At 50.0% G+C, this 57,671-nt stretch carries 48 protein-coding genes and 2 pseudogenes (3 of these 50 running past the window's edge); 43 read left to right on the plus strand and 7 right to left on the minus strand.

The genetic code is table 11. From position 1 onward, the window contains the following. Positions 1-37: pseudogene (locus D5E69_RS02625) on the plus strand (fumarylacetoacetate hydrolase family protein); it begins 940 nt to the left of the window's first position. Continuing rightward, positions 1-1,121: the 3' portion of a homogentisate 1,2-dioxygenase gene (locus tag D5E69_RS02630; RefSeq protein WP_048012198.1), read on the plus strand. It extends 25 nt beyond the left edge of the window; the window shows 1,121 of its 1,146 coding nt (coding positions 26-1,146); its start codon lies beyond the left edge, outside the window; it ends in the stop codon at positions 1,119-1,121. Before D5E69_RS02625 ends, D5E69_RS02630 begins: the two are co-directional and overlap by 62 nt. A gap of 622 nt (positions 1,122-1,743) precedes the next feature. Next, positions 1,744-2,643, plus strand: a complete 900-nt coding sequence (gene ilvE / locus D5E69_RS02635; RefSeq protein ID WP_048005711.1) for a branched-chain-amino-acid transaminase — start codon at positions 1,744-1,746, stop codon at positions 2,641-2,643. 15 nt (positions 2,644-2,658) lie between these two features. Continuing rightward, the gene (gene ilvD / locus D5E69_RS02640; protein ID WP_048012199.1) at positions 2,659-4,326 is read left to right on the plus strand and encodes a dihydroxy-acid dehydratase; all 1,668 of its coding nucleotides are present in this window, start codon (positions 2,659-2,661) and stop codon (positions 4,324-4,326) included. A 343-nt stretch (positions 4,327-4,669) separates the two neighbouring features. Beyond that, positions 4,670-6,391, plus strand: coding sequence for an acetolactate synthase large subunit (gene ilvB, locus D5E69_RS02645; protein WP_159129152.1), 1,722 nt, complete (start codon positions 4,670-4,672; stop codon positions 6,389-6,391). Further along, positions 6,388-6,909, plus strand: a complete 522-nt coding sequence (ilvN, locus tag D5E69_RS02650; protein WP_048005708.1) for an acetolactate synthase small subunit — start codon at positions 6,388-6,390, stop codon at positions 6,907-6,909. Before ilvB ends, ilvN begins: the two co-directional genes overlap by 4 nt. A 28-nt stretch (positions 6,910-6,937) precedes the next feature. Beyond that, positions 6,938-7,972, plus strand: coding sequence for a ketol-acid reductoisomerase (gene ilvC, locus D5E69_RS02655; protein WP_048014912.1), 1,035 nt, complete (start codon positions 6,938-6,940; stop codon positions 7,970-7,972). Further along, the gene (locus D5E69_RS02660) at positions 7,959-9,512 is read left to right on the plus strand and encodes a 2-isopropylmalate synthase (protein WP_159129153.1); all 1,554 of its coding nucleotides are present in this window, start codon (positions 7,959-7,961) and stop codon (positions 9,510-9,512) included. The genes ilvC and D5E69_RS02660 overlap by 14 nt, the downstream gene beginning before the upstream one ends. A gap of 45 nt (positions 9,513-9,557) precedes the next feature. Continuing rightward, positions 9,558-10,670 carry a 3-isopropylmalate dehydrogenase gene (leuB, locus tag D5E69_RS02665; RefSeq protein WP_159129154.1) on the plus strand — a complete coding sequence of 371 codons (1,113 nt, stop codon included), beginning with the start codon at positions 9,558-9,560 and terminating at the stop codon, positions 10,668-10,670. A gap of 39 nt (positions 10,671-10,709) precedes the next feature. Beyond that, complete coding sequence (gene leuC, locus D5E69_RS02670) at positions 10,710-12,125, plus strand: 3-isopropylmalate dehydratase large subunit (RefSeq protein WP_048005704.1); 1,416 nt, start codon at positions 10,710-10,712, stop codon at positions 12,123-12,125. Positions 12,126-12,136: 11 nt separating this feature from the next. Next, complete coding sequence (gene leuD / locus D5E69_RS02675; protein ID WP_048012203.1) at positions 12,137-12,742, plus strand: 3-isopropylmalate dehydratase small subunit; 606 nt, start codon at positions 12,137-12,139, stop codon at positions 12,740-12,742. 26 nt (positions 12,743-12,768) lie between these two features. Beyond that, positions 12,769-13,724, plus strand: a pseudogene (gene ilvA, locus D5E69_RS02680) (threonine ammonia-lyase). 184 nt (positions 13,725-13,908) lie between these two features. Next, positions 13,909-15,207: a homoserine dehydrogenase gene (locus D5E69_RS02685; protein ID WP_148797167.1), complete on the plus strand. Its 1,299-nt coding sequence runs from the start codon at positions 13,909-13,911 to the stop codon at positions 15,205-15,207. Next, positions 15,204-16,268, plus strand: a complete 1,065-nt coding sequence (thrC, locus tag D5E69_RS02690) for a threonine synthase (RefSeq protein ID WP_048014913.1) — start codon at positions 15,204-15,206, stop codon at positions 16,266-16,268. Before D5E69_RS02685 ends, thrC begins: the two co-directional genes overlap by 4 nt. Beyond that, a complete protein-coding gene (gene thrB / locus D5E69_RS02695) occupies positions 16,262-17,191 on the plus strand; it encodes a homoserine kinase (RefSeq protein WP_048014914.1) in 930 nt (309 codons plus the stop codon). The genes thrC and thrB overlap by 7 nt, the downstream gene beginning before the upstream one ends. A gap of 24 nt (positions 17,192-17,215) precedes the next feature. Here thrB and D5E69_RS02700 read toward each other — a convergent pair whose 3' ends face one another. Continuing rightward, positions 17,216-17,512, minus strand: coding sequence for an AbrB/MazE/SpoVT family DNA-binding domain-containing protein (locus D5E69_RS02700; RefSeq protein ID WP_048005698.1), 297 nt, complete (start codon positions 17,510-17,512; stop codon positions 17,216-17,218). Positions 17,513-17,749: 237 nt separating this feature from the next. Between D5E69_RS02700 and D5E69_RS02705 the strand changes: the two genes are divergently transcribed. From D5E69_RS02705 to D5E69_RS02720, 4 genes are all read left to right on the plus strand, one after another. Further along, positions 17,750-19,081 carry an ATP-binding protein gene (locus D5E69_RS02705; RefSeq protein ID WP_048005697.1) on the plus strand — a complete coding sequence of 444 codons (1,332 nt, stop codon included), beginning with the start codon at positions 17,750-17,752 and terminating at the stop codon, positions 19,079-19,081. Next, entirely contained in the window at positions 19,078-20,202 is a 1,125-nt protein-coding gene (locus D5E69_RS02710) for a DEAD/DEAH box helicase (RefSeq protein ID WP_159129155.1), read from the plus strand. Before D5E69_RS02705 ends, D5E69_RS02710 begins: the two co-directional genes overlap by 4 nt. 935 nt (positions 20,203-21,137) lie before the next feature. Then, positions 21,138-22,418, plus strand: a complete 1,281-nt coding sequence (locus D5E69_RS02715; RefSeq protein WP_159129156.1) for an IS110 family RNA-guided transposase — start codon at positions 21,138-21,140, stop codon at positions 22,416-22,418. Positions 22,419-23,568: 1,150 nt separating this feature from the next. Next, positions 23,569-24,345: a methyltransferase domain-containing protein gene (locus tag D5E69_RS02720; RefSeq protein WP_048007787.1), complete on the plus strand. Its 777-nt coding sequence runs from the start codon at positions 23,569-23,571 to the stop codon at positions 24,343-24,345. Positions 24,346-24,401: 56 nt separating this feature from the next. Here D5E69_RS02720 and D5E69_RS02725 read toward each other — a convergent pair whose 3' ends face one another. Then, positions 24,402-24,638 carry a hypothetical protein gene (locus D5E69_RS02725; protein WP_048007788.1) on the minus strand — a complete coding sequence of 79 codons (237 nt, stop codon included), beginning with the start codon at positions 24,636-24,638 and terminating at the stop codon, positions 24,402-24,404. A gap of 255 nt (positions 24,639-24,893) precedes the next feature. Here D5E69_RS02725 and D5E69_RS02730 point away from each other — a divergent pair, with 255 nt between their 5' ends. Next, positions 24,894-27,134, plus strand: coding sequence for an ATP-dependent helicase (locus D5E69_RS02730; protein ID WP_063191434.1), 2,241 nt, complete (start codon positions 24,894-24,896; stop codon positions 27,132-27,134). Positions 27,135-27,153: 19 nt separating this feature from the next. Here the strand turns inward: D5E69_RS02730 and D5E69_RS02735 are convergent, their stop codons facing one another. Continuing rightward, positions 27,154-27,312 carry a hypothetical protein gene (locus tag D5E69_RS02735; RefSeq protein ID WP_156183299.1) on the minus strand — a complete coding sequence of 53 codons (159 nt, stop codon included), beginning with the start codon at positions 27,310-27,312 and terminating at the stop codon, positions 27,154-27,156. A gap of 198 nt (positions 27,313-27,510) precedes the next feature. Between D5E69_RS02735 and D5E69_RS02740 the strand changes: the two genes are divergently transcribed. The 7 genes from D5E69_RS02740 (at position 27,511) to D5E69_RS02770 (ending at position 34,444) form a co-directional block, all read left to right on the plus strand. Further along, on the plus strand, positions 27,511-27,846 hold the full coding sequence (locus tag D5E69_RS02740) for a hypothetical protein (RefSeq protein ID WP_048007789.1): 336 nt from the start codon (positions 27,511-27,513) through the stop codon (positions 27,844-27,846). A gap of 176 nt (positions 27,847-28,022) precedes the next feature. Next, positions 28,023-29,066: an ABC transporter substrate-binding protein gene (locus D5E69_RS02745; RefSeq protein WP_048014750.1), complete on the plus strand. Its 1,044-nt coding sequence runs from the start codon at positions 28,023-28,025 to the stop codon at positions 29,064-29,066. A 17-nt stretch (positions 29,067-29,083) separates the two neighbouring features. Beyond that, on the plus strand, positions 29,084-30,013 hold the full coding sequence (locus tag D5E69_RS02750) for a nucleoside hydrolase (protein WP_048007791.1): 930 nt from the start codon (positions 29,084-29,086) through the stop codon (positions 30,011-30,013). A gap of 26 nt (positions 30,014-30,039) precedes the next feature. Continuing rightward, positions 30,040-30,861: an ABC transporter permease gene (locus D5E69_RS02755; protein WP_048007792.1), complete on the plus strand. Its 822-nt coding sequence runs from the start codon at positions 30,040-30,042 to the stop codon at positions 30,859-30,861. Positions 30,862-30,867: 6 nt separating this feature from the next. Next, a complete protein-coding gene (locus tag D5E69_RS02760) occupies positions 30,868-31,653 on the plus strand; it encodes an ABC transporter permease (protein ID WP_048007793.1) in 786 nt (261 codons plus the stop codon). 15 nt (positions 31,654-31,668) lie between these two features. Beyond that, positions 31,669-32,721, plus strand: a complete 1,053-nt coding sequence (locus tag D5E69_RS02765) for an ABC transporter ATP-binding protein (RefSeq protein ID WP_048007794.1) — start codon at positions 31,669-31,671, stop codon at positions 32,719-32,721. 16 nt (positions 32,722-32,737) lie between these two features. Further along, positions 32,738-34,444, plus strand: coding sequence for an adenine deaminase C-terminal domain-containing protein (locus tag D5E69_RS02770; RefSeq protein WP_048007795.1), 1,707 nt, complete (start codon positions 32,738-32,740; stop codon positions 34,442-34,444). 1,291 nt (positions 34,445-35,735) lie between these two features. Here the strand turns inward: D5E69_RS02770 and D5E69_RS02775 are convergent. Further along, a complete protein-coding gene (locus D5E69_RS02775) occupies positions 35,736-36,584 on the minus strand; it encodes a MurR/RpiR family transcriptional regulator (protein WP_048006759.1) in 849 nt (282 codons plus the stop codon). A 297-nt stretch (positions 36,585-36,881) separates the two neighbouring features. Here D5E69_RS02775 and gntK point away from each other — a divergent pair, with 297 nt between their 5' ends. The 3 genes from gntK to D5E69_RS02790 all read left to right on the plus strand — a co-directional run bounded on the left by gntK (position 36,882) and on the right by D5E69_RS02790 (position 39,926). Further along, positions 36,882-38,402 (plus strand): gluconokinase, encoded by a 1,521-nt coding sequence (gene gntK / locus D5E69_RS02780; protein WP_048006929.1) that lies wholly within the window; start codon positions 36,882-36,884, stop codon positions 38,400-38,402. A gap of 90 nt (positions 38,403-38,492) precedes the next feature. After that, positions 38,493-39,212 carry a YebC/PmpR family DNA-binding transcriptional regulator gene (locus tag D5E69_RS02785; RefSeq protein WP_048006760.1) on the plus strand — a complete coding sequence of 240 codons (720 nt, stop codon included), beginning with the start codon at positions 38,493-38,495 and terminating at the stop codon, positions 39,210-39,212. Positions 39,213-39,269: 57 nt separating this feature from the next. Beyond that, entirely contained in the window at positions 39,270-39,926 is a 657-nt protein-coding gene (locus D5E69_RS02790) for an oxidoreductase (RefSeq protein ID WP_048006761.1), read from the plus strand. Positions 39,927-39,981: 55 nt separating this feature from the next. Here D5E69_RS02790 and D5E69_RS02795 read toward each other — a convergent pair whose 3' ends face one another. Next, positions 39,982-40,812, minus strand: coding sequence for a TetR/AcrR family transcriptional regulator (locus tag D5E69_RS02795; protein WP_048006762.1), 831 nt, complete (start codon positions 40,810-40,812; stop codon positions 39,982-39,984). Between the two features lie 163 nt (positions 40,813-40,975). On the opposite strand from D5E69_RS02795, the gene D5E69_RS02800 reads away from it, so the two are divergent. The 3 genes from D5E69_RS02800 (at position 40,976) to D5E69_RS02810 (ending at position 47,495) form a co-directional block, all read left to right on the plus strand. After that, complete coding sequence (locus D5E69_RS02800) at positions 40,976-44,143, plus strand: efflux RND transporter permease subunit (protein ID WP_048006763.1); 3,168 nt, start codon at positions 40,976-40,978, stop codon at positions 44,141-44,143. Between the two features lie 116 nt (positions 44,144-44,259). Further along, positions 44,260-45,576 carry an oligosaccharide flippase family protein gene (locus tag D5E69_RS02805; protein ID WP_048006764.1) on the plus strand — a complete coding sequence of 439 codons (1,317 nt, stop codon included), beginning with the start codon at positions 44,260-44,262 and terminating at the stop codon, positions 45,574-45,576. Positions 45,577-45,641: 65 nt separating this feature from the next. Beyond that, a complete protein-coding gene (locus tag D5E69_RS02810; RefSeq protein ID WP_200843176.1) occupies positions 45,642-47,495 on the plus strand; it encodes a cation:proton antiporter in 1,854 nt (617 codons plus the stop codon). 56 nt (positions 47,496-47,551) lie between these two features. Here D5E69_RS02810 and D5E69_RS23330 read toward each other — a convergent pair whose 3' ends face one another. Next, positions 47,552-47,689: a hypothetical protein gene (locus tag D5E69_RS23330; RefSeq protein ID WP_187427196.1), complete on the minus strand. Its 138-nt coding sequence runs from the start codon at positions 47,687-47,689 to the stop codon at positions 47,552-47,554. Positions 47,690-47,733: 44 nt separating this feature from the next. After that, complete coding sequence (locus tag D5E69_RS02815; protein ID WP_316247160.1) at positions 47,734-48,459, minus strand: TspO/MBR family protein; 726 nt, start codon at positions 48,457-48,459, stop codon at positions 47,734-47,736. A 199-nt stretch (positions 48,460-48,658) separates the two neighbouring features. On the opposite strand from D5E69_RS02815, the gene D5E69_RS02820 reads away from it, so the two are divergent. The 10 genes from D5E69_RS02820 to D5E69_RS02865 all read left to right on the plus strand — a co-directional run. Then, positions 48,659-50,446 (plus strand): M3 family oligoendopeptidase, encoded by a 1,788-nt coding sequence (locus D5E69_RS02820; RefSeq protein ID WP_048006765.1) that lies wholly within the window; start codon positions 48,659-48,661, stop codon positions 50,444-50,446. Between the two features lie 277 nt (positions 50,447-50,723). Then, entirely contained in the window at positions 50,724-50,951 is a 228-nt protein-coding gene (locus D5E69_RS02825) for a hypothetical protein (RefSeq protein WP_159129157.1), read from the plus strand. Between the two features lie 654 nt (positions 50,952-51,605). Continuing rightward, on the plus strand, positions 51,606-51,953 hold the full coding sequence (locus D5E69_RS02830) for a lmo0954 family membrane protein (RefSeq protein WP_311284953.1): 348 nt from the start codon (positions 51,606-51,608) through the stop codon (positions 51,951-51,953). Positions 51,954-51,973: 20 nt separating this feature from the next. After that, complete coding sequence (locus D5E69_RS02835; RefSeq protein ID WP_048006767.1) at positions 51,974-52,618, plus strand: PspA/IM30 family protein; 645 nt, start codon at positions 51,974-51,976, stop codon at positions 52,616-52,618. A gap of 89 nt (positions 52,619-52,707) precedes the next feature. Further along, positions 52,708-53,439, plus strand: a complete 732-nt coding sequence (gene liaF, locus D5E69_RS02840) for a cell wall-active antibiotics response protein LiaF (RefSeq protein ID WP_048006768.1) — start codon at positions 52,708-52,710, stop codon at positions 53,437-53,439. Beyond that, entirely contained in the window at positions 53,436-54,482 is a 1,047-nt protein-coding gene (locus D5E69_RS02845) for a sensor histidine kinase (protein WP_048006769.1), read from the plus strand. Before liaF ends, D5E69_RS02845 begins: the two co-directional genes overlap by 4 nt. Continuing rightward, on the plus strand, positions 54,475-55,107 hold the full coding sequence (locus D5E69_RS02850) for a response regulator transcription factor (protein ID WP_048006770.1): 633 nt from the start codon (positions 54,475-54,477) through the stop codon (positions 55,105-55,107). Before D5E69_RS02845 ends, D5E69_RS02850 begins: the two co-directional genes overlap by 8 nt. 230 nt (positions 55,108-55,337) lie before the next feature. Beyond that, positions 55,338-56,267: a DUF8558 domain-containing protein gene (locus tag D5E69_RS02855; RefSeq protein ID WP_048006771.1), complete on the plus strand. Its 930-nt coding sequence runs from the start codon at positions 55,338-55,340 to the stop codon at positions 56,265-56,267. 37 nt (positions 56,268-56,304) lie between these two features. Beyond that, positions 56,305-56,934, plus strand: coding sequence for a DUF4129 domain-containing protein (locus D5E69_RS02860; protein ID WP_187427188.1), 630 nt, complete (start codon positions 56,305-56,307; stop codon positions 56,932-56,934). A 20-nt stretch (positions 56,935-56,954) separates the two neighbouring features. Next, positions 56,955-57,671, plus strand: partial view of a DUF4350 domain-containing protein gene (locus tag D5E69_RS02865; RefSeq protein WP_053071989.1) — the 5' portion only. The gene runs 408 nt beyond the window's last position; 717 of the gene's 1,125 nt are visible here — the first part of the coding sequence; the start codon lies at positions 56,955-56,957; its stop codon lies off the right edge, out of view.

Below are 57,671 nucleotides of genomic sequence, written 5' to 3' on the forward strand. Positions count from 1 at the left end.
TCCCCCACAAGCGTCATACGATGTTCAAAAAAGATGATGGAAGTCTTTACCGGGAACAGGTGATGGGGACGAAGGGGTTCTCCGGGACCCAATCGATCCTTTATCACCACCATCTCCCGACTGCAGTCTCGGAAGCATCTTACGGAGGCAGCTACCTGCCTGAGTTCGAAGAGGAGGGGGCCCTTCGCCACCGCCACTTTTTCACGGAGTCAATCGAGAAGAAGGGAGATGCCCTGAACGCAAGGGAATACCTTCTTGGGAATAGCGACCTTCTCATCGGGACCGCAGCGGTTACTGATGCCATGAGTGACTTCTACCGTAACGGTGATGGAGATGAGATGCTGTTCATCCATTATGGAGCAGGGAAAGTGGAGACGATGTTCGGTACACTTTCTTACGGGAAAGGCGATTACATCATCATCCCGATCGGCACCATCCACCGGATCATACCCGAGGAAGAGACGAAGATCCTCGTGGTCGAATCGTTCAGTCAGATCACCACTCCGCGCAGGTATCGGAATGAATATGGCCAACTCCTCGAACACAGTCCATTCTGTGAACGGGATCTATCTGGACCGGAAGTACTTGAATCCCGGGATGAAAAAGGAGAATACCGCGTCCTGACGAAATCCCGCGGATCGATCCATGTTCATGTCCTGGATCATCATCCCCTTGATGTCGTAGGATGGGACGGCTATCTCTATCCTTGGAAGTTCAACATTGAAGACTTCGAGCCGATCACGGGCAGGGTCCATCAGCCCCCGCCTGTGCATCAGACCTTCGAGGGGCATAACTTCGTCGTCTGCTCCTTCGTTCCGAGGCTTTATGATTACCACCCGGAAGCCATACCGGCTCCTTATAACCACAGCAATGTCAACAGCGACGAACTCCTTTACTATGTAGAGGGGAATTTCATGAGCCGCAAGGGCATCAAGAGGGGATCGATCACCCTCCATCCAAGCGGGATTCCCCACGGGCCGCATCCGGGAACGACTGAAGCGAGCATCGGGAAAAAAGAAACACTGGAACTCGCCGTCATGATCGATACGTTCCGCCCCCTCAAAATCGTGAAGAAGGCAAAGGATGTCGAAGATCCAGCATATATGTATACATGGGTATAAAAGAAAACCGGTTCCGAACAGGAACCGGTTTTTTATTTTATAGAGATTTTAAACTGATTCAAGAGGATCGATCACCCCTTGATTCAGGTAAACGTAAATAAATGGGTGGTTCTTGTGCAACAAGTCACAAATAGGAGTGTTCCCATTCAGTTTCTCCCGGAAAATAAAAAGAGTAGCGTTTCTTCTATTAGAGTACTAAAGTGGATTGATTCTCATTTGAAGGGATTTGTTGAGAATGGGAAGAGGGGGAGGAGTGTGATGAATGATGTCTAAGGATGTCATGAGCCCTGTAAACTCAACGTCTTCGGGAAAAAACTATCAAAGTTTTTTTAAGAACAAAAATTTATTTTTTTTGAGGTTCTATAAACCTGATAAGGACAAAGATGAAAGCGTTACCATATAATCTGACAAATCTAAATTGTCTAATAATTTACCGAAATAGTGTTGACCTTCCATTAAAACGGGAGTAACATTGTCCTCAATAAAATTTTTAATCGCATCAGAAAAGGTCAGTGGCGGTCTTCGCACCCATTTTTACAAGGGGCCTGGACGTAAATAGATGTGTTAGAAAATTAATATTCCGAATAATCAAATAAATCAAATCGTGAAAGGAATGATGAACATGAGCGAGCAGTGGATTTACTTAGACGGTCAGTACGTAAAAAAGGAAGATGCAAAAGTATCTGTTTATGACCATGGTTTTCTTTATGGAGATGGAGTGTTCGAAGGCATTCGAATGTATGACGGCAATGTCTTCCGTCTCGAAGAACATGTTGATCGCCTTTACGATTCAGCAAAATCCATCATGCTGAACATCGAAGTGTCGAAAGAAGAGATGAGCGATATCATCGTTGAAACATTGAAAATGAATAAACTTGAAAATGCATATATCAGGGTAGTCATCTCCCGCGGAGTAGGGAATCTCGGATTGGATCCGTTCACCTGCAGCCATCCGCAGATCATCGTCATTGCTGAACAACTCGCGCTTTTCCCGAAAGCACTGTATGACACGGGGATCGAGATCGTCACAGTAGCAAGCAGACGGAACCGTGCAGACGTTTTATCGCCGAAGGTCAAGTCGCTGAACTACCTGAACAACATCCTCGTAAAGATCGAAGCGAACCTTGCCGGTGTAAGTGAAGCGCTGATGCTGAACGATCAAGGGTATGTAGCGGAAGGATCCGCCGATAACATCTTCATCGTGAAGAAAGGAAGGATCCTGACTCCACCAGGTTATGTAGGGGCATTAGAAGGCATCACCCGCAACGCCATCATCGAAATCGCCCAGAAATCAGGTTACGAAATGAAAGAAGAAGTCTTTACACGCCACGATGTATATACGGCGGATGAAGTCTTCCTCACGGGTACTGCAGCAGAAGTCATCGCCGTCGTCAAAGTCGATGGACGTGTGATCGGAGACGGTAAACCGGGTGAATGTACAAATAAATTATTGCAACAGTTCAGGGACACTGTCACGCAGGATGGAAGAAAAGTTTACAAACAAAATGCTCAAGTCGGGTAAGTTGGAGGTGCTGATGTGCGTAGTGACATGATCAAAAAAGGAATTGACCGCGCTCCCCATCGCAGCCTGCTTTATGCGACGGGAGTCAAATTGGAAGACATGGAGAAGCCTTTCATCGGGGTATGCAACTCCTATATCGATATCATACCGGGACATATGCATCTCAATCACTTCGCTGCCGTCGTGAAAGAAGCGATCAGGGAAGCAGGAGGCATCCCGTTCGAGTTCAATACGATCGGCGTGGATGACGGGATTGCAATGGGACATATCGGGATGCGTTATTCCCTTCCGAGCCGGGAGCTCATCGCCGATTCAGCCGAAACGGTCATCAACGCCCACTGGTTTGATGGAGTGTTTTACATTCCGAACTGTGACAAGATCACGCCGGGTATGCTGATGGCATCCGTTCGCACCAACGTTCCTTCCGTCTTCGTATCGGGAGGGCCGATGGAGGCCGGTGTATCAAGCGAAGGAAAACCCCTTTCCCTTGTCTCCGTCTTCGAAGGGGTCGGTGCCCATCAATCGGGGAGGATGACAGCGGAACAGCTTCTGGACATCGAGCAAAATGCGTGTCCGACATGCGGATCCTGTTCAGGGATGTTCACCGCCAATTCCATGAACTCCCTCATGGAGATGCTCGGGATGGCCCCTCCTGGTAACGGGACGATCGTGGCAACATCGGAGGAGCGTCACCAGCTCATCAAGGACGCTGCCAAGCACCTTGTGGAAATGGTGAAGAAGGACATCAAGCCGAGGGATATCATCACGAAAGACACCATCGATGATGCCTTTGCCCTCGATATGGCCATGGGAGGCTCGACCAACACGGTCCTCCATACCCTTGCCATCGCCAATGAGGCGGAAATCGATTACGATATCAACCGCATCAATACCGTAGCGGAAAGGGTGCCGTATCTGTCCAAGATCAGCCCAGCTTCCGATTATTCCATGCAGGACGTCCACAATGCCGGCGGAGTGAGTGCCATCATCAAGGAACTGTGCGAGATGGGGGCGGTCCACAGCGACCGGATCACCGTTACAGGGAAGTCACTCTATGAAAATGTGAAAGATGCTGAAATCGTGAATGATGAAGTCATCAGGAGGAAGGATAACGCCTACAGTCCTGTAGGAGGATTGTCTGTCCTGTTCGGGAACATCGCTCCGAACGGTGGTGTCATCAAGGTGGGGGCAGTCGATCCTTCCATCAAGACATTCATGGGTGAGGCCATCGTCTATGAATCACAGGATGAGGCCCTTGCAGGAATCGAAAGTGGTGAAGTGAAGGAAGGTCATGTAGTGGTCATTCGCTACGAAGGACCGAAAGGCGGCCCGGGGATGCCGGAAATGCTCGCTCCGACAGCGGCAATCGCCGGCAGGGGGCTTGAGAAGAAAGTGGCCCTCATCACAGACGGACGCTTCTCTGGCGCATCGCGTGGTATCTCCATCGGTCACGTGTCACCGGAAGCAGCGGAAGGTGGCCCGATTGGGGTCGTGGAGAATGGAGATCCGATCTTCATCGATCTCACCAACCGCACCATCTCCCTCATGGTTTCAGAGGAAGAGCTCACCTTCAGGCAGCAAGAGTGGGTCCAGCCCGCTCCTAAAATACGAAAAGGTTATCTCGCACGATATGCAAAGCTTGTCACATCGGCAAGCACGGGTGGAATCCTGAAAACAGAATAAAGCAAAATCGGTGAAGAGGCAAAAGGATTGGGTTTTGTATTCACAGAGAGCTGGTGGTGCTGCGAACCAGTAATACAACCAATACCGACATCCCCTCTGAGTATCGTTCTGAAAAGTGATTAGGAACGATCGAGTAGACTCTACTCGTTACAAAAACGAAGGCTGAAATTCTTCAGCCTGCTGAGGGAGATGAACGTCGTCTCTGAACTAGGGTGGTACCGTGGAAAGGAAGCAAACCTTTTCGCCCCTGCGAAAGATAAACTCTGTCTGTCGTAGTGGGTGAAAAGGTTTTTTTGTGTGATAGATTCATAGAAATCATGGAATGAAAGGGAGGAGATAGGCAATGAGAGCCAAAGTAGAGGTGGATCTGGCTTCACAGTCACTGGCAGAAAACATCAACGGTGCTGATATGCTCATGAAGGCGTTAAAGGAGGAAAAAGTTGAGATTCTGTTCGGGTACCCGGGAGGAGCGGTCCTGCCGATATACGATGCTCTTTACAAAGCCCCCATCAAGCATGTCCTGGCGCGCCACGAGCAAGGAGCCATTCATGCTGCTGAAGGGTACGCCAGGGTATCGGGAAGACCGGGTGTCGTCATTGCGACCTCGGGACCCGGGGCGACAAACCTTGTGACGGGGATCGCCGATGCCATGATGGATTCCCTGCCCTTGGTGATCTTCACCGGACAGGTCGCATCGAATGTCATCGGGACGGATGCTTTCCAGGAGGCGGATGTGGTCGGAATCACCATGCCGATCACCAAGCACAATTATCAGGTGAGGGACCTTGCCGATCTTCCGCGCATAGTCAAAGAAGCATTCCACATTGCTTCCACAGGCAGGCCTGGTCCGGTCCTGGTCGACATTCCGAAGGACCTTACCGTTCAAATTGCCAGTCCGGCTGAGGATCAGGAGATGGATCTTCCAGGCTATCAACCGAATCTTCATCCGAACCCATTGCAAATCAAGAAATTGATCGAAGCCGTAAAGCATTCACAGAGACCTGTGATCCTGGCCGGTGCCGGCATCCTTCACGCAAGGGCCTCTGAAGAGCTGAAGGAATTCGCTGAACATTATGATCTTCCCGTGGTCCACACGCTGCTGGGTCTCGGCGGATTTCCGGCCGATCATCCCCTTTTCCTTGGAATGGCGGGAATGCACGGTTGCTACACAAGCAATATGGCCCTTCATGAATGCGACCTACTCATCAATATCGGTGCCCGATTCGATGACAGGTTGACGGGGAATCTGGCCACCTTCGCCCCGAATGCGAAAGTAGTCCATATCGACGTCGACCCGGCGGAAATCGGCAAGAATGTCGAGACGCACATCCCGATCGTTTCTGATGCGAAGCATGCCCTGGTCAAAATCCTTGAGCATGAAGAGAGCAAATGCTACTTCGAAGAATGGCATAGCCGATTGAAGGCCAATAAACAGGAATATCCGTTCTGGTACAACCGGGCCGAGGAGATCATTTCTCCTCAGAGGCTCATTGAACAGGTATACGAATTGACCAACGGAGAAGCCGTCGTCACCACCGATGTCGGCCAGCACCAGATGTGGGCGGCACAATATTACTCTTTCAAAAACCCGAATAACTGGGTCACATCGGGCGGACTCGGCACGATGGGATTCGGTTTCCCGGCGGCAATCGGGGCGCAGCTTGCAGACAGGGATAGGAAAGTCGTGGCGTTCGTAGGGGATGGAGGCTTCCAGATGACCTTGCAGGAACTAATCCTATTAAAAGAGCTCGATCTCCCTGTAAAGGTGGTCATCCTGAATAACGGGACCCTCGGAATGGTGAGGCAGTGGCAGGAAACGTTCTACGAAGAACGATATTCCCAATCGGTCTTCTCCCTGCAGCCTGATTTTGTGAAACTGGCTGAGTCTTACGGCATCAAAGGTTATCAGGTGAAGACGCAGGAAGAAGTGGAATCGGTCCTCAGGGAAGCGTTGACGAGTGACGAGCCGGCCTTGATCGACTGTTGGGTCAACCCGAAGGAAAACGTCTATCCGATGGTTGCTCCCGGCAAGGGATTACACGAAATGATAGGAGTGAAACCATGAAGCGGATCGTAACGGCCATCGTCCATAATCGGAGCGGGGTATTGAACAGGGTGACCGGGCTGTTCACCAAAAGACAGTTCAATATCGAGAGCATCTCGGTCGGCTATACAGAAGTGGAAGGAGTCTCCAGGATGACCTTCGTCGTGAACGTGGAAGATGACCGCAAGATCGAGCAGCTCCTGAAACAGCTCCACAAGCAGATCGATGTCCTGAAGGTATCGGACATTACAGACCAGGGAGTGGTGGCGAGGGAACTTGCCCTCATCAAGGTTCTCAGCACAGGTCAAACACGATCTGAAATTAACGGAATTGTCGAACCATTCCGCGCAGCCATCATCGACGTCGCAAGGGATAGCGTGACGGTCCAGGTGACTGGGGAAACGTCGAAGATCGAAGCCATCATCGACCTCCTGAGACCATACGGAATCAAAGAAATCGCAAGGACTGGAATCACCGCTTTTGCACGGGGCAACAGCAAAAGCGTCACAGATATGAAGCAGTATACAATCGTCAACTAACCTATTAAAAATCGAGAGGATGAGAGAAATGGTAAAAGTATATTATAACGGTGACGTAAACGAAGAGGTTTTGAAAGGCAAGAAAGTGGCAGTGGTCGGATATGGATCTCAAGGTCATGCACACGCACTAAACCTGAAGGAAAGCGGATTTGATGTCGTAGTCGGTCTTCGTAAAGGCAAGTCATGGGATCAAGCGGTAGCAGATGGATTCGACGTATACTCCGTACGAGAAGCGAGCGAACAAGCGGACGTCATCATGGTCCTTCTCCCGGATGAGTATCAGCCAAAGGTGTATGAAGCCGAAATCAAACCGGCCCTTTCAGCGGGTAAAGCCCTCGCTTTCGCTCACGGATTCAACATCCATTTCTCTCAAGTCGTCCCTCCGGAAGATGTGGATGTATTCCTTGTAGCCCCTAAAGGCCCAGGTCATCTTGTGCGACGCACATTCGAAGAAGGCGCAGGTGTACCGGCACTGTTCGGCGTGTACCAGGATGTGACGGGAAATGCTCGAGACGTAGCCCTTGCGTACGCAAAAGGAGTGGGAGCAGGACGTGCAGGAATCCTTGAGACATCCTTCCAGGAAGAAACGGAAACCGATCTATTCGGTGAACAGGCTGTCCTGTGCGGAGGGCTGACATCCCTTGTGAAAGCAGGGTTTGAGACATTGGTGGAAGCAGGTTATCAAAAAGAAGTTGCCTACTTTGAGTGTCTCCACGAGCTGAAGCTGATCGTCGATCTTATGTATGAGCAAGGTCTCGAAGGGATGCGCTTCTCCATCTCCGATACAGCCCAGTGGGGTGACTTCGTTTCCGGCCCGCGTGTCGTGAATGAGGAAACGAAGGCGCGGATGAAGGAGGTACTCACCGACATCCAGACAGGTAAATTTGCAAAGGGCTGGATCCTTGAGAACCAGGCAAACCGCCCAGAGTTCAACGCCATCAACAAGCGTGAAAGTGAGCATCCGATCGAAGTGGTCGGTAAGGAATTGAGGGCCATGATGCCATTCGTACAGCAGAAATCCTCCAAAAAAGAGAAGGAAGTGGTCTCCAGTGCGAACCATTGATATTTTCGATACCACGCTTCGCGACGGTGAACAATCGGCGGGTGTGAACCTCAATACGCTTGAAAAGATCGAAGTGGCAAAGCAGCTGGAACGCTTGGGAGTCGACATCATAGAGGCCGGCTTCCCTGCTGCCTCCAAGGGTGACTTCGACGCAGTGAAACGGATCGGCGAAACGATCAAGAACAGCTCGGTGACCGGTCTTGCCAGAGCCCAGCAGCGTGATATCGATGCTGTGTGGGGGGCGCTGAAGAATACAGCGGAGCCGAGGCTCCATGTATTCCTTGCCACATCGCCGATCCACATGACCCATAAGCTCAAGATGTCGCCGGACCAAGTGGTTGAAACAGCGGTCCAGGCCGTGAAATATGCGAAACAGTTCTTCCCGGTCGTCCAGTGGTCGGCAGAGGATGCATGCCGTACCGATCTTGATTTCCTTGTCAGGATCATGAAGGAAGTCATCGATGCAGGGGCCTCGGTCATCAACCTTCCCGATACGGTCGGTTATATCACGCCTCAGAAGTACGGAGAGATCTTCAAATATGTCAGGGAGAATGTTCCGAATATCGACGGGATCAAGCTCTCCGCCCACTGCCATAACGACTTGGGGATGGCGACGGCCAATTCTCTCGCAGCAATTGAAAACGGAGCCGATCAAATCGAAGGGACGATCAACGGAATCGGGGAGCGGGCAGGAAATGCAGCTCTTGAAGAAATTGCCGTCGCCCTTCGGATCCGTGAAGATTTCTACGGAGCAGGGACGCGTATGAAGCTTGATGAAATCAAGAAGACGAGTGCCCTTGTCAGCAAGCTTACGGGAATGAGGGTACCGGCAAATAAAGCTGTCGTCGGGGATAATGCCTTCGCCCATGAGTCTGGGATCCATCAGGACGGCATGCTGAAAGAAAAGACCACCTACGAAATCATCACACCGGAATTGATCGGGAACAGCTCGACCCGCCTCGTCCTCGGAAAGCACTCCGGACGTCATGCCTTCAAGAATAAGGCATCAGAGCTCGGATTCGAGCTGACGGATGAAAAGTTGAACGAAGCATTTGACGCGTTCAAAGAGCTCGCAGATAAGAAAAAGGAGATCGTGGATGATGATCTGTTCAGCATCCTGACGAATAAGCAAACGGAAATGGTGGAAGGAGTCGGATTCAGTCTTGAACGGATGCAAGTCCAATATGGGATGGATAATATTCCGACTGCGACGATCGAGCTGAAGCTTGAAGACGGAAGCGTCACCCAGCTTGCATCGACAGGTTCTGGTAGCGTGGAAGCCATCTATAACACGATCGAACGCATCCTTCCGGGGACATCCAAGCTGCTTGACTACCGGATCAACTCCGTCGGCGGCGGACGGGATGCACTCGCCGAAGTCTATGTCCATCTGGAATATGAAGGTGCAAAGACAAGCGGAAGGGGAACGGCTCAGGATGTACTCGAGGCTTCGGCCCGTGCCTACCTCAATGCCGTGAACCGACTGGCCCAGAGGAAAGCATCAACTGATGTAAAAGAAGCGGTGGAAGTAAGTTCGTAACATCATTACAGGGGTGGCGACGCCCCTTCAGGGAGGGACATTCTCATGAAAAAGAAAATTGCTGTATTACCTGGAGATGGAATCGGGCCGGAAGTGATGGATGGGGCCCTGAAGGTTCTGAAAGCCGTGGGTGATTGGTTCAACCATGAGTTTGAAGTGGAGAAAGAATACATCGGAGGAGCGGCCGTCGATCAGTTCGGCAGTCCGCTCCCGGCGGAAACGATCGAGCTATGCAAGAAGAGTGATGCCATTCTCCTTGGTGCCGTAGGAGGACCGCAGTGGGAGAACCTTCCTAAAGAACTGAGGCCGGAAAAAGGTCTTCTCGGGATCCGGAAGGAATTTGAATTGTTTGCGAACCTCCGGCCGGTCAAGGCATTTGATAGCTTGATCTCAGCATCCCCCCTGAAAAAGGAAATCGTGGAAGATGTCGATATGATCATCGTTCGGGAACTGACGGGGGGACTGTACTTCGGGCAGCCATCCGGAAGGCAGGGAGCGGAGGATGAAGTGGCCGTCGACACCCTGGTCTATGAAAAGTCAGAGATCGAACGGATCGTCCATAAAGCTTTCCGTCTTGCTCAGAAGAGGAAGAAGCGCCTCACATCCGTCGACAAGGCCAATGTGTTGGAAACGAGCAGGATGTGGCGTGAAATCGTCAACGAGGCAGCAAAAGAGTACCCGGATGTGGAAGTGGAGCACATGCTTGTGGATGTGGCTGCGATGAAGCTCATGTATCAGCCTGGTCAATTCGATGTCATGGTAACGGAGAATATGTTCGGGGACATACTCAGTGATGAAGCCTCCATGATCACCGGATCACTGGGCATGCTGCCGTCAGCCAGTCTGAGGGAGGACGCATTCGGACTCTATGAACCGGTCCATGGATCGGCACCGGATATCGCAGGGAAAGGAAAAGCCAATCCTCTCGCCATGATTTTGTCAGTGGCCATGATGCTGAGGCATTCATTCGGTATGCAGGAAGAGGCGGAAATGATCGAAATGGCCGTGCAGGAAGTGTTGAATGCAGGCTTCCGGACAGGTGACCTTTGGAGCGGTGGAAGGGGCACTGCAGTCGGGACTGAGGCCATGAGCGATCTCGTCGTAGAGAGATTGGAAGCAGATCATGCACTATCTTCGATTCTATCCGCTTATCTATAAAAGGCTTTAAAATGCGACAGAAGAATAAGGAGGGAGCTCATGACGGGCAAAAACATTATTGAAAAGATTTGGGAAAGGCATGTTGTACAAAGGGAAGAAGGAAAGCCGGACCTCCTGTATATCGATCTGCATCTGGTGCATGAAGTCACCTCCCCCCAGGCATTCGAAGGTCTGCGCATGAAGGGGCGGCAGGTGCGCCGTCCGGATCTGACCTACGCGACGATGGATCATAATGTCCCGACAAAGGAGCGGCATATCATCCGCGACGAAATCGCACGACTCCAGATGGACACCCTGAAGAAGAATTGCCGGGAATTCGGTGTCACATTAGCGGATATCCATCACCCTGATCAAGGGATCGTCCACGTCATCGGTCCGGAGCTCGGACTCACACAGCCAGGGAAGACGATTGTCTGCGGGGATAGCCATACATCCACGCATGGGGCATTCGGTGCCCTGGCGTTCGGGATCGGGACGAGTGAGGTGGAGCACGTATTGGCAACCCAGACCCTTTGGCAATCGAAGCCGAAGACCCTTCAGGTGAACGTATCCGGAAAGCTTGGATTTGGCGTTACGGCAAAAGATGTGATCCTGAACATCATTTCCACTCACGGCGTCGGATTCGGTACCGGTCACGTCATCGAGTTCACGGGCGACGTCATCCGGAACCTTTCCATGGAAGAGCGGATGACCGTCTGTAATATGAGTATCGAAGCAGGTGCAAAAGCAGGGCTCATCAGTCCGGATGAGACGACGATCGCCTATCTTGAAGGACGTCCGAACCTTCCGAAGAATCGCTCATTCCAGGAGCTGAAAGAGGATTGGTTGTCCCTGCAGAGTGATGCCGATGCTGAGTATGATCAACGGATCGAGGTGAAGGGAGAGGACATCGAGCCCCACGTCACTTGGGGGACGAACCCAGGGATGGGTGCGCCCATCACGGCGAGGATCCCGGATCCACAGTCGTATGAAGACGCGTCGGACCGTGAGGGGATCGAGCGTGCCCTTCATTATATGGGTCTAGAGCCCGAACAGTCCATTGAAGACATCACCATCGACTATGTTTTCATCGGCTCCTGTACCAACTCGCGTTTGAGCGATTTACGAGCAGCAGCAGAAGTGGTACAGGGCCATAAGGTCAAGGAAGGGGTTACGGCCCTTGTCGTTCCAGGCTCGTTCAGCGTCAAGCAACAGGCCGAGGAAGCAGGTCTCCATACCATCTTCCAGGAAGCCGGTTTTGAATGGAGAGAGGCAGGATGCAGCATGTGCCTCGCCATGAATGATGACATCGTGCCACCGGGTAAGCGATGTGCATCGACGTCCAACCGTAATTTCGAAGGCAGGCAGGGTAACGGATCGCGTACCCATCTCCTCAGTCCTTCCATGGCAGCGGCCGCTGCCGTGACGGGTAAGCTGACGGACGTCCGGAAATTAGAAAGAATTTCAGTATCATAGGAGGTGACATCATGGCAATCAATCATGTAAAAGAGACCGTATTCCCGTTGCACCGGGATCACGTCGATACAGATCAGATCATCCCGAAACAGTTCTTGAAGCGGATCGAACGCAAGGGCTTCGGCCAGTTCCTATTCTATCATTGGCGATTTGAAGACGATGGGAAGACATTGAGGGAAGGGTTTCTCCTTGACACCCCCGCCTACAAAGATGCCGGGATATTGATCGGTGGGAAGAATTTCGGATGTGGTTCATCGAGGGAGCATGCCCCCTGGGCGCTTCAGGATTTTGGATTCAAAGTGGTCATTGCGAAGAGTTTTGCGGATATCTTCCATAACAATTGCCTGAAAAACGGGATCCTCCCGATCCGGCTTGACGATCAAATCGTTGACCAACTTTGGGCGAACGAGCGGAAGGCTTCGCGGTATGGAATCGAGATTTCACTGGAGGATCAGACGATCAAGGATTCCGAAGGCCTGCAGGTGTCATTCTCCATCGATCCCTATTGGAAGAATATGCTCATCAAAGGGCTGGACGAAATCGGATTGACCCTTGAATACGGTGAGAGTATCGATGCCTACGAAAAAAAATATGAGGTGAGTAGCTTGGGAATTTAATGGATCACACTGACGTTGTAGAAGCAATGGAACGAATCGGCCATCAAGTGCACCGGACCCCTTTGAAGCAGTCGGCCACCTTGAATGCCTACACGGGCGGCGACATTTATATGAAGATGGAAAACCTTCAGCGTACGGGCTCTTTCAAAGTCCGGGGTGCCATGAACAAAATCATGTCCCTCCCGGAAGTGGAAGCGGAAAACGGCATCATTGCCGCATCAGCAGGCAACCATGCACAGGGTGTGGCCCTGGCAGCGGCCATGAGGAACGTCCCTTCGAAAATCTTCATGCCCAAACGCACTCCTTCCACGAAAGTCGCGGCTACCAGACATTACGGTGCCGGGGTGGTCCTTGGTGGCGATACGTACAACGAAGCCTTCCAGTCGGCCCTCGAAGATCAACAGCAGCGGGGCTCCACTTTCGTCCATGCATTCGATGATCCGAAGGTAATGGCAGGACAGGGGACGGTAGCGCTTGAAATGCTTCAACAACTGAGTGACTTGGAAGTCATCCTCGTTCCGGTCGGAGGGGTGGCCTCCTTGCTGGTATGGCCTCTGCCGTCAAAGCTTTTCACCCGAAGGTCCGAATCATCGGCGTTCAGGCACTGGGGGCACCTGCCACCTACAACTTCTTCACGGGAAGAGGGAAAGGTCCCCTAGAGCATGTCCATACGATTGCAGATGGTCTCCTTGTGAAAAAGCCCGGAGAACTGACCTTCCCCATCATCAAGCAATACGTAGATGATATGGTGACGGTAACCGATGAGGAAATTTCCTGTGCCATCATGTTCATGCTTGAACGGGAAAAAACCTTGGTGGAAGGGGCGGGCGCCGCTTCCCTTGCGGCGGTTATCTGTAAAAAGGTGAGCGTTCAAGGGAAAAAGGTAGGCTGTGTCATCAGCGGAGGCAATATCGATCCAGGAAAGATCTCGGTTTTCCGTGATCTGTCGAAGTCTGCCCGGCAGCTTCATCATATCTTGTAATCTTAGGAAAGGACGGCTCTTTGCGTGAAGGGCGGTCCTCTCTTTTCGTGGGAGGGATCCGCTTTTTGTTTATTTTCCATTTATTCTGAAAAATGTATTGTAAGGGCTGGACGTTTCCTCTATAATGTCCTCTATAGAAGAACAAATGTATATTCCAAATGAACAAGTGGAGGTTTTGACGAAAATGGAATCCATATCAATCGGACTCTTGGGACTCGGAACAGTAGGGTCAGGGGTCGTGAAAATAGTAGAGAATCATCAGGATAAGCTGACCCATCAGATCGGCTGCCCGGTGAAAGTAAAAAAAGCACTCGTCCAGGAACTTGAGAAGGAACGAGATCTAAAGCTCGGTAGGGAGATCCTTACAACGGATCCAGCCGAAGTCCTGCAAGATCCCGACATTGATATTATCGTAGAGGTCATGGGGGGGATCGAGGCCACAAAAGAACACCTTCTGTCAGCGCTGAAGCAGAGAAAGCACGTCGTGACGGCCAATAAGGATCTTATGGCCCTCCACGGTCCGGAACTATTGAAGACGGCATCTGAAAATGGCTGCGACCTTTTCTACGAGGCAAGCGTTGCAGGTGGGATCCCGATCCTCAGAAGCTTGGTAGACGGCCTTTCCTCCGATCGGATCACGAAGATGATGGGGATCGTCAACGGGACGACGAACTTCATCCTCACAAAGATGACGAAAGAAGGCAGCAATTTCGAAGAGGTACTGAAGGAAGCGCAGGACCTCGGGTATGCCGAAGCCGATCCAACGGCTGACGTCGGTGGCCTCGATGCTGCAAGGAAGATGGCGATCCTCTCCACCCTCGGTTTCTCCATGAATGTCGATCTTGCAGACGTCAAGGTCAAGGGGATCACGGGGGTGACGGGTGAAGATATCCAATATGCTGAGCAATTCGACTATACGATGAAGCTCATCGGCTATGCACATCGTGACGGGGAGAAGGTGGAGGTAAGCGTCGAACCGACCCTGCTGCAGAAGGAGCATCCCCTCGCTGCGGTCAATGATGAATATAATGCCGTATATGTGTATGGAGAAGCCGTTGGAGAAACGATGTTCTATGGACCGGGTGCAGGAAGCCTTCCTACGGCTACTGCGGTCGTATCGGATATGGTGGGGATCATGAAGAATATGAGGCTTGGGGTCAACGGGAAAAGCGCGGTCCATCCCCAGTTCACGAAGAAGCTCAAGGAGTCGTCTGAAATCAAATCGAAGCATTTCCTTCGTCTCCATGTTAGAGATGAGGTGGGCGTGCTGTCGAAGCTGACCAGCATTTTTGCTTCCCACGGCGTCGGATTTGAGAAAATCCTTCAAAACCCGTTGGCAACGGAGGGGGTAGCCGAAATTGTCGTCGTAACCCATCAGGCATCCCTGGATCATTTCGAAGATATCCTTATGGAACTGAAGGACGAAGAAACGGTGCATTCCATCGAGAGCACCTATAGAGTGGAAGGAGGCGGAAAGGCATGAGTTGGGATGGGCTGATCAAGGAGTATGGAGAGAACCTGCCTGTTTCCGGGCAGACACCGGGATTGACGCTGCATGAGGGGAATACACCGCTCATCAAGCTTGAAACCCTGTCCAAGGAGTGGGGGATCGATCTTCATGTGAAGGTTGAAGGAGCCAATCCGACGGGCTCCTTCAAGGATCGCGGAATGGTCCTTGCTGTGGCGAAGGCGGTCGAAGAAGGAAGCTCGACAGTCATCTGTGCATCCACCGGTAACACGTCAGCATCCGCTGCAGCGTATGCCGCACGTGCCGGACTCAAATGCATCGTCGTTATCCCTGAAGGAAAGATCGCACAAGGTAAACTTGCGCAGGCGGTCATGTACGGCGCCGAAATCGTCTCCATTGAAGGGAACTTTGATCAAGCATTGGAAATCGTACGTGATCTTAGCCGGACCGAAGCGGTCACCCTGGTGAATTCAGTGAATCCATATCGGCTGGAAGGACAGAAGACGGCAGCCTTCGAAGTGGTGGATACGCTCGGAGCTGCTCCTGATATCCTGGCGATTCCTGTGGGGAACGCAGGGAATATCTCTGCTTACTGGAAAGGATTCAAGGAATATAACGGTAAGAAGCAATCTGGTCTCCCGAGAATGTTTGGATTCGAAGCATCAGGTGCCGCACCGCTTGTTCATGACCGGGTGATCGAGCAGCCTGAAACGCTGGCGACGGCTATCAGGATCGGCAACCCGGCGAGCTGGTCGCTGGCAGTGGATGCCTTGAAGGAGTCGAATGGACATATCAATGAGGTCACGGATGAAGAGATCATTGAAGCGTATCAGCTTCTTGCCAAGACAGAGGGGATCTTTGCCGAACCCGCCTCATGTGCTTCCATCGCAGGCATCCGCAAATCCCTCCAGTCAGGTGTGCTGCCGAAGGGATCGAAGGTTGTGGCCGTCCTGACAGGGAATGGTCTGAAAGATCCCCAGACGGCGATTGAATATAGTCCTGTGATCCCGGCGAAACTCCCGAATGACAGGGAAGCTGTAAAGGACTATATCAAGGGGACGATGGGGGTATGGTAGGCGAAGGGCGCTCTTGGAAGATCACTGTACCAGCCAGTACGGCGAATCTTGGACCGGGTTTTGATTCCATCGGCCTTTCCCTGAGCCTCTACCTGACCCTCGATGCCGAGGAAGCGGAGCGCTGGGAGGTCATCCCCCTTTCCCCGGAACTTGAAGATTTCCCACGGGATGAGGATCACTTCATCGTAGGCGTGGCCATGGAAGTGGCAGAACGCCACGGAAAAGTCCATCCGCCGTGCAAGCTGTCCGTGGAGAGCAAGATACCTCTTACGCGGGGGCTTGGGTCGAGTGCAGCAGCCGTCATCGCGGGGGTTGAACTGGCGAACGCTGCTTGTGGGCTGAACCTGACCATGCTTGATAAGCTGAAGGAAGCGAATCGATTTGAAGGGCATCCCGATAATGTGGGAGCGTCCCTTTACGGAGGGCTCGTGATTGCGACTCAGTCGGGAGACGATGTGGAATTCGTATCGATTCAAGATCCCGCTTTTGATGTGGTCGCTGTCATCCCCCCAACGGAATTGAAGACCTCGGAAGCGCGGGAAGCCTTGCCTGACGAGCTGTCATTTGGAGAATCGGTCCTTGCAGGGTCCGTATCCAACGTGTTGGTTGCCGCCCTCCTGACGGGGGACCTTGAAACAGCCGGCAGGATGATGAAGGCTGACCGCTATCACCAGCCATACCGCAAAAGCCTCTTACCGCATTATGATCTGGTGGAAAGGACAGCACTCGGAGCGGGGGCGTTCGGCGTTGCCCTGAGCGGTGCCGGTCCTACCATTGCATGCTTTACCGGGAAGGGGGAAGGAGCGGATCTCGCAAACGTAATGAAGCAGTCATTTCCCCATATGCTCGTCCGTCATCTTCTCATCACATCCGAAGGCAGCTCGGTCCTTGAAAAGCCGAAGGTCCGTCCTTTTCCGCTATGAAGCGGAAGGGCGGGCTTTTTTTCTTCATTTTGTCATGACAATCCCCTGCCCTTCATCATCTGCATATAAGTGATAGATCGAACGCGGGTGTATTCCCAGATCCTCACGAAGCTCCTTGGGGATATTCACCGTTCCTTTCTCCGATATGAAGCCTTTGTTGTGTGTGGACTCTTCCAGTGCCTCCCTGATCAGGATGGAACCCGCCTCGTGGATGAACTCTGCCTGTCTGCCGGGCAACAATCCGAAGCGTTCCCGCCACTCTCTCGGAATGGTGATGCTCCCGCTCCGGCTGAACAGCCTTGTTTTGTGAAGCGTACACATATCCTGTCACCTGCTTTCACGTATTAGTACCTTTTTTCCTCAATGAAGGGCGTTAAACGTCCAGGGTACAATTTGGTTCAAAGGAAGGAGCGACAAAAAAGACAGATGGTCTGAATTCATCTCCTAAGCACCCTCACAGCGTGGTATGATAGGGGAGTCGGAAACAGCACTGTGATAATTCATCATAGTTGGTGAAACCATATAGGAAAGACTACGTGAATTTAGGTGACGCTTAAGATGGGACAAGCTAAATGGATAGCCGCACGAATTGCGTTGATGTATTTTCTGGTCGGATTGCTTTGGATTTTCTTATCTGACTATGTGTCGATTCATCTGGCAAAGGAAAATCTGGGTTTATATATATACTCCCAACGCTTTAAAGGGTGGTTTTTCATCCTCATCACAGGCGTAGTGCTCTATTTCCTTGTCCATAAAACAACACGGGAAATCACACTTGCCAATGAGCGGTTGCGCAAGAAGGAAGTCCAGCTTGAAAGCAGGAATCAGCACTACCATTCCCTCATCGAGCAAAACCCCGATGCCGTCATTGAATTATCCTTGAACGGTCAGGTCATCTATGTGAATGGTGAGGCGGAAAAACTTCTTGAATCGTCCATGGATCGCCTCAAGTCGGTTTCGTTCAGCCAATACTTAGAAAAGAACGATCTGAACCTGTTGAAAGGACACCATTCCCAAACATTGAAAGGTGTGCCATCCACATTTGAAACGACGATCCACCTTGGTGATCGGTCAAAATTGGTGCGATGTTCCTTTGTCCCCATCATCATCAATGACGAAGTGACCGGTATGTTCGCCATTGCCCGGGATATCACCCGTGAGAGGAAAAACGAGGAAATGGCACTCGCCTCGGAGAAGCTTTCGGTCATCGGACAGCTGGCTGCAGCTGTCGCCCATGAAATCAGGAATCCATTGACCTCACTAAAGGGCTTCATTCAGCTGTTGAAAACGTCAAATGAAGTGCAGTCATCATACTTGGATATCATGCACCAGGAAGTCGACAGGATCGATCTGATTTCAGGCGAAATGCTCATACTTGGTAAACAACAGGATATCCCGTTTCGTCCACAACGCATCGATCAATTATTATCCCATGTCCTCGTTCTGATGGAAGCACAGGCGCATATGGACAATGTGTCCATGACCTTTCGCAACAAGGGATCTGAAGACATGCTGGTGATGGGCGAGGGCAATCAGCTTAAGCAGGTATTCATCAATATTATCAAGAATGGTGTGGAATCCATACCGGAGAGCCGGAACGGCCATGTGGGCATCACGTTAGGAAGTTCCGGTGATCACGCCTTCATATATGTAGAAGATAACGGTACGGGAATGGACCCGGAGCGTGTGGAGCGACTCGGGGAACCATTCTACTCGACAAAAGAAAAAGGGACCGGACTTGGACTTGCTGTATGCCAAAAAATCATCCAGCGCCATAAAGGGTCCTTAACATTCAAGACAGAAAAAGATGTCGGTACAACGGTGGAAATCCGCCTTCCATTATGGAAAGGGACCACCAATATCGATGCAGAAGAGAGGAATGTAACATGAAAGCAACTGAAGTTATTGATCACCCGGCCATACAAAAGACGTGGGATGAATCTGGTTTTGGAGACATGACCCCAATCCAGGAAAAAGCCATCCCCAAGGTGCTTGAAGGAAAGGACCTTATCTGTGAGTCACCGACAGGAACAGGGAAAACATTGGCTTATCTGCTCCCCATCATTCAGGCTATCGACCCTTCCAGAAAGCAGGCGCAGGCAGTGCTCATTGCTCCTTCAAGGGAACTTGTGATGCAGATTCAACAGGAAATCACAAAATGGGGCAAAGATACGGGCGTGACCGGTGCGGCCTTCATCGGTGGTGCAAACATCAAGAAGCAGCTGGAAAAGCTGAAAAAGAAGCCTCATATCATCGTCGGGACAACCGGACGTCTGCTTGAGCTCATGAAGCTCAAAAAACTGAAGATGCATGAAGTGAAAACCATCGTTGTTGATGAGTTCGACCTGATGATCACCCACGAACATGTAAAGGAAGTCCGCGAAGTGATCAAATCGACACTGAAGGAGAGACAGGTCCTCTTCTTCTCTGCAACCTTGTCACCGGAAACCTCAAGGGTGGCTGAAGAGCTCTTGAACGACCCGGAATTGGTGAAGATCGATGAAAAACTGGACCAGCCGAATGTCGAGCATCTTTATGTGTACACAGAGTTGCGTGATAAAATCGAGGCACTTAGAAACCTTGCCCACTTCAAGGACATAAAAGCCCTTGTGTTTTTCAATCAGCTTGAGAAACTTTCCGAGGCAGAAGAAAAGTTGAAATTCAAAGGTGTGGACCTTGAGGTACTTGCAGGGGAATCAAAGAAAGTGGAGAGGAAGGCATCACTTGACCGCTTCAGGGCTGGAAAAGTCCCGATGCTCCTTACAACGGATGTGGCAGCGCGCGGCCTCGATATCCAAGGGGTCACTCATGTAGTCCATTTCGACTTCCCGACCGATACAAAGCAGTACATCCATCGCTCCGGCAGAACGGGGAGGATGGGAGCTTCAGGCACCGTCATCTCCCTGGTATCCAAACGTGAACAGAGCTTCCTTGAAAAGCTCGGAAAAGAAGTAAATCTACCGTTCAACGAAAAAACGATCCACGGCGGACAGCTGAAAGATCCGCGATAATAGCTGCAATGACGGCCGCTCCTGGTGACAGGAGGGGTCGTTTTTTATCCCCGAACACAGTGCAAGACGCTGTCTATGTATACTGAACATAAACAGCGCCTTAATGTAAATACATCTTATTCAATTTACCTTTACGATCCTTTCTTACTAATCAACATACGAACCTTCATTTTTAAAAATTAATGGAATTGCATGCTTTAGTTTATTTTTTTCGTTCTTCTGATTTTCCCACATGCCCACAGGATACGAAGGAGGTTTTCACGGGCCTTCTTCTGGCGTATCGTGATTTAGCATGCTTCGCTGACGTTCTTCATTGGTATCATCCCCTGAAATAAGAATGGTGCGCGTCCCCGCATATCCACACGATCCTGAAACTGGTTTTCACGGGCCATTTCATTGCGGATGGTGATGTTGATATGCTTTGCTTTCCTACTTCATTGGAATCACGCCTTTCTTCTAAGATAGGTGGTAGCTATCCTTTTGTTATTATGTATCATAGCAGGTTCAATTAATTAATTAAATGTTCAGAATTATTGATATAATCTGATTTAGAAGAGATTTTGTAGGATAATCGTGGTTTTTCTTTATTTTTTGAAAAGTTTCTTTGTTTTTTAATGTTTTTCTTGAGGAGGACGGTGAAATCAGGGGTTTGTTTGGGATTTGGGTGAGTGTTGGTTTAACTTACCAATTGTGGTTGGTTCAGATACTGCATTTATGAGTAGGGGGTGTGGTGTGTGATGGGTTCGTTCCGTTCCGCTGCGGGTGGTCGCTTTCCGCGGGGCGAGCGATGAGCCTCCTCGTACCTGCGGGGTCTCATCTGCCCGCCTTTTCCGCAGGAGCTATTCCTGTGGGGAAAGTATGGACCTATTGCACAAAAAAAGATCCTCCTTTATGATGCAGGTGCGAAGCCACACACAAAAAGGAGGATCTTTAACATGCATGATAATCGAAATGAACGCATTAATCAAATTTCTGAGGACACATTGGTGATTGGCGTCGACATCGCCAAGTGTGTACATTATGCCTGCGCAGTGGATGAACGAGGTAGGGAGGTCAAGAAAAGCTTCTCATTCCGTCAGTCCAGACAAGGCTTTGAAACCTTTTACGCTACCATCCTAAAGGTGATGGAATCTCATCAAAAGAAGAATGTAGTCGTTGGATTTGAACCTACCGGTCATTACTGGATGAATTTATCCTCGTACCTTACGGATCGGGGCATTCGCTTTGTTCTCGTCAACCCTCTCCATGTGAAGCAAACCAAAGAATTGGATGACAACCTACAGAGTAAAAACGATCCGAAAGACGCTCGTGTCATTGCCAAGATGATACCGCAAGGCTATTACAGTATTCCTCGTGACATGACTCCTATTGAAGCAGAGTTGCGTCATGGTTCGGCATTTAGGGCTCGTCTGAAAAAACAAGGAGCGTCGACTCAAAACCGGATCAAGCGATGGATTGATCTATACTTCCCTGAGTTTATTTCGGTTTATAAGTCCATTGGAATGAACGCCTCTACTGTTCTTTCTTCTTATCCTCTTCCGGCAGACCTTGTGAAGGAAGACCCTGAGAAGCTCTTGGAGAACCTAAAGAACCTAGGAGGTAAGCATTTCTCGGTTAAAAACCTTACTAAGCTTCTTGATGTCGCGGCCACATCTATTGGCTATCAGGAGAGTCCTGAAATGGCACGGGCAGAGATCCAAATTCTATTGACACAGATGAAGCTGCTTGAAGAACAACTGGTAAGCATAGAAAAGCAGTTAGTGACGTTGGCGAAACAGATGACAGATTTCGATCTGTTCCTTTCGGTCCCTGGTATTGGAGAAAACACCGTAGTAGAGATCCTTTCAGAAATAGGAGCCTTTTCACACTATAAGAGTCCACGCCAAATCCTAAAATTAGCGGGTCTTACGTTAGTCACCAATTCCTCGGGAAAAAAAGAAGGGAACAAGCGATTGTCTAAACGCGGGCGGAAACGGCTACGCTCCTTGATATATAAGGCGATTTTCCCGATTTTACACGCCATACCAGCGTTTCGATCCCTGTACGATTACTATAGTGAACATCGCGAACACCCCGTCGCTAAGAAAGAAGCGTTGTTAATCCTATGTCGGAAATTGATTCAAGTCCTTCATGGTTTAAGCAAAAGGGGCGAAACATTCAATGAAGAGCGTATGGTAGCTGATATCTCCTTCTTTGGTAATCAAGAAGCTGCGTAACATCTACGCTCGCTTAATTAAAACAACCTAGACACTGAGAAGCCGGCACACACAAGACTTTCGACGATCATCTTAGATCAGTCCATGCAGGAGCATAAGCTGGCCTCTGCGTTAAGGCGAGACCCAACGAAGGAATGTGAGCACATAGATGCCAGGAGATATGGGAGGGTGAGTCCCCTTAACAAGCGGAGATCAAAGGTGCCCATAAGAATTAAAAAGGGGGGATTTATCCAATCTCCTGACGCAACGCGTAGGCTCGATCCCCTTTATTTTGAATAAATGATAAATGAAGGAATGAAGAAAATCCGAAAGGATATTCAAAAAAATTTTTCACCTAAGAAAAGTGTTGGGAACACCCGTCATAATAACTTTTTCCGAGGGAGTCGACCACCCTTCGCTGCACTGCACTATGCGGTAATGATGAGGGTTGAAAGGGATGACCCGTTTCACCCTGTGTTTGATGGATAATGGACCATACATCCCCATATTCTTGATTTGAGTTGGGGGTGTAGTGTGATGGGTTCGTTCCGTTTCGCTGCGGATAGGAGGGGAAGGCCACTATTCAACCTGCAATTTAAGATATAGAACCATTCAACTCCAGATTTTTTTTTTGAGTTGGGTGTGTAGTGGGTTCGTTCCGTTTCGCTGCGGGTGGCCGCTTTCCGCGGGTCGAGCGATGAGCCTCCTCGTGCCTGCGGGGTCTCATCTGCCCGCCTATCCGCAGGAGTCGACCACCCTTCGCTGCACTGCACTATGCGGTGATGATGGGGATAGGAGGGGAAGGCCACTATTCACCCTGCATTTTAAGATATAGAACCATTCAACTCCAGATTTTTTTTGAGTTGGGTGTGTAGTGGGTTCGTTCCGTTTCGCTGCGGGTGGCCGCTTTCCGCGGGTCGAGCGATGAGCCTCCTCGTGCCTGCGGGGTCTCATCTGCCCGCCTATTCGCAGGAGTCGACCACCCTCCGCTGCACTGCACTATGCGGTGATGATGAGGGTTATCACTTTTGCTTCACCCTGCTTTTTAGTGACGTGGTGGTTGGTGTCGATGATCGGTTTTTCTTATCGGGGCTGATCCAAAACTGTGAATGGTTAGGGGAGGGTGGCTTTGCTATAGTGGTGGTAGGATGTGGAAAATGGAGGAATGAGGATGAATGAGTGGAATGCTTCTCAGTATTTGATGTTTGGAGATGAACGGACACAGCCGTCGATTGATTTGATTGGGCGGATTGATCATGTGGATCCCCGCCGGGTGCTTGATATTGGCTGTGGGCCGGGTAACGGGACGGAGCGGTTGCATCTCCGCTATCCGGATGCAGATGTGTATGGGATTGATTCTTCTATTGCGATGATTGAGGCAGCGAGGGAGGCATATCCCCGTTTGCGGTTTGATTTGTATGATGCGTCCACAGACTTGCCGTCATTGGACCCGGGGTATGATATTGTCTTTTCGAATGCCGTGATTCAATGGATTCCCGATCATGGTAAGTTGCTGTGGGAGATGTTCCGATTGCTGAACGATGGGGGGACGCTTGCTGTGCAGATGCCAATCAATGAGGAGTCTCCTGCTTTCCGGGTGATCAACGAAGTGATCCGTGATCCGAAATGGGGGTTTACGGAGAAGGAATTCTCTCAGACGAATAAGCTTCCAGTCGGGGATTACGTAGATATCCTGTCAGGGCTTACAGACGAATTTTCTGTGTGGGAAACCACCTATTATCATAGGATGAAGGAGCATAAGGAGATCCTGGAATGGGTGAAGGGTACGAAGCTCCTTCCCTTTTTGAAGGCCCTGGAGGCGGATGAAGAGAAAAAACAAGCCTTTCAGCAGGAAATCCTTGAGGGGATTAAGGGACAATATTCCAGACAAGTAAACGGCGAAATCATGTTTCGCTTCAAACGACTGTTCTTCACGGCAAAAAAATAGACGGTGCACGCCCCGATACCCCGACGCTCCGTGTCGGGGTATCGTCTGTTGGGACATCAGTATTCAGACCGTCGCTTCAAATACTGATCCTCAAGGTCCATTTCCCGGTTGACGAGCCGTTCCATTTCTTCGAGGTGGTGGGTCTCGACCACGGGATCGAGGGGAGACCAGCGGACGTTGTAAACAAAATAGTAGGATCGTATTTTCCGGAGGATGACGAGAGAGTGCGGGAACAGGTCGAATTCAGCTTTGATGCTTCGGAAGCGCGTGTATCCCCATTTGGTTATGTTCATCGTATATCACCCGTTTTCTTATTCCCTTTCTGGAGGGTAGATTAACGTCAGAGAGACAGTTCTATGGAGAAGTTGTTTGATGAGAGAGGACGATGGGGTTAAACAAACGTTTGGTTGGGGGAGCAAATGCTTATTATAGTACAGGGTCATTCGTTAAACAACCGTTTAAGGGGTTGATTGGTCATTGCCATGACGGTTTCATCATTGTTATGATTAGTTGGTTACGAATCGCCAGGAAAGCTAGGAGAATGAGCTTTGAATAACGTATTGACCCACTATTCCATCTACCCGTTCGATGCCGATAAGAAGGAGATTCCCGTCGCCCCGTTACAGAATGGGCAGACGTCGGAGGCTCTTGTGGCACCTGATGAGGAAGATTCATATTATTTCAGAATATTAGAGAGCGCGGGGATTCAGTTGAATCAGGCGCAGATTGAAGCAGTCCGTCACGGGGAAGGGCCGTGCCTGACCCTTGCTGGAGCAGGGACGGGTAAAACGACGGTCCTGGTGAGCAGGACAGGCTATCTGATGACGGTGAAGGGGATCGAACCACAGCATATCCTGTTGGTGACCTTCACGAAGAAGGCTGCCGATGAGATGAAGCAGCGGATCACCCGTCTTCCTGGGACGGAAGGAGGACACCGGGTGCATGCCAGTACATTCCACGCCTTGTTCCTTCATCTTCTGCGCTCCAGACAGTACACGCAGGAAGTCATCGGGAATGAACGGTACAAACAGATCCTGCTTAAGCAGATCCAGCGCGGGATGAACATCCAGAATCCCTATGATGCGGAGACGCTCCTTGCCAAGCTTTCTCATTATAAATTGAACAAATTCGATTTGCGTGAGCTTCCAGAGGGGACGAAAACCGAAAAGGAAACGCGGAGCATCCTCCTCAAATATGAGGAGTGGAAACGGATGAACCACAAGATGGACTTCGATGATATCCTCACGGAGGCACATGAACTCCTCATGATGAATCCGAATCTCCTTCAGACGCTGCAGCATCGTTTCCGCTACGTGATGGTCGATGAGTTCCAGGATACAAACCTTGTGCAGTATGAGCTGATCAAATTGATCGCGGCGCATGGGAACCTTTTCGTGGTAGGGGATGATGACCAGACGATCTACTCCTTCAACGGAGCAAGGAACGAGTTCATCCTCGATTTTGATGAAGAGTTCCCCGATGCGAAAGTCGTCACCCTTCAAGAGAATTACCGCTCTGATGCTTCCATCATCGGTCTCGGCAATGAAGTCATCGGCCGGAATGGACAGCGCCGGGACAAGACGTTGATCGCGACGAAGCCCGAGGCGGAAAAGCCTCTTTATTCCAGGCCGTCGACCGTCGATGAGGAAGCACAGTGGATCGCAGAAGAGATCAGGCGCCTCGTCGAAAGCGGGTATCAGTATCAGGACGTGACGATCCTGCACCGGACCATGAGTAGCGGCAGGGCGGTATTTGAGGAACTGCTGCTGAAGGAAATCCCGTTCACACCATACAACCAGAAGGATTCCCTTTTCTATGATAACTGGATGGTGAAGCCCGTCGTGGATCATCTGCGACTCGCCATCGTACCGAGGAACTTCTCTGCCATGGAATCCATCCTTCCGACCCTTTTCATCAACAAGGAAAGGGGGATGACCCAGATCCGGCAGGGTGAGACGAAGGAGCAGAGCCCGAATCCGCTACTTCACGTGACGAAGATCCCGGGGCTGAAACCGTTCCAGGTGAAATCGATCAATGAGAGGATCTCGTTCTTGAAGATGATCCGGGACCACGCCCCTCAGCAGGCGATCAAACGGATCAGGAGGGACTTTTACCACCGGTATATGGATGCGAAAGAGTCCAATATCGTGACGGAGCAGAAGGAAATGATCAAAGAAATGCTCGATGAACTGGAAGGTTCAGCAAAGCGTTTCGAGACGATCGCAAGCTTCATCGCGTTCATTGATGAAATGAAAAAGAAGTACGAAGAAGTCTATTCCGACCAGCACAGACATTCCGACAGCGTATCTCTTATGACCATCCACCGGTCCAAGGGACTTGAATTCCCTGTCGTGTTCCTGATCGGGGCCATCGAGGGGAATCTTCCCCATTCCTCTGCATTGAAGGCGGATCATCTGGAGGACAAGGTGCTGAAGGATGTGAAAAAGTCCGAAAAGCTTGAGAAGGCAATCGAGGAGGAGCGGCGGCTCGCCTATGTAGCCATTACGAGGGCAAAGGAGCGTCTTTACATATCATCCCCTGCTTATTATCAGGGGGAGACCCGCCCTTGTTCCCGGTTTATCAGTGATATTTTCAAGACGGAGCCGGTGAAGGAGCCCGTGAAGAAGCCCAAGGCGGATTCTGTCTATATTTCCATCGATGCCTGGATCTGCACCCAGCCGAGGTGCATTGCATGGCAGCGGATCGCTCCAGGCGAGAGCGCATCGACCAAGGAGTGCCCGATCTGTATGGGGGATATGAAGCCCGGAAGGAAAGAAGTCACGATCTAACGCATAAAAGCCCGATTCCCTAATGGGAATCGGGCTTTGTGTATTCGTCTTCGTTTTCCACTGGGGGATCGATCCTGCTTGCATCTTCCACGTGAAGCGTCTTCCGTAGAAAAAAGATGAGAAACCCAAGGATCATGCCTAAAATAAAAATGAATCCGATGGTGACGGCGATATTCATATCATCCCTCCCAACTGCCTATATGGGTAGTGTATGAGGGCCAGGGTTGGTCGTATGCCTTTTAATGTTCGTGATTAGGTGTATATGGAAACGTTATTTTAATAAAAATCTACAAATATCGATAAAAATCCGTATATTCTATTGTCAACTTACTAAAAAAATGTATAATAACTAGTAACAACTTTGTTGGCGGGTGAAATGATGACGAAGGATGCGAATGAAACGAAAAAGATTCTTTCCCACTTGTACAATGACGTCTCCAAGGAACTATTCGGTTTCGGGACGACACTACTGAAGGTGAAGATCGAAGAAAAGATCATCACGTTTCAAGCGAAGCATCGCCGCGCACCCAGATCACAGGCTCTCGAAGGGGAAGCGCCCCATCTGAAGCTTGAAGTCGATTTTCACATGTCGATCCTGTTCAAGAAGAAGCTCAAAGAAAAGCTGAAAGAGATCGGATGGGACATCGAGGCGGTCCTACGGGATTACGATTCCCTCACCCAGATTGCTTTCACAAACATCATCGTCAAATAGAATACCTGGACGTCCCGACTTGATTCATCTTGAAGGGATGCCGTTTAATCTTCTGGATTTGTTTCATCTTTGTTTACGAAGAAAAGACAATCTTGAGTAGAATGCTTTTATTCTATTTAGGGTTGTCTTTTTTTATATGCTATTCACTAAAAAACAATCATCAGGGGGTCAAGAAAATGAAAAAGTTCATCGTCATTCTTACCGTTGCGTCGCTTTTCCTACTGGGAGCATGCAGTGGTAATGGTTCAGGCAGTAAGAAGGATTCCAAGAAGCTCGTCATCTCCACATGGGGATTTGCTGAAGACTTCTTCGATAAAGAAGTGTATAAGCCGTTTGAAGAAGAGAACAATGTAGAAATCGTCCTCGACACGGGCAACAACGCAGATCGTTTGAATAAGGTCCGTCAAGGCCGCGGGGATGTGGATGTCATCTTCCTATCCGACTACTATGCGCAACAGGGGATCGATGATGGACTGTTTGCGAAGATTGATCATTCAAAGCTGAAAAATCTTGATTCCATCTATGATGTAGCTAAAGCTCCTCTTGGAGAAGAGTATGGTCCTGCTTATACGGTCGGTCAGTTTGGTATCGCCTATAATGCGGATGAAGTGAAACAACCGATCAAGGATTGGGATGACCTATGGCGCAAGGATCTGAAGGCATCCATTACCATTCCGGGGATCACCTCCACAAGCGGTCCGATGATGCTTGATGCAGCATCGAAGGTCAGTGGCGCAGACACATTCAATGAAGACCAAGCATTTGATCAAATGAAAGACATCCTGCCGAATGTTGTGAAAGAATACGGCCAGACGTCGGAATTCGTCAATATGTTCTCTCAGGGAGAGATCGTGGCTGGACCAATCATGGAAATGTATTTCGCCGATTTGAAAGAAGCCGTACCGAGTGCAACATTCGTTTCACCTGAAAAAGGCGGATATGCCGTCATGAATACGGTGAACGTTGTAAAAGATTCGAAGAATAAAGAGATGGCTGAGAAGTTCATCGATTATATATTGAGCAAAGAAGTACAAGAGAAGTCAGCGAAGGCCAAGGTCGATTCACCTGTCAACACCGAAGTGAAGCTATCTGAGGAAGAAGCAGAGGGATTGACGTACGGGGAAGAGGTTGTAGAAGGATTGAATACGCTGGATATGGAGTTTGTGAATCAGAATTCCAAGCAGTGGATCGACCGTTGGAACCGTGAACTGGCAAACTAACAATGGGAGTGGATGACATGAAGCGTAAACTGATACTTGATGTGGATACCGGCATAGATGATGCGATCGGCATCATCCTGGCAGTGAAAAGCAGGGAGTTCGATCTTCTTGGAATCACAACGGTGAATGGAAACGTGTCCCTTGATCAAGCAACGGACAATACGCTGAAGGTTTTGGATCTACTCGGGGAAACCAATCTGTCTGTGATCAAAGGGGCCGATGCCCCTTTGATCAGGCCCCAATTCTTCGAACATGGGGTACACGGGGAAGACGGACTTGGCGGGGAATTGAAGGATATCCTTCCATCAAGACCTGCGGAGGAAGGATTTGCCCCTGATTTCATCATCAATTCGATCCTGAATTTCCCTCATGAGGTCACGCTTGTCATGACGGGTCCACTGACCAATCTGGCCTTAGCGATTAAGAAATGTCCACAGATTGTCCACTATGTGAAAGAAGTCATTTTCATGGGCGGAGTGGTCAAGGGACCGGGGAATGTCACGCCGACGGCCGAGTTCAATATGGTGGTAGATCCGGAGGCTGTGAAGATTGTGCTTCACGCAGGCTTCAACGATATCACCCAGGTGGGGCTCGATGTCACCAGACACGCAATCCTGAAGGAAGACCATATCCAGGCGATTGAAAATCCCGTGATCCGTGAGTATATCGATAACAGCACGGCTCAATACCGCAAACGGTACTTCAAACGGAACGGCGTGGACGGTTGTGCCATGCACGATCCGCTTGCTGTCGCGGTTGCCATCGATAAAAGTCTCGTCAAGACCGAGGACTTCTTCGTCGATGTGGAGACGAGGAGCGAGCTATGTGATGGTCAACTCGTATGTGACTTCCAGAACAGGTTGGAGCAAGACAGGAATCTATCCGTCTGTACGGAGGTCGATGAAGCGGCTTTCCTACGATTATTCCATTCCATCGTTTCATCTTAATCTATTGGAGACAGGGGTTTTTGAGTATGAAGACGCGTTATATGTATCTATTGATGCTACCTGGCATCCTGTTTTTGACGGTATTCATGATTATTCCCATCGTCCTCACGATCGGGACGACGTTTACCGACGGAAGCGGGATCACCTTAGACGGGTACCTGACGTTCCTGAAGGATCGATATTTCCTTGATATTCTATTCACCACGCTGCGGGTCAGCCTGCTGACGACGTTGATCTGTATCATCCTTGGGTTTCCGGCAGCTTATTATATCTCAAAGCTCGGGGGCAGAATGAAGGCAGTCCTTCTGCTTCTTACGATCTTCCCATTGCTGACGAGTTCGGTTGTCCGGTCGTTCAGCTGGATGATCATTATCGGACGAAATGGATTGTTGAATAAGATGCTCCTTGGGATGGGCATCATTCACGAACCTCTCGATATCCTTTATACACCGACGGCCATCATCATCGGGTTGGTTCATTTATTTCTTCCCTTAATCATCGTTTCCCTGGTGGGGGTCATGGAGAACATCCAGCATGATCTTCTCGAAGCAGCCGAAAGCCTGGGGGCATCAAAGGCCACTGTATTCCTGAAGGTCGTTCTTCCCCTGTGTGTGCCGGGACTTGTCATCGGGAGCATCCTCGTCTTTGTGGGCAGCTTCACGGCGTACACCACACCTGCCCTATTGGGGGGCAAGCAGCGGGTCATCTCCACTTTCCTGTATCAGAACGCCATCACGCTCAATGACTGGCAGGTGGCCTCCATTGTCGCCACCATCATGATTGTCATCACGTTTGCCGTGATTGCCTGCATGAATGCATTAGCACGTAAATTGAATCCGAAGGGGTAGAGGTCGATGCAGAAGAATCGAGGATTGGCATTTTTCACATTCCTGGTATTTCTATTCTTATTGGGACCTTTGCTGATTATATCGGTGACGTCCTTTGAGGGTGGGAGCGTTTTGAAGTTCCCGCCGGAACATCTTTCATTTAAATGGTATCTGAATATATTCGATGTGCAGATGTTTATTTCCACATTCAAGACATCCATTATTGTCTCTCTCATGGGGAATCTATTCGCCCTTGTCCTTGGCATCCCGGCGGCATATGCCCTGAGTCGATTCGACTTCAAAGGGAAGAAATTGCTCGATGCCGTGTTCATTTCCCCGATCCTCATACCGGGGATCGTCCTTGGCTTTTCATTCCTTCGCTATATCGTCGGGGCCTATCAGCTTCCGATCTATACAGCGCTTTTCATCGGTCATACCATCATCATGCTCCCTTTCATCATCAGGGTCATTTCATCGAGTCTATCAAACTTTGATTTTTCCATCGAAGAGGCTGCAGAGAGCCTGGGAGCGAGCAAGGTCAAGACGTTCTTCATCGTCGTCCTGCCGAATATCAAGTCAGGGATCCTGGCAGCGGTCATGATCGCATTCCTGGAATCCTTCAATAACGTCGACATATCCGTATTCATGACCGGACCGGGCATCTCTACGTTCCCGATCCAAATGCTCACGTATGTTGAGAACTATTTCGATCCGACCATCGCGGCGATTTCCGTCCTCCTCATGGTCATCACGGCATTCTTCATGTTCATGGTTGAAAGACTGATGGGACTATCTTATTTCACTAAACGATAAAAGGGGGCCACTCCATTGGCATTATTTAGTTTGGACGATGTATCTGTTTCCTATAATAAGCAAACGATCCTGGAGAACTTCAATCTTGAGATCGAGAAGGGTCAGCTCGTTTCCCTGCTTGGACCAAGTGGATGCGGGAAAACGACCACGCTCCGATTGATCGCAGGATTCCTGAAAGCGAACAAGGGGAAATTCCTTCTGAACGGTAAAGATTATACAAAGGTTCCCGTGAACAAGCGTAATTTCGGTTTTGTATTCCAGAACTACGCCCTTTTCCCCCATTTATCAATCTTTGATAATGTGGCATTCGGACTCCGGCTGAGGAAGCTTGGAAAAGGAGAGATAGAGAAAAAGGTAAAGAGAGTACTGGAGGTCGTCGATCTTGCAGGCTACGATCAACGATACCCGAAAGAGCTGTCAGGGGGACAAAAACAGCGTGTCGCAATTGCCAGGGCTTTGGTCATCGAACCGGAAATCCTGTTATTCGATGAACCGCTCAGCAACCTCGATGCCAATCTGAGAGTGAACATGAGGGTGGAAATCCGCCGGATCCAGCAGGAGCTCGGGATTACAACGGTTTACGTATCCCATGATCAGGAGGAGTGTTTCTCCATCTCCGATAAGGTAGCCATCATGAACAAAGGCGTCATTGAACAGCTCGATGAACCGACGAGCATCTATCAGTATCCTAAAACGAGATTCATTGCTGATTTCATCGGGTTTAAGAACTTCATCGAGTTTGAGGAGCGGCAGGATGCAGAGGACACGATCCGGCTATCCGTTTCTGGTCATGATTTTGTCTTGACCAGGCATCCGCAAATGAGCAGATCAGGAAAGATCGGTGCCATCCGGCCGGACAACCTCCTGCTCCATGAAGGGACGAAGGAAGGAATGAACATCATTCCCGGCATCGTGAAGATCTCGACCTACCTTGGACGCAGCTTCCAATTCGTCGTGGAAACAGCCCTTGGCGATTTCACCGTGAATAAAGAAACAGCACTGCCTTACCGTGCGGGAGAAAAGGTCTCGCTCGAAATACCTCAGGATCAGATGGTTGTGGTGGAATAGCTTTAGGAGGGAAAGTATGAAAGTCGATATGCTGGTAACGGACGTTCGCGTCTACAACAGTTATTTTAAACGATTCACAAAAGGGAACGTAGCCATCAAAGACGGAAAGTTCTTCTATATCGGGGACCGGGGAGCGGAGTATTTCGAAGCGTCCGACGTCGTGGCAGGGGACGGTTCCTACATGGTCCCGGGTCTGATCGATATCCATCTTCATATAGAAAGCACCATGGTGACACCCGCTACCTTTTCATACGGCCTGATCCGGAACGGGGTCACGACCATTGTGCCCGAACCCCATGAGATGGCCAATGTATTCGGCCTGTCCGGTGTGAAGGAAATGATCCGCGCCAGTGAATCGTGCGAAGTGGACATGTTCTATTCGATTCCGAGCTCTGTCCCGGCCACTTCCATGGAAACGACGGGAGGGGCCATCGGCATCGGGGAAATCGATGATCTTCTCCGGACGGAAAGGATCAAATGCCTGGGAGAAATCATGAACTTCTATGAAATCATCACGGAAGCACCGAGTAAGACGAACGCCATCCTTGAGCATATGAACCGCGAGTATCCGGATCTGATCATCGAGGGGCATGTACCGAAGCTGCTGGACCTCGAGCTTCAGCAGGTCGCGTTCGCCGGCGTCCACTCCGATCACACGCACCAGACAGTGGAAGGGATGGAGCAGCGCATGGCGGCCGGCATGTTCGTTGAAATCCAGGAAAAGTCCATGACGCCCGAGGTGATGGAATACCTGATCAGCGAGCCGGTGGAGGAGCTCTTTTGCTTCATCACCGATGATGTGATGGCGGATTCCTTTACAGAGAGGGGCCATTTGAATGTCCTGCTGAAGAAGGCAATCGCCATGGGGATGACGCCCGAGATGGCCATTTATGCGTGTACCTATACACCAGCCCAGAGGATGCGTATGTATGATCGGGGAACGATCGCGCCTTCGAAGGTGGCAGACTTTCTGTTGGTTTCAGATCTCGAGTCGTTTGAAATCAATGAGGTGTATAAAGCGGGTCGCCGGGTCTATGATGTGAATCAATCGTATGATCAGGCTGAACCGGATCGGGCTTTCCCTGAATCCTTCTATAAAAGTGTCGACCTTGCTGAATTGAGTTTGGACGATTTTACCATGGAGAGCGGGAAAGCTGACGGTGCTTATATGTGCAGGGTGATCCAGGTGAAGAACGGGTCGACCTTCACCGAGGAAGTCCACCGGTCCGTGGTGTCCAGTGGAGGACGTCTCGAGTGGGAAGGAGGCGGTCTGGCACAGATCGCGACGTTTTCGAGATACGGGACGGAGAGCCGGGCACATGGGTTGATTGCCGGTGATATCATCAAGAGCGGTGCGTTTGCGACGACTTATTCACATGATAATCACAATCTGCTTGTTGTGGGGCATAGTCCAGAGGATATGCTACTGGCGGCGAATGAAGTGATCCGGAAGCAGGGCGGTGTGTGCTGTGTGGAAGGTGGCAAGATTTTGTCGATGCTTGAGCTGCCGGTTGGAGGGATTCTGTCTGAGGATAAGCTTGAGTGTGTGTCAGAGCAGGTGGGGCATGTGACGGCTTCGCTGAAGGCGATGGGGTATGAGCATTATAATGTGATCATGTCGCTGAGTACGCTGTCGTTGCCTGTGAGTCCGGCGTTGAAGATTACGGATCGCGGGTTGATTGATGTGAATGGGGGCCGTGTGGTTCCGTTGATTGTGGATTGAGGTAGGGAGTGGGCTTGGTGCCTGCTCTCTTTTTTTGTCCATAGATGGGACGTTCCGTTTCGCTTCGGCCGACCGCTTTCCTAGGGGAGTGAGGTGAGCCTCCTCGTGCCTGCGGGGTCTCACCCTTCACTCTATTCCCTTAGGAGTCGGTCGGCCTTCGCTACACTGCACTTTTGGTGGTGATGGGGTGATGGGTGCTGGACGTCATCCTCCCCCTTCTGTTTTGTGGGTGGTAGTGCAAAGATGGGACGTTCCGTTTCGCTGCGGCCGACCGCTTTCCTAGGGGAGTGAGGTGAGCCTCCTCGTGCCTGCGGGGTCTCACCTTTCACTCGATTCCCTTAGGAGTCGTTCGGCCTCCGCTGCACTGCACTTTTGGTGGTGATGGGGTGATGGGTGCTGGACGTCATCCTCCCCCTTCTGTTTTGTGGATAGTAGTGCATAGATGGGACGTTCCGTTTCGCTGCGGCGGACCGCTTTCCTAGGGGAGTGAGGTGAGCCTCCTCGTGCCTGCGGGGTCTCACCTTTCACTCGATTCCCTTAGGAGTCGTTCGGCCTTCGCTACACTGCACTATTGGTGGGGATGGGGTGATGGGTGCTGGACGTCATCCCCCTTCTGTTTTGTGGGTGGTAGTGCAAAGATGGGACGTTCCGTTTCGCTTGGGCCGACCGCTTTCCTAGGGGAGTGAGGTGAGCCTCCTCGTACCTGCGGGGTCTCACCCTTCACTCGATTCCCTTAGGAGTCGTTCGGGCGCTGCACTGCACTTTTAGTGGGGAAGGGTGATGGGTTCTGCACACCAGCCCCATCTGTTTTGTGGGCATTTGAGCAAAGATGGGGTTCTGGACGTCATCCCTCTCATGTTTTGTGTGGATTAATAAGGAGATGCGAAGGCGTCCAAAATGTATATATTTTATTGTAATAGAGCTGTGGGTAAGTCGCGTTAGGACGATCTGAAGTTATCCACATGGTTACTTATTCACAAGTGAGTGAATGCGTTTCTGTTAAAAGGGTTGATTGAAGAAGGCATGAGCCCTCAACTGTAGAAGTGGTGTGTGTTGGGGAGAACAGAGTAGTAACATTCCCCACCACCAGAACCAAAGAGTGGATTGAAGCGGAAGGCGCTTGACTCCAGCGGAAAAGGAGGGATGGCGAGACCCCGCAGGCACGAGGAGGCTCGAGGCCCTCCCCGCAGGAAAGCAAGAGCCTGCAGCGAAAAGGAACGGACTCTATCTCGCTTGCTTTCTATTAAAGAATTAGCAAGATTAGATACTGAAAAAAGAGAGGAATATGCAGTCACCCTCTCTTACTCTTGATGGCTTCCTGCATTTTTCTGATGGATTCCTGCCCCTTGGTTTCGCGTATCTGCAGGAGGTTGGCGTAAAGGGTGTCGATCAGGGTGAGCTGGGCGATCCTGGATGAGAGTGCTTCGTTCCTGTAGTCGGAATCCTCTGATACGGTAAAGAGGGGGATGTCGACCTGCTGGCTCAAAGGGGATTTGGCAAAGTTCGTGATCCCGATGGTGGTGGCTCCGGTGCTTTTGACGATGTCGAGGATATGAAGGATATCCTTGGTGCTACCTGAATGGGAGATGAAGATCGCGCAGTCTTCACTGGTCATTTGCGATGCTGCCATGAGTTGGATGTGGGAGTCGAGGGTCGCATGCACTTTCAACCCGGTCCGGATGAATTTGTGGTAGCCGTCAAGGGCTACGATGCCTGATCCGCCGCTACCGAAGAACTCGATGGAACGTGCCGTTTCCATGGCTTGTACGGCTTTCATCAGATCCCCTTCATCAAGTATCACGAGGGTGTCTTCGATCGTTTTGCAGTTGGAGCGGAATACTTTTGAGGCGATGGAAGTCGGGGTATCCCCTTCGTCGAGCCGTTCGTGGGAAGAATTCTTCATGATCTCGGATGCAAGGGCGATCTTCATGGCTTGGAATCCTTTGAATCCGACACGCTTGCAAAAGCGGAACACGGTCGAGTCGGCGACACCTAACCGATCTGATAGTCCGTTAATGGAAGAATGGATGGTTTCTTCCGGTCTCTTCAGGATGAAGTCGGCGATCTTTTTTTCGGTTGTGCTGAATTGAGGATAATGTGCACGGATCCTGGCGAGGCAGTGCTGGTGCTCTTGGCTCATTGAATCACACTCCTGTAAGGGTTTTCCTTCTTTCTAGTATACTAGTTTTTGGTGGAAATAAAAATAAATTCTGTAATCGTTTGCATAATAAAAAATATTTTTTTGAATGTTTTCATCATTTTTCCCATTGGATTCAACTAGGAGATTTCCATGTGTATGGTTTGGTTAAATGCGCTTTCAGGTGTTATGTTAGAAAGAGGTATTTAAAACGACAGGGCGACGTCTGCCCCGATTTAATGAAAGAAGGATCATCCCTTCTCTATGTTCGTTTAGGAGGAAATAGTCATGTCACGATATATGATAGGTGTCGATATTGGAACCACCAGTACGAAAGCTGTACTTTACAATGAAAAAGGCGAGGCGATCGAGCGTCATGGAATCGAGTATCCCCTTCACACTCCGGTTCCGGGAGTGGCAGAACAGGATCCCGAAGAGATCTTCCAGGCGGTCATCTACTGCATCAAGGAAGTAGCAGGAAGGACAGAGGAAGAGATCTCGTTCGTATCGTTCAGTTCCGCCATGCACAGTCTCATCCTGGTAGATGAGGAAAACGGCCTGCTGACCAGATCCATTACCTGGGCGGATAACCGCAGCAGTGAATGGGCGGAAAAGATCAAGCACGAGATGAACGGAATGGAGATTTACCAAAGGACCGGTACGCCGATCCATCCGATGTCCCCCCTTGTGAAACTTGCTTGGCTCCGTCATGATGAGCCCGAGCTTTTTGAAAAAGCAGCGAAGTTCATTTCCATCAAGGAATTCATCTTCCACCGTTTGTTCGACAAGTATGTGATCGATTATTCAATCGCTTCTGCCACGGGGATGTTTCATCTTGAAGATCTTGACTGGGATGAAGAAGCTCTCGAGATCGCAGGGGTTAAAAAGAATCAGTTGTCTACACCGGTTTCTACCACTACGAGTCTGACCGGACTTCAGGGGAATTACGCCGAACTCCTCGGGATCGATGCAGAGACACCGTTTTACGTAGGAGCGAGCGATGGCGTCCTTTCAAATCTCGGTGTGAACGCCATCGAGAGCGGGGTCGTCGCCGTAACGATCGGGACAAGTGGTGCGATCCGCGCCGTCACCGATCGTCCCATCACGGATCCAAAAGGGCGGATCTTCTGCTACGCGCTTACCGATAAGCATTGGATCATCGGAGGACCGGTAAACAATGGCGGCATGATCTTCCGCTGGGTGAAGGAAGAGCTCGCCACAGCCGAAGTGGACGCTGCCGGCAGACTTGGCCTGGAGCCTTATGAGGTGTTGACGGCCCTTGCCTCCAAAGTGAATCCGGGAGCGGACGGCCTGATCTTCCATCCGTATATGGCAGGAGAAAGGGCACCTCTCTGGAACGCAAAAGCACGGGGATCCTTCTTCGGACTTGCCATGCACCATAAAAAGGAGCATATGGTCAGGGCGGTCCTTGAAGGAATCGTCATGAATCTGTACAGCGTCCTTCAGGCGCTGGAAGAATTGATCGGGACCCCTGTTCGCGTGCAGGCAACCGGTGGCTTTGCCCGATCCGAACTGTGGAGGCAGATGCTCGCCGATATCTTCAATCAGGAAGTATTCGTCCCGGAAAGCTTTGAAAGCTCGTGCCTTGGTGCTGTCGTCCTCGGGATGGTGGATCAGGGATGGATGGGATCATTGGAAGAAGTGCGCTCCATGGTGGGTAGCGTTCATTCCCACCGACCTGAACCCGAGGCGGTGAAAGTGTATCAGGAGCTGATGCCGATCTTCTCGCGTCTGCCAGCGCTCCTTGCACCGGAATACGATGCCATCAGTGATTTTCAGGCAAGAAGGATCGATTCATAAGAGTGCTCCTCCCCAAACCCCACCTTTTTAGGGTATAATGAATGAGGATTGACACGATAGGAATTTATTGAACGAAAGTGAGTGTTATAGATGGGACGTAAATGGAATAATATCAAGGAAAAGAAGGCGTCCAAGGATGCCAATACAAGCAGGATCTATGCTAAATTCGGCCGTGAGATCTATGTGGTGGCCAAACAAGGAGAGCCGGATCCGGATTTGAATCAGGCACTGAAGTTCACCCTTGAGCGTGCGAAGACGTACAACGTACCGAAACATATCATCGACCGTGCCATTGAGAAAGCAAAGGGCGGTTCCGATGAGAATTATGATGAGCTCCGCTATGAAGGCTTCGGCCCTAACGGTTCCATGGTCATTGTCGATGCCTTGACCAATAATGTGAACCGTACAGCATCCGAAGTGCGTGCGGCTTTCGGCAAAAACGGCGGGAACATGGGTGTGAGTGGATCGGTTGCTTACATGTTTGATGCGACAGCTGTTATCGGGATCGAAGGCAAGTCAGAAGATGACGTTCTTGAAATCTTGATGGAAGCGGATGTAGATGCCCGCGACATCATCGCGGAAGAAGATGCGGTGATCGTGTATGCCGATCCCGATCAATTCCATGCCGTACAGGAAGCATTCAAGGCAGCAGGCATTTCGGAATTCTCCGTGGCCGAGCTGACCATGCTTGCGCAGAACGATGTAGAACTTCCTGAAGATGCAAAGGCGCAGTTCGAGAAAATGATCGATGCTCTCGAAGACCTTGAAGATGTTCAACAGGTTTATCATAACGTTGATCTAGGTGAATAAGGAATGAGGGGTGTCCCGGGTCGACCGGGGCACCCTTTTTAAAAAGGAGGCACGTTCATGGAAGGAAAAGTCGCTCTCATTGCCGGGGCAACGGGGATGGTAGGTTCCAGGCTGGTCAGGCTGCTCCTTGATTCTCCCCGTTACGATAAGGTCATCTCATTTGTCAGGAGAGAGTCCGGGGTCGTCCATGAAAAGCTGGATGAACGGGTGCAATCATTGGACGATATGAGATTGGATCCTGGTGAGACAATCGATGATGTTTACTGCTGCCTCGGAACAACGATCAAGAAAGCCAAGACCCAGGAGGCATTCAAGAGAGTCGATCATGGATATCCGCTACAGCTTGCAGAACTCGGAAAAACCCACGGGGCAAAACAATTCCTGTTGATTTCTTCAATGGGAGCCGATGTGGACTCACGCTTTTTCTATAGTCGTGTAAAAGGGATGACAGAGAGGGATGTCACGGCATTGGGGTATTCAACCCTTCACATTTTCAGGCCGTCCCTGCTTCTTGGAGAACGGGCCGAGTTCCGTTTTGGGGAAAAGATGGGGGAAGCGGCATCGCGGCTCCTTCAGCCCTTCATGAGGGGGAAGTTGAAAAAATACCGGAGCATCGAAGGGATCCAGGTGGCAAGGGGGATGCTGTCAGCTGCAAGCGGCCATTGGGATCGCAATGTTTTAATATGGGAATCAGATGCCATTCAGGAACTGTGACGATACAGGAAAAAGAGCCAGGCTCCTCCATTGGGGGCCTGGCTCTTTTATTAATTTAAACCGTATATTCCTTCAGAGCACTCAGAAGGGGGCGCAGGGAAGGATCGGATTCCAAGTTCGCCATCATGCCCTTGATGACAACCTTCCTAGGTTCTTCTTTCTCGAGTTCTTCTTTAATGACGTCAAGAGATACGCGGGTATTCTCGTCTTCCGTCTTGCTTGATGCTTCACCGATCAAGGAACAGAGTTGTGCTTTCTCCACGTGCAGGAGTGTCTCCATGCGCTCTTTGCGCATGACGGGCTCATCTCCACTCTTGATCAGCCCCTCCACCATATCATCCATCCTTCTCAACACGAAGGTGGATAAATACGCGAAATCAAGAGGGATCTGGTCTAGGATGATGGTCTCAAGGTAAGAATGGAAAAAGCCATGGATCATCATCGTGGCATCCCAAATATATGGCTCGATCGGAGGACCGTAGATCTCATAAAGCCTCCGTGAATAAAGGTGGTAGGACTCCCGTTTCATCTCCATCAACAAAGATTCGATCTTTTCATTGAAGGGGATGGCATTTTCCCTGATCTGCATGACGATGAACTCTTTATGTCTCGATACCTCCGTCAATTGGCGTTCCAGCTGCTTCTGGAATTTATCATAGGGAGGAAGGTCAGCGTGCTCGACTTCATTGATGCTTGTATAGATCATCTGGAAATAATGCTCCATGATGGCAAAAAGGAGGGCATCCTTCGATTTGAAATATAAGTAAAAGGCACCTTTGGATATATGGCATTCCTCAACGATCTCCTGAACAGAGGTAGCGTTGAATCCTTTGTTGGCAAACAGCTTCATCGACGTTTCGATGATCAATTTTTCTTTTTCTTTCATACACGTTCTCTCCCCAATGGTCTCATAGGTACATTATGACCGAATGGTCACAAAAAATAAACCCTTTTAATACATAAATTATTGACGAGTGACTGTTCGGTCAGTTATATTAGGTGATGTTATGACTAGTCGGTCAGTTTAATTTGGAAAGGAAGGTATTTGAGTGAATAGTATCATCAATTTTGTGCTGAAAAACAAATTCGCCGTTTGGTTGATGACGATCATCATCATCGTGGCGGGCTTGTATTCAGGCTTCAACATGAAGCTTGAAACATTGCCGAATATCAATACGCCTGTTGTCACCATCACGACGGTTTATCCAGGCGCGACACCGGAAGATGTGGCGGATAAAGTATCCGAACCCATCGAGCAGCGCGTCCAGAATCTGAACGGGGTGAGCGTCGTCAGCTCTACTTCGTACCAAAATGCTTCGGCCGTTCAGATTGAATATAAGTATTCCAAAGACATGGATGAAGCAAAGAGGGAAGTGGAAGATGCCGTTTCTGATATCTCCTTCCCTGACGAGGTCAACGACCCTGAGGTATCAAGGCTCAGCCTGAATGCCTTCCCGGTCATCGCCCTCAGCGTATCGGATGAGAATCAATCCCTGTCTGAATTGACGAAGACAGTGGAAGACACCATCATCCCTGAATTTGAAGGTCTTGATGGGGTTGCTTCCGTTCAAGCTTCCGGTCAGGAAGTGCAAGAAGGTCAAATCGTATTCGATCAGGATAAACTTGACCAATACGGACTGACAGAAGATACGGTGAAGAACATCATCCAAGGGTCAGACATTTCCCAGCCTCTCGGACTTTATACGTTCGATGATACTCAAAAGTCCGTCCTTGTTGACGGGAACATCACGACCGTCAAAGACCTTGAAAACGTGAAGATCCCGCTTGTCCCTTCTGGTGACGCGGGAAGTGCGCAGCAGGGGATGGGCGGTGCGGAAGGACAGTCTCCGCAGGCTCAAGCGCCTCAAGCACAGCAAGGGCAGCAGCCTGCAGCTCCTCAGCAGGGAGCAGAGATGAAGATCCCAACGGTGAAGCTGTCTGAAATCGCCGACATCAAGGTGAAAGGTGAAGCTGAATCAATCTCGAAAACCAATGGCAAGGAATCCATCGGGCTTCAGGTTGTAAAAACAGCTGATGCCAATACGGTGGATGTCGTCAATGCCGTGAAAGATCAGATGAAGAAGTTTGAGAAAGATATCGATGGTGTTGAACTGACGTCAACGTTTGACCAGGGTGAACCAATCGAAGAGTCCGTCAGTACGATGTTGAATAAAGCATTGTTCGGGGCGATCTTCGCCGTCATCATCATCCTGCTGTTCCTTCGGGATATCAAGTCAACGATCATTTCCGTCATTTCCATCCCGCTTTCCTTGTTGATTGCGATTCTTCTCCTGAAGGAAATGGATATCACATTGAACATCATGACGCTCGGAGCCATGACAGTGGCAATCGGCCGTGTCATCGATGACTCCATCGTTGTCGTAGAAAATATTTATCGCCGTATGGCCCTGCCGGGTGAAAAACTGAAAGGCAAAGAACTGATCCGGGAAGCAACGAAGGAAATGTTCGTGCCGATCATGTCTTCAACGATCGTAACGATTGCCGTGTTCCTTCCACTCGGACTGGTCCAGGGAATGATCGGGGAACTATTCCTTCCGTTCGCTTTGACCATCGTATTCGCCCTATTGGCATCACTCCTCGTGGCTGTGACCGTCGTACCGATGCTGGCCCACACGATGTTCAAGCCGGGGTCATCAAAGAAAAAACATGTGGAAAAACCAAGCCGTATGGCCAATGGATACAAGCGAATCCTGAACTGGACGCTGAATCATAAAATCATTACCTCGGTCCTTGCCATCGCCATGCTCGTAGGAAGCCTCTTCCTCGTGCCGAAGATCGGCGTGAGCTTCCTTCCTGGTGATGAAGAGAAGATGATCATGGCTACATTCAAACCGGAGCCGGGTCAGACCCGTGAAGATGTGGCGAAAATCGCCGATGAAGCAGAAAGCTATCTTCAAAGCCGAAAAGGCGCAGACACCATCCAATACTCTGTCGGAAGCGAGAATCCGATGAGTCCTGGAAGCACGAACGATGCCATTTTCTTCGTATCGTACGATGAAGATACAAAGAATTTCTCTGATGAGAAAGAAAAGGTCATCAAGCATCTTCAGGAAACCACCTCCAAAGGGGAGTGGGCATCACAGGACTTCTCTGCAAGTGCCGGAAGCAATGAGATCTCCGTTTATGTGTACGGTGATTCCGTGAAGGACATCGAACCTGTCGTCAAAGATCTTCAGAAAAAGATGGAAGACAAAGGCGACTACAAAAAAGTGAAGAACTCCCTTGCTGAATCGTACGAAGAGTACTCCTTCGTAGCCGATCAGGAGAAACTGAGCGAGCTTGGGCTCACAGCGGGCCAAATCGCCATGGAGCTCAGTCAGGACCGTCAGCGCCCTGTGCTGACCACCATCCAGAAAGACGGGGAAGATGTGGATATCTACCTCGATGCACCGAAGGAAAGCTATAAAGATATCAACGACCTGAAAGATAAAACGATTCAATCTCCACTCGGTATGGAAGTGAAGATCAGCGATGTCGTGAAGATCGAAGAAGGTGAAACATCCGATACCCTCTCAAGACGTGACGGGAAAGTTTACGCCAATGTAAGCGGTGAGCTGAAGTCGGATGATGTATCAAAAGCCTCTCAAGACCTTCAAAAAGACATTGATGATATGGATATTCCATCTGGAATCGATGTGAATATGGGTGGGGTCACCCAGGACATCCAAGAATCCTTTACACAGCTCGGCCTTGCGATGCTGGCAGCCATTGCGATCGTGTATCTGATCCTTGTCATCACATTCGGTGGAGGACTTGCGCCATTTGCCATCCTGTTCTCCTTGCCGTTCACAGTGATCGGTGCCCTTGTCGGCCTGTTGATCGCTGGTGAGACCATCAGTATTTCCTCCCTGATCGGAGCATTGATGCTGATTGGAATCGTCGTAACCAACGCCATTGTCCTTGTCGATCGTGTCATTCACAAAGAGAATGAAGGAATGTCTACGCGTGATGCCCTGCTCGAAGCAGGTGCAACCCGTCTACGTCCGATTCTCATGACGGCTATCGCGACAATCGGGGCACTCTTCCCGCTCGCTCTAGGCCTTGAAGGAAGCGGATTGATTTCCAAAGGTCTCGGTGTGACAGTCATCGGTGGATTGACAAGTTCAACCCTCCTGACCCTTGTGATCGTACCAATCGTGTATGAGATCCTCATGAAGATCAAACGCAAGGTAACGAGAAAAGCCAAAGCGGAATAACAATAAGAAAGCAGTCTCCTGACGGGGGCTGCTTTTTTTGTCGTCCTGCCTGTCCTCATATTCCGGGATGGCCAGTCATAGACTAGAACATCTTGTGATAAAGGGCGGGACTGTGGATGAATCTGTTTTACAAAGGAATCTTGATCTTGATGGTGACGGCGTTCGCAGGCGAGCTTCTGGAATTCATCATCAATATGATATTGGCGCAGGAACTGGGGGAAGCGGGACTTGGTACATATATGTCCATCCTTCCCACCGTTTTTTTAATTGTGATTTTATCCAGCATGGAGCTTCCCATCTCCCTTTCTAAGTTTTTTGCAGAGAGGGAAGAACGTCTCCACAGGGGGATGCTTGGCTATGCGTTCCGTTTCGCTCTCCTGACGACCATCATCCTCCTCGGCATCATGGTCCTTGTCTATGCATGGACGCCCTTATTCAGTGGCTACCATCAGGGGATCAGATGGCTGATCATCCTCATCATCCCGATCATAGCCTTCACCTCCATTACGCGGGGATACTTCATGGGGATCCAGAAGATGGGGAAGATCGCTGTGGCCAATTTCCTTAGAAAAGGCATCCAGCTTCTACTCCTTGTGTCCATCTATCAATTCTTGGAGTTTGAGCTCAATACGTCCATCTTTATTGCACTTGGCACGATGATCGCCAGCGAGTGCATTGTATTTGTCTATTTAATCCATGCTTACATAGTCGAGATACGGGGTAAAAGGAAAGATAGCCATAGCAGTCTGCCGAAGGGGGAGATGAGAAAAGCGGTATTGTCGGTTTCGATCCCGACGACATTTTTACGGATTTTCCATGCTCTGACCCATGCCATCCAGCCTTTTCTCATCAAACTGGCACTCGTCATGTCAGGGATGGAGGCAGGGGAGGCCAATGAACATTTCGGCATGCTCGCGGGGATTGCCTTGACCATCGGATTCTTCCCTTCTTTCATCGCCGTTTCCATGATGACGGTCCTCATCCCGACGATATCAGAGAAGGCTTCTTCAAACGATTGGCCGGGGATTCTAGCTCACTTGAAGCAGGTGATGTGGCTCACGATCGGATACGGGATCCCTGTCGTATTCGTGTACTATGCTTGGGGAGACGCCATTACAGAGCGATTCTTCCACTCTGTGACATCGGCCTATTACCTGAAGCTTTTATGGCCATATTTCTTATTCCACTTCTTGATGCTGCCGCTTCAAGCATTCATGATCGGTCTTGGACTCGTGAAGGATGCCCTGCTTCATACGGTGTGGGCGAGTGCATTTTCCTTCGCGTGCATCTATTTCATGGGTTCCCGCTACGGCATGGAAGGGGTCATCGTCGGGATGAATGGTGGAGCCGTCCTCGCCATGCTGCTTCACTACTTCACTATCTGTAAAGAGTTGGAAGCGACGGTTTGGTTAAAACCCGCGGAAAAAATATAAACTAAACATAGCTCATTGAAAGTCAGCGGGCCCCGCTGGCTTCATTACGTTAAAGGAGAAACTGTATGATTGAATCGATCTTATTTAACCTTATGTTAGTCGGCTTCCTGGGAATCGCTTCCCAATGGGCGGCATGGAGGTTCAAGCTTCCCGCCATCGTCGTCATGTCCATCGTCGGCTTACTAGCTGGTCCGATTCTCGGACTGATCAATCCTGAAGAAGTCTTCGGGGAACTGTATGAACCGCTTATTTCCATGGCTGTTGCCATCATCCTATTCGAAGGGAGCCTGAATCTGGATTTCAGGGAAGTGAGGGGCCTCGGTAAACCGGTCTTCAGGATTGTAACCATCGGTGCATTCCTCGCCTGGATCTTGGGTTCACTGGGTGCCCACTATGTTGCGGGACTGTCATGGGCCGTTGCCTTCGTCATCGGAGGGTTGTTCATCGTTACCGGTCCTACGGTCATCCTGCCCCTCCTCAGGCAGTCAAAACTTAAGCCGAGACCTGCGGCGATCCTGAAATGGGAAGGCATCATCGTCGATCCATTCGGTGCGCTCCTTGCTGTTTTTGCATTTGAAATCATTAATTTCCTTATCAGCGAGGATGCTACCATTCTGAAGCTCGTCTCATTCTTTGCTGCATCGCTGTTTGCCATTCTCCTTGGGTGGGGGCTTGGACGGTTCACCGGTTTTCTATTCGAAAAGGGACATGTACCGGAATTCTTGAAATCACCGGTCGTCTTTGCCTTAGTGCTGGCGGGCTTTTCGGTTTCTGATCAAATTATGCATGAAACAGGGCTGCTGGCCGTTACTGCCATGGGGATGACGCTTGCCAATATGCATATTGCCTCGATCAGTGATATGAGACATTTCAAAGAAAATATCTCTGTATTGCTCACATCGACCATATTCGTCATGCTGACAGCTTCCCTGACAGTGGATACCCTGCTTGAGATCTTTGACTGGCAGATCATTGGATTTGTGCTTCTCATGCTATTCATCGTAAGACCGTTGTCCATATGGTTATCAACCATCGGAACAGATCTGACGAAAAGGGAAAAAATACTGGTGGGATGGATCGCACCGCGCGGAATCGTAGCCCTTACGGTGTCAAGCTACTTCGCTTCTGTTCTGTTGGACAAGGGGTTCAAGGATGCATCCATCCTCACCTCGCTGACATTTGCCCTTGTCTTTGCCACGGTATGTGCCCACGGTTTCTCCATCAAGTGGCTGGCGAGTAAACTGAAGCTTGCCAATGATGAGAATCCCGGCGTCATACTGGTCGGGGGGAGTGCATTCAGTACTGAATTTGCGAAGGCGCTTCGTGAACTGAAGATCCCCACATTGATCGCTGATTCATCTTGGCAGCGACTCTACACGGCAAGAAAGGCCGGACTGCCGTTCTATTCGGGGGAGATCCTTTCAGAGAAGACGGAATATTGCCTGGATATGACCCCATATGACTATATGATCGCAGCCACGGAACTCGATTCCTATAATGCGCTCGTCTGTACTTCGTTCATCTCTGAGTTCGGAAGGAATAACCTGTATCAGTTGAACCTAAGGAACCAGTCGGGAGAAGACCTGGAGGAAATGGTCCATACCATCGGCGGGAATATCGTCTTCCAGGATGGACCGACGTGGGAAGAACTCAACAAACGGGTGGAGCATGGGGATGTGTTCCGGAAGACAACCGTCACGGAGAAATATCCATTCAAGAGCTATATGGAAGATATAGAGGAAGGAACGATCCTGCTCCTCATCCAGAAGCCGACAGGCAAGGTTGAATTCTTCCGCAATGAAGCCTCTCCAAGGGTGGAAGAAGGAGACATCGTCGTCAGCTTGACCACCCGGAAGAAGGAAATGAATAAAATCAACGAACGGATCGCAGAAAATAAAGAAACAGAACGAAATAGATAAAAGAAAAATGAAAAGCCATCCCTGTGAACGGGATGGCTTTTCGATATGGAGGGCGTTTAACGGCGCTCGCTATGAAGCATATTACTGAGAAGCTTCTTCACTTCATTATAGGTCCTGCCAGATTGTGCATTAAGGCGTTTCACTTCGTCAATATCCGTTCCGGCAGTCGTTTTGCGAGATTGGTTTTGGCTCAATTCCACACACCCCCTGTACATACTATGAGCAGGGGGTGCAGGAGCTATGCTGTTACCTTTTTCCTTCTGTAAAAGACATCGAAGAGGAAGATGATGACGGCGAGTGCATAGGCTGCATAAGCATATCCGGAGTGCTCATCCATATTCTTCACTCCGATTCCGATGAATGCCCAGACGATGACAAGCGGATATAGGAAGTCGTTTTCCTTCGTCCTGAACCAGAACGCGAGGATGGTCGCTGCCGCCAATCCAAGGGAAGCCCATACGGTATCAGGGATGCCGAAGCCGTCGAAACCGATCTCGGTCAGATAGTACGTGACATTCACGATCGCGGCTACTGAAATCCATCCAAGGTAGATGGAGAATGGTGCCTGATCCAGAAGGGAAGGATCCGTCGATTTCACCCGTTTATACAGGGCAATCAGGGTAAGGAGGATTCCCGCCATGACCAGGACAGAGATGCCGAAATAGTTATAGTGCCACATCACGATCCATAAAGAGTTGAAGAGACAGTTGAGGATGAACCATCCGCTTGTGCGTGTATAGAGGGGAAGATCCCTCCGTGCCTTCGGGATCTGTCTCAGGACCCAGATGCCCAACAGTAAGTAGATCAGGCTCCAGATGGAGAAGACATAGCCAGCAGGTGTGAGCATGATATCCAGGCGGTCACTGATTTCGCCTGTGGATTGATTGTTCAGGGGCAGGGTGACTGCCAGTGTGTTCATCACGATGACCAATGCAAACGCAAGGATGTTAAGAATGACTCTCATAATGATGACCTCCAATTTTTTCGTAGTTTATCCGGAAAATCGTTTTCCATGCTATACTATTCCACTTTTGCCATATTAAAAACCTCCGGACGACAGTTTGGGAAGAAAGGATTAAGGACGTGTAAAGCAGGAATTTTACCCTGTCATCACGAATAAAGGCAGAGAGAAGGATAAAAACGAACACTTTTAGGAGGACATAATGAGCCATTCAACACATACATATTCGGAAGTTTGGGATCTGGACGTATTTTTCGAAGGGGGGAGCGGATCAGCCGAGTTCCGGGCACATCTGGAAAAACTGAAAGAGATGAAGCGCCGGTTCGAAGAAAATGCGGTGGCATTCTATCCGCCTCAAACTGGAGAAGATGCAGCCCTCGTCTGGAAACTGATCGATGAAGCGAAAGACGTCATGATGAACCTCAGACAGGCAGGCGCATTCGTCAGCTGTCTCGAGGCACAGGATATGCACGACAGGAAGGCCAATGCCCTTCGCGGAGAAGTGACGACCATCAGCGCGGACTTTTCAAGTGTGTTCACGAAATTCCAGCAGCAGCTGTCTGAATGCAGCGAACAGGTATGGGCCGAGCTACTCAAGCATGAAGGACTGAAGGAAATCGCCTTTGTCCTTGAAGAATGGCGTCAAAAAGCAAAAGATAAACTATCAAGTGAGGAAGAGTCTTTGATCGGGGCACTTGCAGTGGACGGCTACCATGGATGGGGCCAGATGTATGACACAATCGTAGGCACCATGACCATCGAACATGACGGGAAGAGCTATTCCGTAGGACAGGCGAATAATCTTCTTTCCCACCCTGACGACAACACGCGTAAAGCAGTGTTCGAGAAGCTTGAAAAAGCCTGGGGAGAAAAAGAAGAGCTGTTTGCCAAAACACTGAATCACCTATCCGGATTCAGGCTCAATGTCTATAAAAAGCGAGGCTGGGAAGAGATTTTAAAAGAGCCTCTTGAATACAACCGGATGAAGCAGGAAACCCTCGATGCCATGTGGGGAGCGATCTCCAAACATAAGGCTCCATTCGTCGAGTACCTTAATCGAAAAGCGAAGATCCTAGGCAAGGAAAAGCTGACATGGTCAGACCTTGATGCCCCTGTGGCAAAAACGACCTCCACCATGTCCTACGATGAAGGAGCGGCATTCATCCAGAAACAGTTTGCGCGTTTCGGATCCGAGATGGCCCAGTTCACAGAAAAAGCGTTCGAGGATTCTTGGATCGAAGCGGAGGATCGTCCCGGGAAACGTCCTGGAGGCTTCTGTACCTCCTTCCCACTCAGTCAGCAGTCACGGATCTTCATGACCTATTCGGGGACGATGTCCAATGTATCGACCCTTGCCCATGAGCTTGGTCATGCGTTCCATTCACATGCCCTGAAGGACATGCATACGCTGAACCGCAATTATGCCATGAACGTGGCTGAAACGGCCTCCACATTTGCAGAAATGATCGTGGCGGACGCGGCGGTACAGGAAGCGGGATCGAAGGAAGAGAAGGTCGCGCTTATTGAAGACAAGCTTCAGCGCAGTGTGGCGTTCTTCATGAACATCCACGCGCGTTTCCTGTTCGAGACGCGATTCTATGAGGAGCGTGAGAAAGGGATCGTATCAGCCGATAAACTGAATGAGCTGATGGCGGAAGCGCAGAAGGAAGCGTATGCGGGTGCAGTGGATGAAGTCCATCCACACTTCTGGGCATCGAAGCTTCATTTCTACATCACGGGCGTGCCGTTCTATAACTTCCCGTATACGTTCGGATACTTGTTCTCGCTGAGCATTTATGCGAAGGCTCTTGAGGCTGGCGGGGATTATGAGGAGAAGTATATGGCGCTGCTTCGTGATACGGCGGTGATGAATGTGGAGGAGCTTGCGATGAAGCATCTTGGCGAGGATATCACGAAAGAGGCGTTCTGGGAGAAGGGGATCAGGCTTTGCATTCAGGATGCGGAGGAGTTTCTCGAGTTGACGAAATAAGCATGAACAGCGTTTGTCAGGTTTCTGGCAGGCGCTGTTTTTTTTTGTGGGATTGCCATCCTATTTTTTAACGAGTATGTGGTAGAGAGGAGATCGTTCCGTTTCGCTGCGGCCACCCGCTTTCCATGGGGCGTGCGGTGAACCGCTTCGGCGTTGCCTGCAGGGTCTCACCCTACCCGCTTCTCCCATAGGAGTCGGGAGGTCTTCGCTGCACTTCACTCTGTGCGTATGAGAGGGGATGTGCTGATTCGAAACAGGAAAAATTGCTATCCTGCTCTTGCAATGGGTACGTGGTGGAGAGGAGATCGTTCCGTTCCGCTGCGGCCACCCGCTTTCCATGGGGCGTGCGGTGAGCCGCTTCGGCGCGCCTGCAGGGTCTCACCCTGCCCGCTATTCCCATAGGAGTCGGGAGGCCTTCGCTGCACTGCACTCTGTGGAAATGAGAGGGGATGTGCTGATTGGAACAGGAAATCGCCATCCTGTTTTTACAATGAGTATGGTGTGAATGCGAGACCGTTCCGTGCGCTGCACCTTGCGCGCAGGAAGGGTAATCGGATAATTCGAAACAGGTCATCACATGCCTGGTTTCTTTTTTAGCATGACTTTCTATCCTTATTAACAAACGATTACCTCCCCTAGTCCAATGGCACTGAGTGGATTGGAGCGGAAGGGATTTGACTCCTGCGGAAAAGGGGGATGATTGAGACCCCGCAGGCACGAGGAGGCTCGACATGCTCCCCGCGGAAAGCAAATCCCTGCAGCGCAAAGGAACGGACTACCTTCCAACCAAAGTCTTCACTTAGGACTACGAAGCCATTAATTCTAACTAGGATCAGGATGATCAAAAATCCTGCTTGGCATCAGGAGGCTCGACATGCTCCCCGCGGAAAGCGAATCCCTGCAGCGCAAAGGAACGGACTACCTTCCCAACAAGGACCTCAATTAGAACTATACCTGGATGATTAAAATCCCGAAGGCACGAGAAAGCTCGACATGCTTCCCATGATAAACAAATCCTGCATCGAATAGGAACGGCCAATCAGCATGCCGGTCCGAGTAGCGCTACGTCTCAGGTCCTAGTGTGAAATCTGGCTGTAGCTCGTTATGAAAAAAGAGCGTAGCAGGTAGGATAAAGACATGAAGAAGAAAGGAGGAAACAATGATGAAGAAATTCGGTTTGATTGTGGCAGGGGGGATCTCGGCCATCGTGCTCCTTGTGAATCTGGGTCCGATCGCGGTCCTTCTTATATCGGGTGCCCTCATGTACGTGAGCATCAAGCAATTCCTGAAAACAGACTCGACGTTCGCCAAGATCGTTTGGGCACTGATTGGTCTCGCAGCTTTCAGCTCGACCGTCTCGAACTTCCCGGCCATCATCGGCTTGGTTGCCCTGTACGTCCTCTATGTGATTTATAAGAACTGGAACAAGGAAGAAACGGTGAAAGAAGAATCCGCCGATCCGTTCACGAACTTTGAACGCGAATGGTCCAAATTGAATAAAAACTGATCTTAAAGGAGAGAAAAACAATGGGAAACCTATTTCAACGAATCAAACATACCGTCATGTCCGATATCCACGAAGTCATCGACAAAAAGGAACAGAAGAATCCGATCGCTGTGCTGAATCAATACTTGAGGCAGTGTGAGCAAGAAGTAGAAAAAGTCCAGAAGCTGATGGAGCGCCAGTACACGCTGAAGGAAGAGTTCAAGAAAGAGCATCATCATGCTCTATCCCTTGCTGAAAAGCGTAAGCATCAGGCAGAGGTGGCAGGGAATGCAGGAGAAACCGAGCTTCATCAGTTTGCCGTTCAGGAGCAGGCGTTCTATGAAGAAAGGGCGCTTAGGATCGCTGAATCTGCAGCTCAGGCTGAAAAGGATTTGCAGGATCTGGAGCGGAAATATGAAGAGATGAAGCACAAGCTGAAAGATATGTACATCAAACGGATGGAACTCATGGGCAGGGAGAACATCGCTCGTGCCCACAGCAAGGTCAATACCGTACTGGATCCGTCCGCAGGCTACACAGATGGGCGTTTCTCCAAGTTTGATGAAATCGAGCAGTATCTTGACCGGTTGGAGCACGGAGTCCAAAACTCATACTATCGCTCGACCATTGATGCCAAGATCGCACAATTGGAAAAAGAAACGAAAAAAGAAGAAACAGCTTCATAAAACATGGTATTCTAATCATAGTGAAAAAGGGGTTGCCCGATGTGGGTCACCCCCTTTCCGATTGATAGACAAGGGGAGGAGGGAATGCTTTGATCAATCGACTTAGAACTGACGGCATCAGCTGGATCATCTTGATCGGGACATTACTACTGCTCCTTGAGGTGTCTTTTTTTGATGGAGGTGTTCTCATCTTCCTTTGCATCGCAGCATTCTGCATTTATCTTGGAAGGAAGAAGCTTCCGAGTAAATCGGGCAGGATGCTCATGTGGTTCGGGATCATCGTCCTCGTGGTCAACATTTTCAACACGGTGGCCTTCAAGTTCTCGCTGTTTGCCTTATTGCTCTACGTGATCTTCCGTTATGCCGACTCGAAAAAATCTCCTAAGACGGTGCAGCCGTCATTTAAGGAGGGAGCCCCGCCTTTGACGGCTCCCGTCGTGCTAAAACGGGCTGCGATCCAAAACGAATGGTTCGGTCGCAAAAAGACACCTGAGGGGGTCTATGAGTGGGAGGATATCAATGTTCAAGGGATAATCGGTGATACGGTCATCGATCTCGGGAATACGTACCTGCCGAAAGGGACGTCGGTTGTGACGGTAAGGAACATCTTGGGGAATATTGAAATCCTGGTTCCTTATGATGTGGAAGTGAGCATCCATCACTCCGTCCTGGCAGGGGCAATCGAAGTATTCGAGCATCAGGAACCCCGGGTTTTCAATGAGTCCCTGTATTATCAAACACCAGGCTACGAGGAAGCCCCGCAAAAAGTGAAGGTAGTCATATCCATGTGGGTGGGGGATCTCGAGGTGAAACGGACATGAGCAGCGTAGGAAAGCAGGTCATACGCAGTATTCTGTTGTCGCTGGGACTCTTCATCCTTGTCACGGCAGGCTATTTTTATCTTTTTCCCCTATCTGATTGGTCTCTGCTCCTGGAAGTGGAGATCATGGACATTCCCGGGTTGGGGTTCATCTTGTTCGTTTGCCTGATCATCGGCGTGGCTTTCGGTGTTAAAACGGGCTTGGGGCAGAAGCGGCAGTTCAGGGAAATCGAAGAGGCGCTCCTTCTCGCCAAACAGGGGAAACCTGTACAGATTCAGGATGACGGAGGAGAGCTCTACCATGTACTGAGGAAAGCCGATGATTTAAGGACTCAGCTTTCCGAACAGGCAAGGACCTCGCAGAAGCTTGCCACACAAAAGGCGGAAGAGTCGGAGAAACGTGTCCAGGAAATCGTATCGGAGGAGCGGAATCGGCTGGCGAGGGAACTTCATGACTCTGTGAGCCAGCAGCTGTTTGCAGCCTCCATGCTTATGTCTGCCATAGCGGAGACCCCTTCTGAATCCCGTTCTCCCGGGGAACAGAAGCAGCTTGATATGGTGGAAAGGACGATCCAACAATCCCAGCTTGAGATGCGGGCGCTTCTTCTCCATCTTCGTCCCGTTGCCCTGAGAGGGAAGACCCTTCAGCAGGGAATGGAAGAACTCCTTGTGGAGCTGGCCCAGAAGATGCCCCTTGATATCCGGTGGAAGGTGGAGGAGATGGATCTTGATAAAGGAGTGGAGGACCATCTTTTCCGGATCTTGCAGGAATCCGTATCCAACACCCTGCGCCATGCAAAGGCGGCGAGCCTTGATGTACGATTGATCATCCGTGAATCCATGATCATCTTGAGGGTCGTGGATGATGGTCAGGGGTTTGATGTGAACGAGTCCAAGGTGACAAGCTCCTATGGACTTCAGAATATGAAAGAACGCGCCCTGGAAATCGGGGGTACGGTCAAAATCATCAGTGTACCGGGTAAAGGCACGAGCCTGGAAGTCAAGGTGCCTGTTGTGGAGAAGGAAGGGGACAGCCATGATTAAGGTAGTATTTGTCGATGACCATGAAATGGTGAGGATCGGTGTATCCGCCTATCTGTCAGCGCAGCCTGATATCGAAGTCGTCGGGGAAGCATCCGACGGCAGTGAAGGGGTCCGGATGGCGTTGGAGCTGCGACCGGACATCATCTTGATGGATCTCGTCATGAAAGGGAAGGACGGTATCGAAGCAACAAAAGACATCGTCTCCCAGTGGCCGGAAGCGAAGATCATCATCGTCACGAGCTTCCTCGATGATGACAAAGTGTATCCGGCGCTTGAAGCGGGCGCAGTCAGCTACATGCTGAAAACATCCAAGGCGAATGAAATTGCCGAAGCCGTCAGGAAGACCTATGCCGGTCAATCGATCCTCGAGCCGGAAGTGACGGGGAAGATGATGACCAGGATGAGGCAGAAGACCGTCATTCATCCCCATGAGGAGCTGACGAACAGGGAGCTTGAGATCCTGCTCTTGATGACTCAGGGCAAGACGAATCAAGAGATTGCCGACGAGCTCTTCATCGCGTTGAAGACGGTCAAGACCCATGTCAGCAATATCCTTTCGAAGCTTGATGTACAGGACCGGACACAGGCAGTCATCTATGCATTCAAACACGATCTGGCCCGTTAGCCACGGGGAAAAGACGTTTCCGACCAGGAGAAGATTCTGTCGGAAACGTCTTTTTTTAGTTGGTTCACATTTTTTTGCATTTCCGCCGGGTTGAAACTATATATCTGAGAAGGGTAGATGGTAATATTAGTATAAACGGAGGAAATTAGCCATATTTCGTCAAAAGGCAGGCAGGAAATGATAAAATAGGCGGTATATTGTCAAAAAAAGAAAGATTAGGAGTGAAAGAAATGAATGGTTCTTTAAATAAGCCAAAGGGGTTCGGACAAATCCTGGATCAAACGTTCCGCCTGAGTAAACAGCATTTTAAAACGTTTTTCCTCGTATTCCTGACGCTGGTCGGTCCGTTTTTCCTACTGCAGGCGCTCATTGGCCTATTGACGGGAACGAGCTTCTTAAAAGAAGCGTCGGTAGGTACGGATATCTTCACAGGAGGACTGGAAAGTTGGGCGAATGATCTTGCAGCGGAGGAGGAAATGGTAACCACAGCCAATGTAATCGGCTCGCTCCTCGTCAGTTTAATTACTTTTATCTCGTTTTTGATCTATCCGGCTGCCCAGGGAGCAATCATCTTTGCCGTTGATCATATCCGGAAGGGGGAGAGCTTCACCTATAAGCAGATTCTCAAGGAAAGTTTTTCACGGTACGGCCCCCTTCTAGGAAGCTCCCTGCTCATTGCTGTCATCGCGGGTGGAATGACGATTATTCCTATGGTCGTTGTCGCATTCCTAGTCACATTCGGCTCGCTTGTCCATCCGATTATAGGAATTCTGATGAGCATCGTATTGTTCACCGCCCTCTTCGTCGGGGTATTGTACTTTATGGTCCGTTGGGGATTCGGTGTAGCCGTTTCCGCAATGGAAAAGGGCAGTGCGCCTGGGCTTGGACGAAGCTGGCACCTGACGAAAAGACGGTCCTGGACCATAGTGGGGTTGTTTTTGATCTATGCGTTAATCATAGGGATTATTACGGCTGCACTCGAGCTGACGCTGGGGCTTTTCCTAGGAAACAGCGTGGTGTATCAGCTGCTTGTTAACCTTGTTACCCTATTCACAACGATGGTCATTTCAGTCGGGTATGCCATCATCTATTTCGACTTGAAAATCCGCAATGATGGAGATGACCTTGATCAATTAATCGATGAATATGAAACGGTCTGATTGGAAGTATGATAGGAAGTAGGTGAGGAACGGATTGTTGAATGAAGGGAAAGCACGTGATCAGTTGGAAGACATCCTGGATGATCCGGAATATCAGGCCTATCAGCAGGATCCGGGTTTCTTCAGTGAACTATGGAATAAAGCACTTGAGGCGATTGCCAAGGCAATCGAAGCCATATTTCCAGCTGTGGAGCCGACAGCAAGGGCATCCTCCATCATTTTGATCGGAATCATCGCCTGTCTCATCATTGCGCTTGTAGTCATCGTCATAGTGCTTGTAAGCAGGAAGGTGAAGAGAAGGAAGTTGAATGAGCGTAAGCCGCTCCAGTCCATGAATGAATTGGAATGGTCATACAAAAGGCATATGAAAGAAGCAGAATCACTTGCCGCCTCAGGCAATCATTCTCAGGCAACGCGTCATATGTTCCTCGCCCTCCTGCTCTATTTCCATGAAAAGGAATGGCTGAAGGCCATGGTATGGAAGACGAACTGGGATTATTATGATGAACTGAGAAAGATCAATAAGGAATGGGCTGATCGCTTTTATAAGCTGGCGATCGTCTTTGATCAAGTGGCATACGGGGAACGTGAAGTGGATGCCACAGAATACGCCTCATTCCGTGATGAGGCGCTCGAGCTCATTAAAGACAAGGCACATGAGAGCTAAAAGGGAGGGAGGAAAGAGCATTGAAACGATTGTCAAATCTTAAAGGATGGATCGGATTTGCCGTCGCCATCGCACTATTCCTGACGGCGGGCGTCCTCCTATCAGGAGATAAGCCCAAGGACTATAAGCCGTTCCTTTCCGAATCACCCTCCCCGACAGGAACAAAAGCGCTATATACGTACCTTGGGCAGGAAGCGCCGGAAGTGTCGCGGTGGGAGTTGCCTTCTGATGGTCTTCCGGATGGGTCGGATCAGCTGCTGATCATGATCGAACCTTTTTCTGTCCCCACCCAGGAGGAAATCCGGGGGTATGAGGATTTCATGGAAAGAGGAAATACCATCCTGCTCATAAAAGAGGACCCGGATGGATTATTCGGGATAGAAACGGACTATACCGACATGTTTACGAACAACGTCAGTCTGGGACAGAGACTCTTCAGAACAGGTGAGCTCTCGAATGTAAGGATCATACCGGAAGACGACAAAGTAATTCTGAGCGATCGGGAAGGAGCCATTGCGACGAAGCGTGAGTTCGGTACCGGCCAGCTCATCGTCTCAACAAATCCTCAGTGGTTCATCAACAACAATATTCTGAAGCAGGAACATCTCCCCGTCTTCTTGTCCCTCCTGAAAGAAGCGGATGCCGATGATAAAGAAGTCATCCTGTTTGATGAGTACTATCACTACGGCACTTCAGGATTACGGGATGTATTGGTGTATCCGCAGTGGATGCTCATC

This window comes from Rossellomorea marisflavi (genome assembly GCF_009806575.1).
In the GTDB taxonomy this organism is placed as follows: Bacteria; Bacillota; Bacilli; order Bacillales; family Bacillaceae_B; genus Rossellomorea; species Rossellomorea marisflavi_A.

Excerpts from the sequence above, each read along its gene's own strand:
- ilvE (WP_048005711.1), top strand. The coding sequence starts at position 1,744 with ATGAGCGAGCAGTGGATTTACTTAGACGGTCAGTACGTAAAAAAGGAA.
- ilvB (WP_159129152.1), top strand. The coding sequence starts at position 4,670 with ATGAGAGCCAAAGTAGAGGTGGATCTGGCTTCACAGTCACTGGCAGAA.
- ilvN (WP_048005708.1), top strand. The coding sequence starts at position 6,388 with ATGAAGCGGATCGTAACGGCCATCGTCCATAATCGGAGCGGGGTATTG.
- ilvC (WP_048014912.1), top strand. The coding sequence starts at position 6,938 with ATGGTAAAAGTATATTATAACGGTGACGTAAACGAAGAGGTTTTGAAA.
- leuB (WP_159129154.1), top strand. The coding sequence starts at position 9,558 with ATGAAAAAGAAAATTGCTGTATTACCTGGAGATGGAATCGGGCCGGAA.
- leuC (WP_048005704.1), top strand. The coding sequence starts at position 10,710 with ATGACGGGCAAAAACATTATTGAAAAGATTTGGGAAAGGCATGTTGTA.
- leuD (WP_048012203.1), top strand. The coding sequence starts at position 12,137 with ATGGCAATCAATCATGTAAAAGAGACCGTATTCCCGTTGCACCGGGAT.
- D5E69_RS02685 (WP_148797167.1), top strand. The coding sequence starts at position 13,909 with ATGGAATCCATATCAATCGGACTCTTGGGACTCGGAACAGTAGGGTCA.
- thrC (WP_048014913.1), top strand. The coding sequence starts at position 15,204 with ATGAGTTGGGATGGGCTGATCAAGGAGTATGGAGAGAACCTGCCTGTT.
- thrB (WP_048014914.1), top strand. The coding sequence starts at position 16,262 with ATGGTAGGCGAAGGGCGCTCTTGGAAGATCACTGTACCAGCCAGTACG.
- D5E69_RS02700 (WP_048005698.1), bottom strand. The coding sequence starts at position 17,512 with ATGTGTACGCTTCACAAAACAAGGCTGTTCAGCCGGAGCGGGAGCATC.
- D5E69_RS02705 (WP_048005697.1), top strand. The coding sequence starts at position 17,750 with ATGGGACAAGCTAAATGGATAGCCGCACGAATTGCGTTGATGTATTTT.
- D5E69_RS02710 (WP_159129155.1), top strand. The coding sequence starts at position 19,078 with ATGAAAGCAACTGAAGTTATTGATCACCCGGCCATACAAAAGACGTGG.
- D5E69_RS02715 (WP_159129156.1), top strand. The coding sequence starts at position 21,138 with ATGCATGATAATCGAAATGAACGCATTAATCAAATTTCTGAGGACACA.
- D5E69_RS02720 (WP_048007787.1), top strand. The coding sequence starts at position 23,569 with ATGAATGAGTGGAATGCTTCTCAGTATTTGATGTTTGGAGATGAACGG.
- D5E69_RS02725 (WP_048007788.1), bottom strand. The coding sequence starts at position 24,638 with ATGAACATAACCAAATGGGGATACACGCGCTTCCGAAGCATCAAAGCT.
- D5E69_RS02735 (WP_156183299.1), bottom strand. The coding sequence starts at position 27,312 with ATGAATATCGCCGTCACCATCGGATTCATTTTTATTTTAGGCATGATC.
- D5E69_RS02740 (WP_048007789.1), top strand. The coding sequence starts at position 27,511 with ATGATGACGAAGGATGCGAATGAAACGAAAAAGATTCTTTCCCACTTG.
- D5E69_RS02745 (WP_048014750.1), top strand. The coding sequence starts at position 28,023 with ATGAAAAAGTTCATCGTCATTCTTACCGTTGCGTCGCTTTTCCTACTG.
- D5E69_RS02750 (WP_048007791.1), top strand. The coding sequence starts at position 29,084 with ATGAAGCGTAAACTGATACTTGATGTGGATACCGGCATAGATGATGCG.
- D5E69_RS02755 (WP_048007792.1), top strand. The coding sequence starts at position 30,040 with ATGAAGACGCGTTATATGTATCTATTGATGCTACCTGGCATCCTGTTT.
- D5E69_RS02760 (WP_048007793.1), top strand. The coding sequence starts at position 30,868 with ATGCAGAAGAATCGAGGATTGGCATTTTTCACATTCCTGGTATTTCTA.
- D5E69_RS02770 (WP_048007795.1), top strand. The coding sequence starts at position 32,738 with ATGAAAGTCGATATGCTGGTAACGGACGTTCGCGTCTACAACAGTTAT.
- D5E69_RS02775 (WP_048006759.1), bottom strand. The coding sequence starts at position 36,584 with ATGAGCCAAGAGCACCAGCACTGCCTCGCCAGGATCCGTGCACATTAT.
- gntK (WP_048006929.1), top strand. The coding sequence starts at position 36,882 with ATGATAGGTGTCGATATTGGAACCACCAGTACGAAAGCTGTACTTTAC.
- D5E69_RS02785 (WP_048006760.1), top strand. The coding sequence starts at position 38,493 with ATGGGACGTAAATGGAATAATATCAAGGAAAAGAAGGCGTCCAAGGAT.
- D5E69_RS02790 (WP_048006761.1), top strand. The coding sequence starts at position 39,270 with ATGGAAGGAAAAGTCGCTCTCATTGCCGGGGCAACGGGGATGGTAGGT.
- D5E69_RS02795 (WP_048006762.1), bottom strand. The coding sequence starts at position 40,812 with ATGAAAGAAAAAGAAAAATTGATCATCGAAACGTCGATGAAGCTGTTT.
- D5E69_RS02805 (WP_048006764.1), top strand. The coding sequence starts at position 44,260 with ATGAATCTGTTTTACAAAGGAATCTTGATCTTGATGGTGACGGCGTTC.
- D5E69_RS02810 (WP_200843176.1), top strand. The coding sequence starts at position 45,642 with ATGATTGAATCGATCTTATTTAACCTTATGTTAGTCGGCTTCCTGGGA.
- D5E69_RS02815 (WP_316247160.1), bottom strand. The coding sequence starts at position 48,459 with ATGAGAGTCATTCTTAACATCCTTGCGTTTGCATTGGTCATCGTGATG.
- D5E69_RS02820 (WP_048006765.1), top strand. The coding sequence starts at position 48,659 with ATGAGCCATTCAACACATACATATTCGGAAGTTTGGGATCTGGACGTA.
- D5E69_RS02830 (WP_311284953.1), top strand. The coding sequence starts at position 51,606 with ATGATGAAGAAATTCGGTTTGATTGTGGCAGGGGGGATCTCGGCCATC.
- D5E69_RS02835 (WP_048006767.1), top strand. The coding sequence starts at position 51,974 with ATGGGAAACCTATTTCAACGAATCAAACATACCGTCATGTCCGATATC.
- D5E69_RS02845 (WP_048006769.1), top strand. The coding sequence starts at position 53,436 with ATGAGCAGCGTAGGAAAGCAGGTCATACGCAGTATTCTGTTGTCGCTG.
- D5E69_RS02850 (WP_048006770.1), top strand. The coding sequence starts at position 54,475 with ATGATTAAGGTAGTATTTGTCGATGACCATGAAATGGTGAGGATCGGT.
- D5E69_RS02855 (WP_048006771.1), top strand. The coding sequence starts at position 55,338 with ATGAATGGTTCTTTAAATAAGCCAAAGGGGTTCGGACAAATCCTGGAT.